At 62.2% G+C, this 57,671-nt stretch carries 38 protein-coding genes (1 of these 38 cut by a window edge); 25 read left to right on the top strand and 13 right to left on the bottom strand.

Annotated features, from left to right (window positions below; all coding sequences use genetic code 11):
- Positions 1-182: 182 nt before the first annotated feature.
- The 4 genes from ACPXCG_RS18030 (at position 183) to ACPXCG_RS18015 (ending at position 3,646) form a co-directional block, all read left to right on the top strand.
- Entirely contained in the window at positions 183-1,733 is a 1,551-nt protein-coding gene (locus ACPXCG_RS18030) for a DUF222 domain-containing protein (protein ID WP_425793403.1), read from the top strand.
- Between the two features lie 94 nt (positions 1,734-1,827).
- Positions 1,828-2,307, top strand: coding sequence for a hypothetical protein (locus tag ACPXCG_RS18025; RefSeq protein ID WP_425793402.1), 480 nt, complete (start codon positions 1,828-1,830; stop codon positions 2,305-2,307).
- A gap of 43 nt (positions 2,308-2,350) precedes the next feature.
- Positions 2,351-2,794, top strand: a complete 444-nt coding sequence (locus ACPXCG_RS18020; RefSeq protein WP_425793400.1) for a hypothetical protein — start codon at positions 2,351-2,353, stop codon at positions 2,792-2,794.
- 324 nt (positions 2,795-3,118) lie between these two features.
- Positions 3,119-3,646 (top strand): hypothetical protein, encoded by a 528-nt coding sequence (locus ACPXCG_RS18015; RefSeq protein WP_425793399.1) that lies wholly within the window; start codon positions 3,119-3,121, stop codon positions 3,644-3,646.
- 40 nt (positions 3,647-3,686) lie between these two features.
- On the opposite strand, the gene ACPXCG_RS18010 is transcribed toward ACPXCG_RS18015, so the two are convergent.
- Positions 3,687-3,950 (bottom strand): DUF6752 domain-containing protein, encoded by a 264-nt coding sequence (locus ACPXCG_RS18010; RefSeq protein WP_425793398.1) that lies wholly within the window; start codon positions 3,948-3,950, stop codon positions 3,687-3,689.
- On the bottom strand, positions 3,938-5,506 hold the full coding sequence (locus ACPXCG_RS18005) for a LicD family protein (protein ID WP_425793397.1): 1,569 nt from the start codon (positions 5,504-5,506) through the stop codon (positions 3,938-3,940). The genes ACPXCG_RS18010 and ACPXCG_RS18005 overlap by 13 nt, the downstream gene beginning before the upstream one ends.
- Before the next feature lie 337 nt (positions 5,507-5,843).
- Between ACPXCG_RS18005 and ACPXCG_RS18000 the strand changes: the two genes are divergently transcribed.
- From ACPXCG_RS18000 to ACPXCG_RS17980, 5 genes are read left to right on the top strand one after another with little or no spacing between them, the layout of a single operon-like run.
- Complete coding sequence (locus tag ACPXCG_RS18000) at positions 5,844-6,224, top strand: WXG100 family type VII secretion target (protein WP_425793396.1); 381 nt, start codon at positions 5,844-5,846, stop codon at positions 6,222-6,224.
- A complete protein-coding gene (locus ACPXCG_RS17995) occupies positions 6,221-7,516 on the top strand; it encodes a phage head morphogenesis protein (RefSeq protein WP_425793394.1) in 1,296 nt (431 codons plus the stop codon). Before ACPXCG_RS18000 ends, ACPXCG_RS17995 begins: the two co-directional genes overlap by 4 nt.
- Positions 7,513-8,049 (top strand): LpqN/LpqT family lipoprotein, encoded by a 537-nt coding sequence (locus ACPXCG_RS17990; RefSeq protein ID WP_425793393.1) that lies wholly within the window; start codon positions 7,513-7,515, stop codon positions 8,047-8,049. Before ACPXCG_RS17995 ends, ACPXCG_RS17990 begins: the two co-directional genes overlap by 4 nt.
- Positions 8,050-8,060: 11 nt before the next feature.
- Positions 8,061-8,351 carry a hypothetical protein gene (locus ACPXCG_RS17985; RefSeq protein ID WP_425793392.1) on the top strand — a complete coding sequence of 97 codons (291 nt, stop codon included), beginning with the start codon at positions 8,061-8,063 and terminating at the stop codon, positions 8,349-8,351.
- Positions 8,344-8,961 carry an HD domain-containing protein gene (locus tag ACPXCG_RS17980; RefSeq protein WP_425793391.1) on the top strand — a complete coding sequence of 206 codons (618 nt, stop codon included), beginning with the start codon at positions 8,344-8,346 and terminating at the stop codon, positions 8,959-8,961. Before ACPXCG_RS17985 ends, ACPXCG_RS17980 begins: the two co-directional genes overlap by 8 nt.
- Positions 8,962-9,062: 101 nt before the next feature.
- Here the strand turns inward: ACPXCG_RS17980 and ACPXCG_RS17975 are convergent, their stop codons facing one another.
- Entirely contained in the window at positions 9,063-9,908 is an 846-nt protein-coding gene (locus ACPXCG_RS17975; RefSeq protein WP_425793390.1) for a hypothetical protein, read from the bottom strand.
- A gap of 1,058 nt (positions 9,909-10,966) precedes the next feature.
- On the opposite strand from ACPXCG_RS17975, the gene ACPXCG_RS17970 reads away from it, so the two are divergent.
- Genes ACPXCG_RS17970 through ACPXCG_RS17955 form a run of 4 tightly spaced genes read left to right on the top strand, consistent with a single transcriptional unit; the run spans position 10,967 to position 15,470 of the window.
- Positions 10,967-11,335 (top strand): hypothetical protein, encoded by a 369-nt coding sequence (locus ACPXCG_RS17970; protein WP_425793388.1) that lies wholly within the window; start codon positions 10,967-10,969, stop codon positions 11,333-11,335.
- Positions 11,336-11,347: 12 nt separating this feature from the next.
- Positions 11,348-13,786: a hypothetical protein gene (locus tag ACPXCG_RS17965; protein ID WP_425793387.1), complete on the top strand. Its 2,439-nt coding sequence runs from the start codon at positions 11,348-11,350 to the stop codon at positions 13,784-13,786.
- Positions 13,783-14,601 carry a hypothetical protein gene (locus ACPXCG_RS17960; RefSeq protein ID WP_425793386.1) on the top strand — a complete coding sequence of 273 codons (819 nt, stop codon included), beginning with the start codon at positions 13,783-13,785 and terminating at the stop codon, positions 14,599-14,601. Before ACPXCG_RS17965 ends, ACPXCG_RS17960 begins: the two co-directional genes overlap by 4 nt.
- A 56-nt stretch (positions 14,602-14,657) precedes the next feature.
- A complete protein-coding gene (locus tag ACPXCG_RS17955) occupies positions 14,658-15,470 on the top strand; it encodes a hypothetical protein (protein ID WP_425793385.1) in 813 nt (270 codons plus the stop codon).
- 125 nt (positions 15,471-15,595) lie between these two features.
- Here the strand turns inward: ACPXCG_RS17955 and ACPXCG_RS17950 are convergent, their stop codons facing one another.
- The gene (locus tag ACPXCG_RS17950; protein ID WP_425793383.1) at positions 15,596-16,306 is read right to left on the bottom strand and encodes an NUDIX hydrolase; all 711 of its coding nucleotides are present in this window, start codon (positions 16,304-16,306) and stop codon (positions 15,596-15,598) included.
- A 97-nt stretch (positions 16,307-16,403) separates the two neighbouring features.
- Here ACPXCG_RS17950 and ACPXCG_RS17945 point away from each other — a divergent pair, with 97 nt between their 5' ends.
- The 12 genes from ACPXCG_RS17945 (at position 16,404) to ACPXCG_RS17890 (ending at position 33,940) form a co-directional block, all read left to right on the top strand.
- Positions 16,404-17,675 (top strand): vWA domain-containing protein, encoded by a 1,272-nt coding sequence (locus tag ACPXCG_RS17945; protein ID WP_425793382.1) that lies wholly within the window; start codon positions 16,404-16,406, stop codon positions 17,673-17,675.
- A gap of 166 nt (positions 17,676-17,841) precedes the next feature.
- On the top strand, positions 17,842-19,344 hold the full coding sequence (locus tag ACPXCG_RS17940; RefSeq protein WP_425793381.1) for an ADP-ribosylglycohydrolase family protein: 1,503 nt from the start codon (positions 17,842-17,844) through the stop codon (positions 19,342-19,344).
- 78 nt (positions 19,345-19,422) lie between these two features.
- Positions 19,423-20,085 (top strand): HD domain-containing protein, encoded by a 663-nt coding sequence (locus ACPXCG_RS17935; RefSeq protein WP_425793379.1) that lies wholly within the window; start codon positions 19,423-19,425, stop codon positions 20,083-20,085.
- 268 nt (positions 20,086-20,353) lie between these two features.
- Complete coding sequence (locus ACPXCG_RS17930) at positions 20,354-20,695, top strand: hypothetical protein (protein ID WP_425793378.1); 342 nt, start codon at positions 20,354-20,356, stop codon at positions 20,693-20,695.
- 392 nt (positions 20,696-21,087) lie between these two features.
- Positions 21,088-21,405 (top strand): WXG100 family type VII secretion target, encoded by a 318-nt coding sequence (locus ACPXCG_RS17925; protein ID WP_425793376.1) that lies wholly within the window; start codon positions 21,088-21,090, stop codon positions 21,403-21,405.
- Positions 21,406-21,431: 26 nt separating this feature from the next.
- Positions 21,432-21,707, top strand: a complete 276-nt coding sequence (locus ACPXCG_RS17920) for a WXG100 family type VII secretion target (RefSeq protein WP_425793375.1) — start codon at positions 21,432-21,434, stop codon at positions 21,705-21,707.
- Positions 21,704-23,101, top strand: a complete 1,398-nt coding sequence (locus ACPXCG_RS17915) for a toxin glutamine deamidase domain-containing protein (RefSeq protein WP_425793374.1) — start codon at positions 21,704-21,706, stop codon at positions 23,099-23,101. Before ACPXCG_RS17920 ends, ACPXCG_RS17915 begins: the two co-directional genes overlap by 4 nt.
- Positions 23,098-23,343, top strand: coding sequence for a YrhB domain-containing protein (locus ACPXCG_RS17910; RefSeq protein ID WP_425793373.1), 246 nt, complete (start codon positions 23,098-23,100; stop codon positions 23,341-23,343). The genes ACPXCG_RS17915 and ACPXCG_RS17910 overlap by 4 nt, the downstream gene beginning before the upstream one ends.
- A gap of 286 nt (positions 23,344-23,629) precedes the next feature.
- Complete coding sequence (locus ACPXCG_RS17905) at positions 23,630-24,739, top strand: DNA cytosine methyltransferase (protein ID WP_425793372.1); 1,110 nt, start codon at positions 23,630-23,632, stop codon at positions 24,737-24,739.
- Between the two features lie 123 nt (positions 24,740-24,862).
- On the top strand, positions 24,863-29,668 hold the full coding sequence (locus ACPXCG_RS17900; protein ID WP_425793371.1) for a DEAD/DEAH box helicase: 4,806 nt from the start codon (positions 24,863-24,865) through the stop codon (positions 29,666-29,668).
- Between the two features lie 76 nt (positions 29,669-29,744).
- Positions 29,745-32,030: a GmrSD restriction endonuclease domain-containing protein gene (locus tag ACPXCG_RS17895; RefSeq protein ID WP_425793369.1), complete on the top strand. Its 2,286-nt coding sequence runs from the start codon at positions 29,745-29,747 to the stop codon at positions 32,028-32,030.
- Positions 32,031-32,110: 80 nt separating this feature from the next.
- On the top strand, positions 32,111-33,940 hold the full coding sequence (locus tag ACPXCG_RS17890; protein ID WP_425793367.1) for an ATP-dependent nuclease: 1,830 nt from the start codon (positions 32,111-32,113) through the stop codon (positions 33,938-33,940).
- 22 nt (positions 33,941-33,962) lie between these two features.
- Here ACPXCG_RS17890 and ACPXCG_RS17885 read toward each other — a convergent pair whose 3' ends face one another.
- The 9 genes from ACPXCG_RS17885 to ACPXCG_RS17845 form a co-directional block, all read right to left on the bottom strand.
- Complete coding sequence (locus tag ACPXCG_RS17885; protein ID WP_425793365.1) at positions 33,963-36,119, bottom strand: UvrD-helicase domain-containing protein; 2,157 nt, start codon at positions 36,117-36,119, stop codon at positions 33,963-33,965.
- Positions 36,116-42,388, bottom strand: a complete 6,273-nt coding sequence (locus tag ACPXCG_RS17880) for a DEAD/DEAH box helicase (protein WP_425793364.1) — start codon at positions 42,386-42,388, stop codon at positions 36,116-36,118. The genes ACPXCG_RS17885 and ACPXCG_RS17880 overlap by 4 nt, the downstream gene beginning before the upstream one ends.
- Entirely contained in the window at positions 42,385-47,103 is a 4,719-nt protein-coding gene (locus tag ACPXCG_RS17875; RefSeq protein ID WP_425793363.1) for an Eco57I restriction-modification methylase domain-containing protein, read from the bottom strand. The genes ACPXCG_RS17880 and ACPXCG_RS17875 overlap by 4 nt, the downstream gene beginning before the upstream one ends.
- Positions 47,104-47,106: 3 nt before the next feature.
- Complete coding sequence (locus tag ACPXCG_RS17870; protein WP_425793361.1) at positions 47,107-49,923, bottom strand: DEAD/DEAH box helicase; 2,817 nt, start codon at positions 49,921-49,923, stop codon at positions 47,107-47,109.
- Between the two features lie 15 nt (positions 49,924-49,938).
- A complete protein-coding gene (gene drmB, locus ACPXCG_RS17865; RefSeq protein WP_425793360.1) occupies positions 49,939-51,705 on the bottom strand; it encodes a DrmB family protein in 1,767 nt (588 codons plus the stop codon).
- Positions 51,702-54,890: a helicase-related protein gene (locus ACPXCG_RS17860; RefSeq protein WP_425793359.1), complete on the bottom strand. Its 3,189-nt coding sequence runs from the start codon at positions 54,888-54,890 to the stop codon at positions 51,702-51,704. Before ACPXCG_RS17860 ends, drmB begins: the two co-directional genes overlap by 4 nt.
- Complete coding sequence (locus ACPXCG_RS17855; protein WP_425793358.1) at positions 54,887-56,692, bottom strand: UvrD-helicase domain-containing protein; 1,806 nt, start codon at positions 56,690-56,692, stop codon at positions 54,887-54,889. Before ACPXCG_RS17855 ends, ACPXCG_RS17860 begins: the two co-directional genes overlap by 4 nt.
- A gap of 312 nt (positions 56,693-57,004) precedes the next feature.
- Complete coding sequence (locus tag ACPXCG_RS17850) at positions 57,005-57,397, bottom strand: very short patch repair endonuclease (RefSeq protein WP_425793486.1); 393 nt, start codon at positions 57,395-57,397, stop codon at positions 57,005-57,007.
- Positions 57,398-57,571: 174 nt separating this feature from the next.
- On the bottom strand, positions 57,572-57,671 hold the 3' portion of the coding sequence (locus ACPXCG_RS17845) for a restriction endonuclease (protein ID WP_425793357.1). Its footprint extends 1,289 nt past the window's final position; only the last 100 of its 1,389 coding nucleotides appear in the window; its start codon lies beyond the right edge, outside the window; its stop codon occupies positions 57,572-57,574.

Here is a 57,671-nt window from a genome sequence, read left to right as displayed (position 1 = left end):
CCAAACCTGTTGCGCGAGTTCGGAACGAAAGTCAGCGCTATTCAAGGTTCTGCCCATTCCCGCCCGCACGCATCCAGAAGCACTCACTCATGAATGCACGGTTGCGCAAACCGGAAATGTCCGATAATCTGAATCTATCGAACATACGTTCGAATTCAACGTGGCATTGGGGGTGCAGCGCTATGGACACCACAGATCCACCGACCGAGATCGTTGCGCTGTACACCGAGCTGCACAACGTTCTCGACCGAATCAGCGTGGCATCTTCCGCACCCGCCTCCGATCTGGAAGTCATCGGGGCTGCCGAGTCTCATGAACGCGCCGTGAAGCGGATGAGCTGGATCGGACACCGGCGAGTACTCGACGTGTCCGACCGGGCAGCGCACATCAAGGCCGGGTACCGATCGCTGCATGCATTCATGGCGGCCCGGTTGCGGATCACCAACCCGACTCGGCGCCGGCGACACATGGAAGCTGTCGCACAGATGTTTTCGATGCAGGGCGAATTGCTGCCACCTGCATGTCCGGCCACCGCCGCGGCGCTGGCCGAGGGAGCCATCGGCCCCGACCACGTCGAGGAGATCCTGAAAACGCTGCGCCACATCCCATCGTCGGTCTCCACCGAAGACAAGGTCGCCGCCGAGTCCCAGCTGGCGCAGCACGCCCGCGAGTTCGATCCGGCCACCGTTGCTCGCCTCGGTGCGCAGGTGATCGCTCATCTGGACCCCGACGGAAGTCTCACCGACGATCACGATCGGGCGCGCCGGCGCGGCTTGAGTCTGGGCAAACAAGACCCGCAATCGATGAGCACGCTGAGTGGCACACTCGACCCGATCACCCGAGCCATGTTCGACACTCTTCTCGACGCGTGGGCCGCACCAGGTATGAACAATCCCGACGACGGGAGCTCCCCGCGCGGCGGCAAGGCCGAGGCTGACCCGCACGTACTCAAAGACGCTGCGCAACGGGACATGCGCTCGCAGTCCAAACGGAATCACGACGCTCTCACCGCTCTGCTCAAAGCGGCGCTCGATGGTGGCGTACTGGGGAAGAGCCACCCCGGACTGCCGCCGCATCTGATCGTCAAGATCACCGAATCCGAGCTGCGAGAGCGCGCCGGACTCGGCGAAACTGCCGGTGGCGCACATCTTCCCATCAAGGATGTCATCGAGCTGGCGGCCGAGGCACAACATCATCTGGCGGTGTTCGCCGATCACAGCCCTGAGATTCTCTACCTCGGCGAAGCTCAGCGGCTCGCCAACCAGTCGCAGCGATTCGCGCTGTTCGCCCGGGACGGCGCCGGATGCACCTGCCCTGAATGCACACAGCCGTTCACCCGCCTGGAAATCCATCACGCTGAACGGGACTGGGCCGACGGAGGCTGGACAGACGTCTCGGACCTCGCCGGGGCGTGCCCGAAACACAACCGGATGGTCGGCTCCAAGGTCGGACAGTGGACGACCCACATCATCCGGGAAGGCCCCGACACCGGTCGGCCGGCGTGGACTCTCAACAGCGACGGCACTGGACCCCCGAACTCGCCGAGGGTCAACCGCATCCACCACGTCGGCGAGAACCTCGACCGACTATTGCGCGGCGTGTCACCGCCTCCGACCGTCGACTCGCGGCGCGAGGACATGTCGCGCGAGGAACGACGCCGCGTGCAGAACGCGGTTTCCATGGGATGGCTGGTGCGTGCCGTCCGGTGGGAGGAACTCGGCCTGGCCGGATGATGTTCGTGGGCGCGTCGACCTGGGAACATCCGCGAACGCTACGCTCTCAGGCATGAATTCCGGGATGACGGGGCGTCCATCACAAGCTGGGTCGATGGCCTCCGGGTCGGATCGTGAGCTTCCGGTCCCACTGGTCGGCGCGATCTGTCTGATGTACTTCGGCGCCGTCGTCCAGATCGCAGGTTTGGTCGCTGCTCTCACCGCCATGAACACGTCGGCGCTGAATGTCCGCACCGAGCATGCGCGGGGCTCGGGACTCACCGACACAGATCTGGAAAGTTCAGTCGATACGGGTCTCGGCGCCGGAGTCGCAATTGTCATCGCCGTCAGCGCGATTGCGGTCGGGCTGTGGATCTGGATGGCCCGCACCAACGCCCGCGGGCAGACCTGGGCCCGGAGCACTGCGACCACACTCGCGGTCTTGGGCACGGTGTTCGGCCTCTTCTCGGCGGTACGCGCCGACACCGATTTCACGATGGGCACCAACATCGTGATGTGCGTTCTCGCAGTGGGCATCATCGTGTTGTTGCATCGTCCGGACTCACGTGAGTACTACGAAGCGATGTCGCAGTAGGATGAGGATCGTCGCAACACGGAGGCCGAGGGGGGCTGAAAGCATGGCACGTTTCACGGTGGAAAGCGTCGACTACGACCAGTTCGGCGGCGGCATCCATTCCGCAGTCGAGGAGATGCAGCGCCTCCTTCCCATCACCGCGCGGTTGCACCGACAGATTCCTGGCCCAGACGGTCGCGACTACGCGTTCGCCGTCCTGCAGAAGCAGATCAACTTCCTTCCGCCGGAGGGATTCGACTGGTCCCGCGGCCAGCCAGAATGTTTCGGCAAGGACGAGGCGGGCGAGTTCGTGACCATCTATGCCATCGCGATCGCCCCCTTGTGGGAGGGCGCACAGTTACACGAGGGCATGAGAGCGTTCCCCGTGCGGATGGCCTACATCGTAGACAACACGGCGGGCTCCGACGACCAACTCGACTTCAACAAGTGTGAATACATCGGGTACGCCATGATCAACGATCTGCCTGAGCCGTCGGCCTCGACATAGGACCTGCTGTGCCATACGGGTTCGCGGGTGATCGCCGTATCCCCAGAGCGGACCCGAATGACATCCCCATCGAAAGAACATCGACAGCCGGTGGGGTGGTCCCAGGTGGCCACCGGTCTCCTGTTCGGAATCATCGCCATCGTCGCACTCTCGATCGTGTTTCTACCGGTTTTCCTACCTGGGTGTCTCGGTGCCGTTCAGCAGCGCCGCGGCCCCGTCGTTGCCGATCCTGATCTGGTTCGCAGTCTGGTGGATCACCACTGTGTAAATCATTCCGCGTCCGAGCTATTGGGCTAATCACCAGCGTGAGAGGAGGATCGTTTCGTGGAGAACCACCAGCGGCTCCCCATCAAATCGATCAAGAGTCTGGGAACGAGTTGGCACAACCGCGGATTCGGGTACTGGGCCAGACGAGCGGTCTTCGTCATCTACGCGCTGATCGGTTGCGCTTTCTCATTCAGCATCGTGGGTGTATTTCTCTACCTCGTCATCACCCATCTGCGCGACAACACCGGGTTGTCAGTGACTCTGCTCGTCATCTGTGTCCCGACGATTCTCGCGAGTCTGTACTACGGGCTGAAGCCTCTGCGTCGGACGCCCGAACAAAGGGCTGAGGGCCGGCCGATGACTTACGGGTCGGCCCTCTCGCGCAATCAGCGCATTGGGGTCGGTGCCGGCGCAGGAGCAGCTGGTTACGCTGCTTCGTCGGGAAGCGGAATCGCAAGTGGTGCGGCGTTCTTCGGCGCGTTCGCGTTCCTTGGACATTGCGTCGGGAACCTCATCGTCAGCTGTCAGAAGTATCTGACGCAGGCGGAGTTCGAGGCGGTTCGCGACGCTGAGCGCAGGCGGTAGAAGGACTCCAGAGCGACCACTGTCCTACGCCCGGAAAGGATCAGAACGACGTCGCGTTGTACTTCGCCAGAACCTCGCGAATCCTGTCGTCGTCGCGATCTGCTGCGGGAATCAGCACCTCGGCGACCACGTCGGTGAGCTCGGCGACCCGTTGGTGGAGCCGTTGTGTCTCTTGGACTTCGAGTTCAAGCTGCTTGATGCGGTCGGGCAGCTCACGCATCTTTGTGATCGACCAGGTGACCTTGTCGATCCGTTCGGTGACCACGCGCTTGCCTGCGCGGCCTCGTTGCTTCAGCGTTTCCACGTTGCGACCAGACGACATACGTGTGGGTCCTCCTGTTTGTAGACCGCGAGACCGTGGCCGGCCTCGCAGTGTTCGATCTGACCACCCGACGCCTCGATCTCGGCGATCACGGCGTCGGGTTCGAGGTAACGGCGGAAGTGTTCGCCGAACTCGTGCTCGGCGTTCTCATCGAGACCGGTGCGGAACTCGAGATAGAACTTGCCGCCGCGGCGCAACGACATGTTCGCGATCCGCCACAGGTTGAGCCGACCGGCATCCTTGAGGGCATGGATCAGGAAGCGGCCGTACAGGACCGGCGTTTCCGACTGGTGGGCCAGATCGGCGCCGAGAGCGAGCACCTGTCGGGTGTCGTAGAGGTTCAGTGTTCGGAATCGCGCCGGCAGTTCCTCGGATCGTGCGATGTTGCCGGCCCGCTCCGTGGCCGCGGGGATGTAGTCGAGGCCGAGCACGTCGCGGTCCTGACGGGCGAACCACAGGGCGTCGCGACCGGTTCCGGTGCCGATGTCCACGATCGCCGATCCAAGGGGCTCGCGGTCGTTGACCCAGCGGGCGAACGGTGAGGGCTCGGTGGGCACCGTCTCATTCGATTGTCCGAAGTAGAACGACCACCAATGGTCGTGGTTGCCGTTGTTCCCGCGCAGCCATCCGGTGAGACGGTGCCGAACCCACTGCGGCGCCTCGAACTTGAACGACGGGTCCGGGATTCGCCAGTGCGGTCCGTAGGTGATCTCCAGCAGCGCCTCGGGGTCGGCGGGTGCGGTGATGTAGCGTCCGTGCAACTCGACCTCGCCCAGCGGCAGGATCATGTCGGTACGGAACGTCTCCGACGCCACCTCGGGCAGCAGATAGAAGACATCTTCGACGACGAACCCGGCGAACACGTCGATCGCCCGGCCGCCCTCCGGGTCAGGCACGATCACCTTGAAGTCGGCAGCGGAGAACCGCCACGTCCAATACCCGGCCTCGATCATGACGCGCTCGAGCGCGAACGACTCACGCGCGACGTCTACTGGCGCGTTGTGCGTGCTCAGATAGGCGACGTCGGCATCCGAGTCGTGCGGGATGAACGCTCCGTCACGAACCGCGCCGAGCAAACCACCGTATGCGAGAAACGCGTCCACCCCCGCACCTGTCAGCCGCGCCAGCACGTCCTCGACCGCGTCGAGCAACGCATCCACGGTCGCCTGCCCACGCTCGGCGAAGGCGCACTGCAGCTCGCCGGCCTTGTCGACGATCAGCGCCCGGCCCTGACCGTCGGCGATACGCACACGGGCGTCGCTGCTGTCGAAGGCGTAGTCGCCGTCGAACAGCGTGCGCTCCGACGACCGTTCGCGCACCGTGACGTGGCCCGTGCCGTGCAGGTACGGGAGCAGGCATTCCGGCCACGGCGCGTAGTGGTGCACGGTGCGCCGCAGGACTTTCCGAGTGTCGCGCTCGGCCTGGAACGACCACACCCATTCACCGTCGAAGAGCACGTCGACCACTGCCGGCCGCGCGGAATCGATGGCGACCCCGCCAGGGTCGATGGTCGCGACGCGGAGTTCGGCCACGGTCACGCGCCGGCGAACGGTAGGTGAACGGTAACCGAATCGAAGGTGAACATAAGCCTCAGACACTAGACCCCGTCAGCTGCTTTCAACAGTGATGGAATCAGGGTGAGTACAGCGGACGCTTGCCGCTCACTCGGGGTGATGTCGTGATTGTTCGGATTCGTGGCGACTGCTCGTAGCGTCGGACGCGCGACACTTTGCCCAAGACCTCTCGCACTGTCTCTGAGGCCGCATCTCGAGCGGGTTGGTCCTTCAACCGAATGATTCGCCGCGCGCAATGTCCGGTTTATACACTCGCTGCAAAGTTGCCGGGCGATAACGGAGAACGTCCAATGCTACCGTCATGATCGCGCAGCAATGGCACGCGGCTGCGGTTCGGTTACAGGGGGATCTGATGGGGGAACACGTCAACGTCGACCCCGCCGACCTGCGCTACGGCGCACATCAGCTCGGCGGGTGGCATGACGACACTGCCGAGATCTTTGACAGCGGGCACAGACGGGTCGGCGAAGCGTCTGCGGGCTGGGTAGGGGCCTCGGCCGCAGCGCTGACCGAACGGCTTGATGCGCTCCGTGCCTCAGCTGAGGCGGTCACGACTCGCCTGGGTGACCATTCGACGAAGTTCGCGCTCTCTGCCCACAAGTTCGAGAGCCAGGATGAGTCCTCTGGCGAAGCGATCTCGCAGGTCATCCCGGCAGGATCGTCGGGGCACCTCACGCTGTGATCGGCCTTGACGATATCGACCGTTGGAACGTCGGCGATATCGAAACAGTCTTCAATGTGTGCGAAGCGCAGCGGGAACATTGCGACTCCCAGGCAACTCACCTGCAGAATCTCTCGGCCTTCTCGACTTGGGATGGCGACGCGGCGGCGGCAGCAAAACGTTCTGTTGGTCGTACCAGAGTTGATCTCACGCAGCACGGCGAAAAGGTCGCGACGATCGCGCGCGCCGCCAGCGCGGCGGCCGCCAAAATCCAAGCCATCAAAGACAACCTCCAGCGTCTTCGCGCGGAGGCAGCAGTCAAGATGTTCAGCATCGACAACGACGGAACTGTCAGGTCCATCCTTCAGACCGTTCTCGCGGTCGAAGCCGCTGCCGAGCGTGAAGCCGATCGCGCCGCACTCCAGGTGCAAGTGAACCAACTCCTCATCAACGCAGAAGAAGCCGATGATGCACTGGCCGCCGCGATTCGCGCTGCAGATGGTGAAATTCGCCCAGAGAACCTCCCAGCGACGGCCTTCGACGGCTCTTATCACGGAAAATATGGCATCGCTTCGCTCGGCATGCCGGAGTATCCCGAGGGATCACTGACCGCAGGCGAGACGCGGAACTATTACGCGGAGGCTGAGAAGCGCCTCAAAGCACTCAACGAGACGCTGGCCAAATCTGATCTACCAGTGGAGCAGCGCGCAGTGATCGCCCAGGATCTGAGAAATGAGATCCGGACGAAAGCACGAAATTTGATGGCGGACCGCGATCTGGCGGCGAAGCTGTTTGCAAACGAGCCGAACAAGTCAATGGATGAGCTGATCGAGCATAAATCCAACAAATATGGGATGAACAGAGAGCAAGCGCTCGAGGACATTATTCGGTCTTCGTCGGAAAGCCGCGGGAGCGTAAACGCCGCGCACGGCGTAGACCCAGCGAACCCCAAGCTTCCGGATCCAAGGGAGGTGGAGTCGAGGACGGGAGCTCGCGCCGGACCCGCCGACGCTGCCCCAGAGATCGGCCGCGGCGCTCTCCGCGTCATTGGAAAGGCGGCGATCCCTGCCGCCGTTGCATACGAGGTGTATGACGGATACAACCAGGTCAAGGATGGCACTGAAACGATTCCTGAAGCGGCAGGCTCAGGGACTGGTGCTGTGGGAGGTGCCTGGGCGGGAGCCGAGTACGGTGCGATGGTGGGAGTGTATGGCGGGCCGGTCGGCATCGCCGCAGGTGCCGTAATCGGCGGTCTTGCCGGCGGCCTCATCGGCGGCCATCTTGGGAAACAGGTGGGAGGGCTATTCGATTGAGCGAGATCGGTCTATATGAACGCGTGCGGCTGATGTCGGTAGCGGCGGCACGAGTTGTCGACCCGGGCACCATTGCCGGCAACATCCGCATAGACGCATCGGCATTGGAATGGCAGGAAGATCCGAGTGGTCGGCAGCTCGGCTACTTGAGAACACTTGTCGCTGCTGAGTCCCCGTTGGCGTCGTTCCGCGACAACATCTTCCTTGTACTCACCCGGTTCATTGTGGATCACGGTGTCGATGTCAATGACGCACTCGACGAAGCATTCAACGACGCACGCCGACTATCGGACTGGACAGAGCAGCAAGCCGAACGATTTCCGATCACCGACCGGAACGCAGGTGGCACCATCCAAGCCGGCTCTTACCGAGATGACTCAGCAGGCTGGTTATTCGCGGTGACCAAACATGTTCTCTATCAACGAGGAAACGTCGTCTATCTACTGCAATGCACTGGAACGACAGCGTCTGAGACCGCGGAGCGCTGGTCTTCGCTGCTTCGGACAGTGAAGTCCGCGTATCTCGACGACTGAGGAGGCCCTCAATGGTTACTCGCGCAACTACCGTTCCCGATCTCGAGGCCGCGCTGGCCACTCCGACGACTTTCATTCCAGACCCAGACGACGTCGGCTGGTTTCGCGGTGAAACCTCGACGACACCGCTCTACCTTCGAATGGGCAACTTTCCCGACGAGCACCTTTACTCACTGTATCTGGGGCATGGCCGCTGGATGGACTTCACGACGGCTCCGGATACCTGGACGGTAATCACCACTGAATCTGGGTGGCCCGACACAGCTCGACCGCGACTACCCAAGGGCCAGTTCCATGAATGACGATGAACTGCTCGAGCCCGAACTCGACCAAGCCCAACGGCACTATCTCATTTCGAGATGGAGTGAACCGCAACGCCGCTACCACACCGTGGAGCATCTGAGACGAGTGCTGGAGTCGCTGAGGGAACTTCAGGATTCCTCGGTCGAATTCGATGTCGTTCCCGTTCGGTTGGCCGCTTGGTTCCACGACGCCGTCTACGACATTCCGGGCCACGACAATGAGATTCGCTCAGCGGAGCTGGCTTCGACAATGCTCGCGGGCCACGGTTCTGCGGGCGAGGTCACCCGACTCGTTCGCATCACAGCCACTCACCACGTCACGCCCGGTGACCGCAACGCCGCGGCCCTCTGCGATGCGGATCTATCCATACTCGGTGCAGCGCCAGCGGACTACGCACGATATACACAGCAGGTTCGAGAGGAGTACGCAAGCGTTCCCGACGAGTACTTCCGCCCCGGGCGGGCCGATGTGTTGCGCGGGCTCCTGAACCAGCAGAGCATCTTTCACACTGGCTACGGGCACAAGAGATGGGAAGAGCGTGCGCGTCGGAACGTGACCGATGAGATTGTAGAGCTGGAGCCAGAACGCGGCGAAACGTTCGAGCGCTGAGCTGTCCCATATTGTTAAGAGTGTCTGTGCGGGATGCTGCATCCCATCGGTCCGAGTTCGTCTTGGCGGACGAAGTCCCGTCCGTGCCACTCCAGGCGTCGCTAACCCGCGACGTTCAACCGGTGAACTGCACGACCATCACCCAGCTCGTCACGAGCGTCGGGATGTTTCACGTAGTACTGCAGGAAGCCCAGAAGCTGATCGGCGCCGACAGCGAAAAGGTCAGCGGCAACCGTGATCGACCGTTGCAGATCACGGCGGGCCGGGGCGAGGGGCCCGATGAAGTTGATGTGGACCTGTGCGTGGGCACCGTCAGCGATGGTGATCGCCAGTCCCAGATTGTTGTTTGATGCCACCGGCTCGACGTCGACGATCTCTGACCAACGTATCTGCTGGCGCGCCTTGAACCCTTGCACCACTAGATCATCAGGCGTGCAGTCGATTGTGGGGAACCGTGCAAACCCCATCGCTAACCAGATCAGGGCCACTGCTCCGTACAGTCCCAACGCCAGAGCGACAAACGGCAGAACCATGTCGAAGCCTGAGCTCATCGGGAATGTCAACGCGTCCGTCCACATTCCAACGGCGAGGGTCACGCTTGCGATGACTGTCAGGACAAAGACGACCCAGTATCCCCATTCCAGCGTCCTGGGCATCTGGAACGAAATCGCGCCGGACGCAACAGTGACAGCCGTCCGCGGTGCAACGGAGCTCCTCAGCCGCTGCCGCATGATGACGGTCGTGAGCGCTGCTACGACGAGACAGCCCACAGCAGCTGGGAGATAGAACAACACGTAGACAAGTCGGGCATCTCCGATGGCGCGGATGCCATGGTAAGCCCAGAAGAGCCCCAACACCGTGAGTGCCACGACGACCACCACAAGCACTTTCGTCTTGTTTCGGACACTGTCCCAGCCGGCGAGCCCGTCGACGTGTTCCCCGCTCAATTGCAGACCGCCTTACCCAATTCAGAACCTACCCAACCGAATGCCCACGCTCCTCCGGCGCCGAGAACTCCGGCCGTCACCACATTGACCCCGGGAATCGGGACTGCGGCGCCCAGGGCTCCGCCACCCCAACCGCCGGCAACACCCCCTAGTCCGGCGATGGCTGCTCGGCACTTGTCGGCCCCGCTGTCCGCGGTCACCACGTCATACATTGCGACGCCCGACGCAAGCGCAAGACCACCAGATTTTGCTCCGTAGTGAAGATCTTCGCCAGTGTTCTTGGGGTGCGTCGGCAGAGACTTCTGTAGTGCGTTGCCGCTTTCCGGCTTCGGTACCCGCGATGATACCGCCGGCTGTGGTGAGCGCTGGGTGCGATAAGAACTGAACTGTTGGCGGTTATCTCCTCGGGTTCCCGGCCGAGCGGGTTACCCATGCGTCCTTGCTGTAGCGTGCGCTGCCGCCGACCACCCACACGCGTGGCAGACTTGCCCTCTGGATCGATCTCCGCCGCCAACAGCGGCTGGAATCGACGATTGAACGAGTCACGCTATAGCCCGCCGCCCGAGAACGCGACGACCTTGCCGCGGAGCTTGAGACCCAGCAAGACCGAAATACAGAACCACCGTCCGAGAAATGCGCGTCAGCCAACACAACCGTCGTCACAGTCACCGCCAGCGAGGCTTGATCCCTGCTCGATCCATGAAGAGCCAATTGGTCGACTCCGGTGAGATCGACCACGGCGTTGCCGAAGGAAACCGCCTCCACGTCGAACGCGTCGACAACGAGGACGAGGTCTTCTACTACCCGGTGAACTTGACGACGGAGTCCCGATCCCCCAGGCGCGATCTCCGGTGTACAGGCCAGCGGGTCGCAAGCATTCAGCGACGCCCCCAAGAAGCTGCTGCAAGAAGCTCGACGGACGCCCACCACCGAACCTGCCAATGGAACCGATCTCCGCCCGGATGCGTCCAATAGTCCGGGCCATCGGGGACCCTTGGTATTCTCCACTTTGGCTCAGGTAGTGCACCAATTCTGTCGCTGTGGCCACCGGGGGACGAATGACGAAGTTCAGTATGGATATCAGTGCCGTGGAGGGCGCCGCGAGCAAGGTCGATGGGCTCGCAGCCGAGATCCGCAGCCTCACGTTGACCACCAAGATGTCGACGCTGGGCACAGCGATACCGGATACACCCAACTGCTCGTCGCCGATGAAGTCCGTCGCCGACGGTGCGGACGCCACCATCACCGAGTTCGTCTCCAACTGCGGCGGACAGATCGAGGCGTTCTCCGCGCTGGTTCGGGTTGCGGCCGGAGCCACTGAGCGGACCGACGGCTTCAACGCCTCACGTTTCACCGGTGCCGGCGATCTCCCGACGGTCGCTCCGTCCGACCCTGGCAACGTCAACCGTCCAGCTCACCCGCGCTGACAGGTCGGACCGATGAGTACTCCCGGACGGATTGACGTCGACATGTGGCAACCCCACACGATGCTGCCGGCGGCCGCAGCAGCGCGTCAGATGGCCGCGTCACTGGAAGCAAAGGCCGGACTTGTCCGTAATGCCGTAGTCGCCGACCTAGATCGCACGTCCGACTGGGCCGGCGAGAGCCGAAACAGCGCAGACGACCGCGCCGAAGCCGAGAAGAAGTGGATGACCAATCTCGCGGACAACCTCGAGGACGTCGCTACCTCGATCGAGAAGGGTTGCGAGAACATCGCGAACCACAAGACCTTCTTGATCTCGATACAGAATGCAGCTTTCGACGCCGGATACGACCTTGTCTCCGCCAGTGATCCACAGTGGAACCTGAAGCGCAAAGAGGGGCAGGAGGAGAAAGAGGGTGACGCCGCCGCGATGGAGTCGTGGCGAACACGACTCGTCGCTCAAGCCAACGCAGCCTTCGATGCTGTCCGGTCCGCTGCCGATTCACTGGGCTCAGAGCTCGGCAACCTCAGCACCATCACTCCGTCGTCACTGGCGCTGAACGGAACAATGGGTGCACGAGATGCGGGCCTCGCAAGCGATGGATTCTCGCCGGACGAACTACGCACCATCGGAGAGCATTTGAAGGAGGCGCAGTTGACACCAGAGCAGCTGCGCGCCCTGATGAACGGAGAGAACGTCGCGGTACCGCCCGGCGTCGTCTCGTATCTGCGCAACCTGTATGGCGGACTCAACCCGCAGCAGGCACTTGAACTCCGGTACGGCCTCGACAAGACCGACGCCTCCGCCGGGACAGCGTTCGGCAACGGGATCAACACTCTCGGGAACGAGAGAGTCGGTGGCGGTGGAACGGCGGGCGGATTCAACGAACTGCCCAGCTGGATGAGAAACATCGCGACCGAACGGGTACCGACCAATCCCAAAGACGTCGCCAGTCTGGATCCCTTTGCGCGGTCGTTTGTACTGGGTCAACTGGTCAACGGTGCCACGACACCGCCCGGTACCCGCTTGGGTAGCGAGTTGATCCAGAAGACAGCGAATCTGGCTGAAGCAGAGAGAAATAACCCATCTGGTGGATCACCCTACATGTCGAATCTCGCGCTACTGGGTCCGTGGGGTGTGGAGAACGGACTCAACGATCTCGTCGACACTGGGCATCCTGACAGTTCGGTTTTCAGCGGTCGCTATGAAGACACTCTTGAGAACCTCCTCGGTGCGGGGTCGCTGAGCCATGAGGCCTCAACGGCCATACTCAGCGGCCACGGCGGCGCCGAAGCCGGACTGGAGCCCGACTACAACCGTGATGAAACACTGAAATCGCTCTTCGCGCACGACTGGCGAGACAACGGCAAATCTGTCGGAACGTTGACCGACTGGATCGATGACTACGCTGCCGACCAGGGCAACTCCCACCGTGCAGGACTGTCGGCAGAAGCATTCCGCGGGATGTACGACTTCACCGACAACCCGGCGAACTTCACATTCCTGATGGACACGAATGGCGGACATTCCGGATCGCTTGGCGACATCAATCCGGAGTTGGCACGAGCGATGGAGCAGGCAACCCGCCCGTACTTCAACATCCTCTCAGGAGGAAATCCTCTGAACTACGGGTTCGATCAAGCTGCCGCAGAACACCTTCGGAACTTTGGCGGTCCCGAGAATGACATCGGAAACGACCGAGATTTCCAAGATGGCGTTCGTAGGCTGTTCGGGGTGATCTCGTCCGACGACGGCGCACGCGCCCAGTTGATCAGGGACATCGGTCTGCAGCAGTCGTACAACGCAGCCCACGTATCCGATGCGCTGGCCGGCGGCCAAGGCTTCAGCGCAGACCTGGCGGCCAGAAACGGCTGGCTGCAATCACTCGCGCGTGACGGAGTCATGGCTGACATGCTCGACGACTGGCACGACGACCATCCGGGTAACGACGTCGATGCCGACACCTTCGGGTCGGTGAAATCGAACGCGAAGGATGTAGTGACCAGCCTGATCAGTGCGGTGCCCTTTGTCGGGGACCCTGCGGCCCTCGGCACCGGTATGGCAATCGACTGGATCAATCCACCCGAGAGCGTCGAAGCCGACTCGGGCAGCCAACCATCTCGGGCACCGATGAATGACACCCTGCTCGAACAACATTGGGCGGCATGGGCGGCAACCGACCCTCAACCGTCCGGCGATCCCAACGATTCCTTGCTCTTCGAACCGGACGGAACGATCAAACCATTGGCGAAGGTGCTTGAGGAAAGCAACTTCGACAACACCGAATCGAGATCGAGCAGTCCGGTGGCCCTGAGTGAGATCATGAAGAACAAGCTTGCCGACAAGGGAATTGATGTCACCAACTTCGACATTGTGTACAACAAGTTCGCCGGTGACGATAGCAACTCGATCGACTATGACTACTACGAACTCAATCTGCAAGGCGAGAAATGAAAAGAATCATTGCACTCGTCACGCTCCTGATTACGATTTCCGCTTGTGCGAGCGCACCGGACACTCCGAGCTCCCGTTCATCACGTTCAGTTGATCCAGCCCGGACCTACGAGTTCCCGGCAAAGATGGGCCCGATGACAACGACGTGGCAAGCGTCGCGCGGAATCAAAATCACCGATCCACTACCCACTCTGACCAGGGCTTTTTTTGAAAGTGCGTTCATCGCAGAGACGTATACCAAGGCGGACGCATTCCCTGGATTCGTTCGGCTGTTTGGCAAGAACGGGTACCAACTGATTGACGGCGGTGCACAAACCTACGCAGGCTGGACTGGCACGCGACGCCTCCGACTACAGTCGATCACCGAACACGATGGCATAGTTCGCGCAACAGTCTGCGACGATAGAGCCGGGCTGTATCGGCAGAAGTTCGTAGGCAAGCCGCAGGAGGTTGTCATGCCGAAGAATCGGTTTCGGTACGGCACTGGCAACCGCCCGTATATGGACGAACCCTACACGTGGTTCGTCGAGTTGTTCTCCGTGGACGGCGATCGTCTAGGCCCCGCCGACCCCGCCATCGGCGATGCGCGAGCCCCCAACAGGGACGTATTCAAAGGCTGGGATCTCGTTGATACCGGCTGGGCCGAGTCGAACCAGCCAGGAACAGCTTGCGACCAATGGGCACACCAGAACTACCCGGGAGTCGCCGACCCAGGTCCCCCACCGCACCGCCTGTACCCCAACGGCTTTCCGGATCCTGACTTCCAAAGCACATTGCCGCAATCGCCTGGTTGGACACAGGTTGGTCGGCCGTAGTGGAACTCGGTCGACTCCGAGAGACTGTCTGCTCTAGACGACCACTGAGAACACAAGTGCTGCTGCAGGTGATTCTCGTGATGACTCTGTGCGGCTGCGCGAACGCAGTGCGTCACGAGACCAGCACAGGGAGTTCGACCGAGGCCAACCCGGTCACGTCGTATACCTTCCCGAAGTCGATGGGTCCGATGACAACGACGTGGCAGGCAGCTCCCGGCATCGATCTCTCCGGCAAACTGCCGACACTGACACGCGCCTACTTCGAGAGCGAGTTCATCGCCTCGACGTACACCAAAGCGGATGCCTTTCCAGGTTTCGTGCGGTTGGTCGGCGACCTGCAGGGTGCGGTCATCGATGGTAATGCGAAGACCGACGCGGATTGGACTGGAACACGCCGCCTCAGACTGCAGTCGATCACCGAGAACGCGGGCATCGTCCGCGCGACAGTGTGCGACGACAGGGCCGGCTTGTATCGCCAGAGATTCGTGGGCAAGCCGCAGGAAGAGGTCATGCCGAGGGGCCGATTTCGATATGGCGCCGGCGACCGCCCGTACATGGATGAGCCCTTCACGACGTATGTCGAGTTGCGTCCAGTCGAAGGCAAACCACTGTGGCCGGCCAACCCTGCTCTCGGCGAAGCGCGCGCACCCAACTGGGATGTCTTCCAAGGTTGGGAGCTCGTGAGAACGGGCTTCGCTGACCGGTGGCGGGCCGGAACAGCCTGCGACCAATGGGCGCACCAGAACTACCCAGGATTCACCGACCCAGGTTCGCCACCACACCGCCTGTACCCCAACGGCTTCCCGGATCCCGATTTTCAAAGAGTGTTGCCGCAGTCACCTGGTTGGACACAGGTTGGTCAACCGTGAAAGGGGCTCGCCCGGCTGCGAGCGGTTCCCTACCCTAGCGACCGATGAGACGACCCGTACTGCTGCAGCTGCTTGTCGTGATGGCACCGGGCTCCTGCCGTAGCCGGCGTCGGCCCGCACGCCGCTCACTCCTCCGCACTCGGCAACCTCCACCCGAACGTCGCCGTCGGCGGGGCGTCCTTGCTGTACAGCCGTGCCGGCCGCCCACCACCCACACGCGTCGCCGGCTTGCCCTCCGGATCGATCTCCGCCGCCAACAGGGGCTGGACCCGACGATTGAACGAGTCGCGCATCAGCCGCCGCCCGAGGATCGCCTCGTGTAGCTCCCGCAGCTCCGAGAGCGTGTACGGCTGATGGAGGAGATTGTCGGGATCCGGCTGGTCCTCGTAGCGCTCGCGCAAATTGTCGGTGGCCGCTGAGATGATCTTGTCGTGGTCGTAGAGCAACCGCTCCCCTGACGCCAAACGCCCCTGCGGCGTCAGCGGTGCCAGCTCGCCGACGACGTCTGACAGATCGTCGGCCGGCAACGCCACAGCATGCGCGATCGAGATCGTCCACCCGCGAGGATCTCGATCTGGATCACTGAACACCGCCAGCAGATGCGGTCGGACGTGGTCGGGCGAAAGCCCCAGTTTCAGTTCGAGGACTTCGCGCACCGTCTCGTCGACGGTCCGGCGTTCTCGAACAAACCGGCCCGGTAACGCGGCTCCCTCGGAGCCAGAACCGCGCTGGACCACCACACACAACGTCCCGTCGACCACCGTGAGCACCGCGATGTCGACGGCGACGTTCGGACGCGGGTAGTCGCTCAACTGCGGGCTGGGGCGAGCGCTCACATCTCAACCCTATGCGAATGTCTGCGCAAAGTAGTAAACTCAAAAACGCGAAAAGTCACCGCCTCGGTCGAATGCCGGGTGGGAGGAAGGAATTCTGATGAAACTCTCCGCCGCTCTCGACGTCGAGGTCGTCGCCCACGAGGCTGCCGACGAGGTCACCCTGCTGCTCGAACTGGAGGCACCGGCCGGTCCGGACACCGATCGCGCACCCACGGCATTGCAGGTGGTTCTCGACCGCAGCGGATCGATGTCGGGTCCGCCGCTGGAAGGCGCTCAGAAGGCGCTGGCCGGTGTTGTCGCGCAGCTCGATCCGTCGGACGTCTTCGGTGTCGTCACCTTCGACGATGACGCGCAGGTCGTGGTCCCGGCGGGCCCGCTCGCCGACAAGCAGTGCGCCGTCGATGCAATTCAGTCGATCGTGGCCGGCGGATGCACCGACCTCTCGTCGGGCTATCTCCGCGGCTTGCAGGAGTTGCGGCGCAGCACCAAGGCAGCCGGCGTCCGCGGCGGTACGGTCCTGGTGATCAGTGACGGGCACGTCAATAGTGGCATCCAGGAACTCGACGAGTTCGCGAGCATCACGGCCAAGGCCGCCGCCAACGGCATCGTCACGTCGACCCTCGGTTACGGACGTGGCTACGACGAGACGCTGCTGTCGGCAATCGCGCGGTCGGGCAACGGGAATCATGTGTTCGCCGACGACCCCGACACTGCCGGAGCCGCGATCGCCGGCGAGGTGGAAGGCCTGCTGGCGAAGTCGGCGCAGGCCGTGACCCTCACGGTGCATTATGTGCCGCAGGTCCAGTCACTGTCGCTGTACAACGATTTGCCCGCCCATCAGATCGGCGACGGTGAGGTGATGATCGAGCTGGGTGACCTGTACGCACTCGAGAGTCGCAAGCTGCTGCTGCGAATGAAGGTCGACGGACTCGCCGCACTCGGGCTCGCGCAGATCGCCGAGCTGGAACTGCGGTACGTCGAGACCGCATCTCTCACTGAACACACGGTGTCGCTGCCGATCTCGGTGAATGTGGTGCCGGGCGACGAACTCGGTGACCGCATGCCCGATCCGAAGGTCCAGTCGGAGAGGCTGTACCAGGAAGGCCAGGCCGCCAAGCTCGAGGCGTCACGGGCCTACGAGGCCGGCGATCTCGACGCAGGCCAGGCGCATCTCCGCGCATCGCGTGAGCGGCTGCAGGAAGCGGCCGGCTGCGCCGCACCCGAGGATCGCGCGGTGATCGACAGCGAGCTGCGGATGATCGAGGAGCTCGGCGCGCAGGCCGAGGTCACCGGTGCGATCTACGCTTCGAAGGCGACGCGCGATTCGTATCACCTGGGGAATCGGAAGCGCGGTCGGCGGGTCGACTGATCCTGTTGTAGTTCTGTTGATCTCGATACATCTCGTCGCTACGCTCCTCGCCTACTCGATCGGCAGTAGACGCCCCTTTCCGCTGGTCGAGTAGCGAGCGAGCCCCCTAGGGCGAGCCCGCGTATCGAGACCCACTCCCCCTCCCACAACCGAAAAGGACCACCACTTGACCCACCTCATTACCGCCCAGCTCGACCGCACCGCAGGCGTTCTCCTGGGCACCGCCGTCGGCGATGCGCTCGGCGTCCCCTACGAGTTCGAAACGCGCATCCTTCGCGACGGAGATCGCCCGGAGATGCTCGGCGGCGGCCTCGGCAACTTCGCGCCCGGCGAGTGGAGCGACGACACCTCGATGGCGATGGCGATCGCACTCGTCGCGGCCACCGGCGCCGACCTCACCACCGACGACGCACTCGACGCCATCGCGGAGAACTTCTTGCGTTGGTACGACGGCAACCCACCGGACGTCGGGAACCAGACCCGCGCGGTTCTCAGCGCAACCCGACGTCGACTCAACGGCGGCGCAGACGGCCCCGGGCAGATCATGCGCGAGGAATCGGAGAAGTACGCGGCCGCCCACCCTCGCTCTGGCGGGAATGGCGCGTTGATGCGGACCGCACCAGTTGCGTTGTCACACCTCGACAATCGCGATCAGTTGGCCGACGCGGCGCGTCTGGTCGCGGCGCTCACCCACGCCGACCCACTGGCCGGTGACTCGTGCGTGCTGTGGTGTGAGGCCATCCGGGTAGCCGTTCTCGAGGGGCGTGTCGACATCCGTGGAGGTCTCGACCTGTTGCCAGGCGAACGAGTCGACCAGTGGTCGACGTGGCTCGATTACGCCGAGGACAGGGACCCGAAGTCGTTCACACCCAACGGCTTCACCGTGAGCGCACTGCAGGCTGCCGCCGCGGCCATCGTGCAGACGCCGATCCCCGACGCGATGCCGTGCGTCCACCTCCAGGACGCGCTCAACGCTGCGGTGGGCATCGGCAACGACACCGATACCGTCGCCGCGATCGCCGGTGGGCTGCTCGGAGCCCGGTGGGGTGCGAGTGCAGTCCCGTGGCAGTGGCGGAGGGCAGTCCACGGCTGGCCTCGCTTCGATGATCGGGCGAGCGACGCACATGATCTTGTCGCGCTGGCGACACTGACTGCCCGCGACGGTCACCCCGACAGCAAAGGGTGGCCGCGCGCCGACAATGTCCGTTACACCGAACGCGCGTTCGCCGATGTTGTTCCGCACCCTTTCGACGACGGTGTACTCCTCGGAACCCACGCGACGGTCGATCATCGGGCCGATGCTGTGGTGTCGATGTGTCGCGTCGGCCGCAACCAGGCGTGCTTCGCCGCCGCAACCGAGGTCATCGCCTCCCGCTTGATGGACTCGGATCATCCCGCTGAGAATCCGAACCTCGAGTTCGTCATCGCCGATACCGCCGATGCAGTGCGAGGGTTACGTGCCGAGGGTAAGACCGTGCTGTTGCATTGCGTCGCCGGGCATCAGCGGACACCGAGTGTGGCTGTGGCATATGGAGTGATGCTCGGACATACGGTTGAGGAGGCGAGCGCGAATGTGCTGGAAGTGATGCCGTCGGCGCGAGGAAGTGGGGTCGTCTGGGACACAGCGGGCACGACAGGTCGAGAACGAAGTGAAACGTCCTCCGACTGAATGATTCGCCGGCGGAGATGTCGTTCTTGGCGCGAGCGGGGTGATCCCGCCTGGGAGCGCCGGTGCTAGCGTCGCGTCATGCAGCTCGCTGTCGGCCCACTGGACCTCGTATCTCGAAAGGTCGACTCGGTGAATGACCTGGCGCTTGTCGAGCCCGCACTCACCGACGACCAGCGGGCAGACCTTCTTGCACGATGGAGTGAGCCTCAGCGGAGATATCACACCCTTGATCATCTGAGGCAGGTTCTGCACTCACTGGAGCTACTCAGCCAGGGCGGCGTCGACTTCGATCCAGTCCCGGTCCGGTTGGCCGCATGGTTCCACGACGCCATCTACGAGATTCCCGGGACGGACAACGAAGCCCGATCTGCTGAGCTCGCTTCGGAAATGCTTACCGGACAATCCCTCGGCGACGAAGTGGCCCGCCTCGTCATCGTCACAGCGACGCACCATGTTCGTCCTGACGACGCGAACGCGGCGGCGCTCTGCGATGCAGATCTGTCGATCCTCGCCGGATCGAGAGAGCAGTACACGGTGTACCGGCAGCAGGTCCGAGAGGAGTACGCAGCCGTTCCCGACGAACATTTCTGTGTTGGCCGGGCGGCCGTCCTTCAAAGCCTGCTCACGCAGGACACGCTCTTCCACACCGACGTCGGCCTGGAACTGTGGGAAGCAAGGGCTCGGGACAACGTAACCACCGAAATCCGGGACCTCGAGCAGCTATCGTTCTCGTTTCGATGACACTGTCGGAATGCTGAAGGCCGTATCGCACAGCGGCACGCAAATCTGGAAGGGCCTCTTCTGATGCGGGGTAGTGCAACAAGGCCGCCGATCAAGCCTCTGAGGAGTCTCGGACACGTGGTACGACCGGGGGTCGGCGTACTGGATGAGGAGGGCCTACGTCGTCTGCTGGGCTTTGGCCAGTTGTGGCATCTCTTTCGGCATAGTCGGTGGATTCATATATCTCACCGTCGCGGAGATACAGAACAACACTGCGTATGCAGTCACGATGCTCCTGATCTGCACGGGCGTCGTCTTCGCCAGCCTCTACTTCGGACTGCGCCCCCTGCGGCGCACGCCTGAGCAGAGGGCCGAGGGTCGTCCGATGTCCTACAACACCCGGTTGACACGCCGTCAGCGCGTCGGGATCGAGCGTCGCGACCGGGGCGGGGGGTACGCCGCATCGGCGGGTAGCTCAGTCGCGCGCGGTGCCTTGTTCATCGCGGCATTCGCGTTTCTGGGGCAGTGTGTCGGAGGCTTGATCGTCTCCTCCCAGAAGTATCTGACACCCGAAGAGTTCGACGCGGTCAAAGAGGCTGACCGCTGGCTCGAGCAACACGGGGCGAAGTAATCATTTCCACGCGGATGCTGCGCTGAGTGCCTTCCCCATGCCGTTCAGGCGAACAGAAACGCCATGAACAGCAGCGGCCAGATCTGGACCTCCGAACCACTCGCCGCACTGTCCGACAACACTCGGACCACCGCTGCGCACGCAAGGGTGGCCAGACCCGACCGGCATCCTTGAGCGCGTGGATCAGGAAGCAGCCGTTTCGCACAGGGGATTCGGCCTGGTTTGCCGGATAAGCACCGTTCGCCCACATCACTTCTTTTGTCGTATTTGCCTGTCTTGGAAGCGATTCGGGTCGAGGCCGCGAACTCCGAAGCCTCGACCACTGCCGAGGAAGCCGCAATCGAGTCCATCTACAATTCCGACTGGACGGACACGGAGTGCAAGGGGATTCGATGCCAGACCTTGAGGCCTCGCCGGAGGAACTCGCCAAAACGAGCCGGTCATTGGGTGCATCCGCGGACCACCTCGATGACCGCGTGAGGGCACTGCAAGCGCGCGTTGAGACATTCCTCGACAGCGGATGGGAGGGGAAGGCCGCGAACGCTTTCCGGCGGGATTGGGAGCTCTGGCTCGACGGAGCACGAAAGGTTGTCGGCGGCCTGGATACGACGGCGTCGCTGCTCGGGTCGGCAGGGCAGGGGTATGCCGCACAGGAAGTGTCGAACACAAGAACCCTGTCGTCAGATCACACACTTCTGAACTTGAGATAGCCGGGGGTCGGGGAATGGACCATTTCATGGTCGATCTCGCGGAGCTTGACAGGATCGTCACGCTGATGCGCGATTTCGGCAAGGATGCCGAGTCACTATGCCGCAACGTCGAAAAATCGGTTGCGAATCTTCATGTGTCATGGACCGGCAAGGCCGCTGATGCCCACAAGCAAGCCCACGATCGCTGGGTGGAGGGAACCCGCGAGATGCGGTCCGCGCTGACCGACCTGGACGGGACGGGACGAACGGCCCACGCCAACTATTCTGCCGCTGTTGCCGCCAATAAAGGCATGTGGCCGTGACAGTGCTCGCGGTCGACCCGGCACGGTACGCCGACGCGGCCACGCAGATGTCGGATGTTGCGGACACCATGGGCGGTTCGATCCGGGGCCTCGCCGCTGCTCTGGGAAGCTCAGGCGGCATGGGTGGATCGGACAACGCTGGGGTCGAATGGTCACAGTCCTACGACGAATCGGCCCGGTCCGCGATGAAAGCCGCAGCCGGTCTCGTCAACGGAACCGGCCAGGTCGCCGTGTTGCTGCACGCAAGCGCCCAGAATCACGCTGACGCCGACACGTCGTCGACCATCGATGGCGGGCGTGGGAGTTTTCCAGCAGCGCCCAGCGCGACGAGGATCTCCACTCCTGAACCTCCGTCGGCCGCCGGAGGGAGCGGCGGCGGGCCGCCCGGATGGTCGCTGGTCGCCGGCTTGGTCGGATATGCGTGGCCGAACGGCCATCAGGATCGATTGCACGCAGCCCAGTCGGCGTGGAACTCGGCTGCAGCAGAACTGACGAACAATACTTCGGGAGCCGTCTCTGCTGCATCCAAGGTCGCAGCGCAGCGCAGTCCAGAGGTTGCCCAGGCGTCGGCCGCGTGCACTGCGGTCAACACTCAAGCCGGCGAGTTGGCCGGGGTGTTTCAGCGGATCGGATCGTCGTGCGCCGAGTACGCGACCCATCTCGACAATGCTCATCACGAGATCATCTCCACACTGAAGGAGCTGGTGATCGAGACGGCAGCGATCGAGGCTGCCGGTGCGGCCTTCGCTATCTTCACGGTCGGTCTCGATGAGGTGGCCGCACAGGCTGCCGTCGCTGCCCGTATCGCTACCGCCGCCGCCAAGATCCGCCGAGTGATCGAGGCCCTTGTCGACGCTGCACGCGCCGTCGCGGCCTCGGTAAGGGGCTTCGCTGCCCGGGCTGTGGAGATCGCCTCGAAGATGAAGCCGTTTGAGGAAGCGGTGGCCAAGCGGGCTGGGACGCAGGCTGTGAACGACATCGGCGAGACCGGTGCTGCCACAGCCGACAACCTTGCAGGTTCAATACGGAACGTTAATCCTGGAGGTGGGCAAACCAACTGCGTGAATTGTGTGGTTACGACAGACCGCATGCTTGACGGCGAGAAGGTCTCGGCGGCCCTCGGAGAGCCCAGGCCGGTGACAGACCTACAGGACTACTTCGGTGCAAAGTTCAAGCCGATGTCAGGTCAAGGACAGATCGAGAGCATCATGGACAAGGCTGGCGACGGTGCTCGCGGTGTGGTGTTCGGTTACCGAGGCCCCAATCAGGTCGGACACGTGTTCAACGTTGTCAACCAACGAGGGATCGTTCGATTCCTTGATGGCCAGTCCGGGTCCGTAGGAACCTTCGGAAACCAAGGATACATTCAAAGCTACTTAATGAGGTACAGATGACCATTGATTACTCGCAGGCACTCGATATTGCACAGCGCGAAGTTGACAAGATGGGGAACAGCATCGGCACCGCCTTGGTACTCATTGAATCTTCGGTGCACGAAGCCGAAGACGCCTGGTATTTCCCATACAATTCCCGTGACCTCATCGAGAAGAATGACATTCTCTCTGCGCTGGCTGGAAATCTCCCAATTAAGGTATTCAAGGATGGCAGCGGAGTTGTGCTCGAGGCGGCCCCGTAGTTCAGGTGGCCGTCGACACCCTCTTATTCGCGCGAGCGCAGTTCACTCAGGAAGAAGTGCTGGACGACGCCGTGATCCTGAACAAGATGTCCGCCTGAGCAAACAGTTGGCCACCCGCGACACGCGTTCGACCACAAGCGACGGCCTCCGCCGTAGCGGCCACGCCCGGTGGCCCTTGGGGAAGCAATAGACCACAGCGCGTCAATCGCACAATCTGGGGAGTAGGCGCCAGTTGGCTGCGCGAGGCGCCGCTCCCCAGTCGGCCCACCCGGCTATTATCTCGGTCATGCCCGCGTCGCCGCCAAGCCCCGACAGCTGGCGAGCCAAGGTCCAGATTGTCGACCTGTTCGCCGGTCCCGGAGGCCTCGACGTCGCCGCTCATTGGCTTGATATCCCCACGGACGGGATCGAGTGGGACGATGGCGCCTGCACCACGCGTAGAGCGGCAGGCATCCGCACAACCCCCGGCGACGTCCGTGGGTTCCACCCATCCGACTTTCAGAAGGCCACGGTTCTTGCTGCGGGCCCGCCCTGTCAAACGTTCACAGTGGCGGGCAACGGAAGTGGACGAAAGGCTCTCGACGAAGTTCTCGCCTTCGTCAAGCAGATGAGCGCAGGCGAAGACGTCAGCGCGGCCCTGAGCCGGCTATCCGACGAACGCACCGGCCTGGTCCTCGAACCCCTGAGATGGCTTCTTGCTGCCAACACTGTCGGTCGTCCCTACGACGCAGTGATCCTCGAGCAGGTTCCAGCAGTGCTCCCCGTATGGGAGGCCGTCGAGGAGGCGCTTCACGCGATGGGTGTCGGGTACAAGACTTGTTCAGGAATACTTCGTGCTGAGGCGTTCGGTGTACCTCAAACGCGTCGCCGGGCAGTGCTGATCGCAAACCGGCATTTTCAACCAAAGCTGCCCGCGGAAACGCATGAGAGGTTTCACCGTCGCGGATCCCCTCGGCAAACCGCAATTGGTGATGCGCGTTCTCCATGCATCGGGATTCGAGACGCCGTGCGTCTCGGGCCATCCGTGTCTCGCGATTACGAGTTCGAAGTCGTCTCGAACTACGGCTCGGGCGGTAATCCGAGCGCACGCGGCCGTCGATCACATACCGAACCTGCGGCGACGGTTACCGGCAAGATCACCCGAAATAGGGTTGTCGACTTCGCCGGCCGGGACCGGGGTCGCTTCTCGAGCAGCGAAGCCGGCCTCCTCCAGACATTCCCGCACGACTATCCGTGGTCAGGCCGCGACATCGGGCAACAGATCGGGAACGCGATACCTCCCCGTCTCGGGGTACACGTGATCGCCGCCGCACTCGGGCTTCCCGTCGACTCGGAAACACTCGACCGTGTCGTTGCGATGTCATGGTCGGAGTCCCGCGGCGCCCTGGCCCGCTGACCGATTGCGCACCACGACCCCGACTTTGTCGGAACCATCGTGTAGCAGTAGAGGGCTCACTAGGATTCCGCCAGGGGCGCGCGCCGCAGTTTGCGCGTAGGAACACATGAGAATCGAGTAGAAATGCCTGTCGACGACAACGGGGAAGTCCTCGAAACTGTCCGGGAGCTTTCGGAGTTGGCCCTCAAGACGTACGCAGTGAACCCGGCGCGGGTAGAAGAGGACGCCAACGGAGAGCGCCGCATTCACCAAGGAGGTTATGGCGACCGACAGCTTTTCGAGTTGGTGCAGAACGCTGCCGACGAGCTCCGCGACGAGCCATCCCAAGGTGGTCGCATCGAAGTAGTGCTGACCGAAACTCACCTCTACTGTGCGAACGAGGGAACGCCGATCACCCGGCAAGGCGCCGAAACGATCCTGCGGATGGGCGTGTCCAGAAAGCGCGGCGGACAGATCGGGCGTTTCGGAGTCGGCGTGAAGTCCGTGCTCTCGGTGACACGCACTCCACAATTCTTCAGCTCCACAGGATCGTTCGGCTTCGACGCTGACTGGTCTGCGCAGGAGATCCGAACCGTTGTGAAGTACGCCCTCGCCGCCCAAGGCCGGCCTGCGCTACCCCTCGACGACACACCCGTCTTGAGATTGGCCCGGCCCCTTGACGCCGCGAACGAGCGGTCCAACGACGCAGCACTCGACGCACTGCTTGGTTGGGCCACGACAGTCGTCCGCCTACCCTTGGTTCCAGGAGCGGTCGACGAACTCGCACGCAGTATGCACGAGGTTCCGGCTGCGGGGATGCGCGCTGTCGATGAGTTCCCCACGCTGTTTCAATTGTTCTCACCCCATGTCGGGACCATCATTCTCGACGACCGCCGTGTTCTTCCTGCCGTACGACGCGAACTCCGTGTTGGTCAGGATGGTGACGTCACGGTCATCCACCAGTCACGGACGGGAACGAAATCCGCGGATGAGCGGTACCGCGTGTTCACCGTGGAGCACGACGTCACCGATGACATCCGTTCGACTTCCGGCGAGCTACACGATCGAGCAACCCTAGATGTGTCGTGGGCGGTACCGGACTATCGCGTCGACAAGTCGACCGAAGATCCGCTCTGGACTGTTCCCAATGACCGGGGCATGTTCTGGTCCTACTTTCCGACCAAGTACCCGACAACCCTGAGCGGCGCATTGAATGCGGCGTGGAAGACCAACGAAGACCGCCAGAATCTTCTCGACAGTGCGGACCTGAACCGGGAGCTGCTCGACGTGGCCGCGCAGCTCGTCATCGACTCCCTCCCGGCTTTGGTCACCCCTGACGATCCTGGCGCCTACCTGGCGCTCCTTCCGGGCCGCACCCGTGAATCTCCCAACTGGGCCTGCAAATACCTGACCGCAAGGGTATGGGACCTTGCTGCCACGAATGTCTCACTACCCGACCAGCACGGACAGTTGCGAAAGCCTTCGGACCTACGAATCAGACCTGAGGGAATCGCCCACGCTACGTTGAAACTCTGGGCCCAGCATTCCGGACGGCCGGCGAACTGGGTCCACCACTCAGTCGATGCCACCGGGGTTCGGCGCGGCAAGATGAACCACGTTCTCGACGCCGGCACCTCGCGGGAGCCCGAAACCATCACAGCATGGCTCGAAGCGCTCGTTTCCGATGGATCGGCCGGCGCCTCAAAAGCCGCTCTGAAGGTCCTCGATCGTCTCATCGATCACGACCTTGCCGGCAAACCCAAAGAGATCGCCGCAGCGAAGGGCGCGCGGATCGTGCTCACAGCCGACGGCTCGATGGTCACTCCCGCCCCCGGACAGGTTTTCCGACGAACCTCAGACGACGTCCTCCGAGATGATCTCGTCTATGTTGCCGATTCGATCGCCGACGACGCCGAAATGGGCTGGATACTGGACCGGCTCGGGATTCGAGACGCCGACGCCGACGGTCGATTTCGGAGCATCCTCGATCAAGGCTTTCGAAACTACACCTCCGAGCACTGGAGGCGATTCTGGGAACTCCTCCGGGCCGCGGGCGGTGCGAGCCAGAGCCGCGCAATCGCTGGGCGGATAGAGCGTCCGGCCGCGGTCCTCAAGGTCATGAATGTGACAGGCGAATTCGTACCAATGTCCACGTGTCTTCTACCCGGGCCGGTCGTGCCCGCCGATGGGAGGCGTGACGCCGAGGTCACGGCAGATCTGGCGTTCCACGCCGACGACCGATCGATCCTGCGCGCCCTCGGCATGAAGGACCGGCCCGAACTCGACGGTCACACGTTCGAGAGCGACCAGTGGTTCTCCGAGTACCGCCAAGCCATGTACGAGAGGTATTGCGCCACTCTCCCCGACACCAGTCGACGTGTGCAACCGAGCACGCTTCGTATCGAAGGCGGGCCGATCGCTGGGCCTCTGGGTATTTTCACCAGGCTCTCACACGAGGGCAAGGCCGCATTCATCACCGCCACGCCACCCGAAGGATTGCTCACCAATTGGACCCGACAAGTGGGCAGGACCTCGAGCACGCGGGCTCAGATCCCGTCGCCCATCAGATGGCTCTACACCACGCATGGCTACGTGGACTCAAGCCAGGGCATATGCAAGGTGTCCAGAGCGGTCGGTCCAGATCTTGCCGAATACGCCGGCGTTTTGCCGGTGGCCAAGATTCCACCCGCGATTTCTCAGCGTCTCCAGCTGAAATCGAAAGTCGAGGAGATCCGTCCGGCGCAGTGGTCATCACTGTTGGACCAGGTAAAGGCCAGTGAGGACGACGAATACATCGGCCGGACATACGCGCTCCTGATCAGGGTCGCGCTGGATTTGCTCAACGATGAACCGACGGTGCGGTGCCGAGTGGGCTCGCAGTGGGAACTGCGGCCCGATCACGAAGTCGCTGTCACCACCGACACATCTGATTTTCGGGAGCTCGTAGGCCAAGGGCAGCCCGCAGTCCTTGTCGGTGACCCGAAAGACGCTGCTGAAGCAGAGTTCATGGTGACCGAGTGGGGAATGCTCCGCTACACCGACGTCATCGAGAAGGAGGTCAAACCAGTCCTGATGGGCCCCGCCGCGGCTCTCGCCGACGCACTGCCCGCGTTCAAGACCAGACCCGGACCGCAAGCGCTGCGAGGATACTCGGTGCAGGAGTGCTCAGAGCTCGATGAGCTCACCCGCACCCCGTCAGGCACGACGAGGAAACCGCTGCAAAGCGCCAAGGATGGCGACGTGGTCCTGCTTCGTGCCGGCCTTTCTACGGTCGACCAGATGGCGGCCGTTGACCAGCGACTCGGCTTCGGAATCGGACGTGCAAAGTGCGAGAGCCTTCTCGCCCATCATCGGAAGCTTCTCGAATCCAAAGAGTTTCAAAACAAGCTGATGAAGATTCGTAGCGAACCCTCGATCACCGGCAAGTTGTCGCTCCTCCTGGATTCGGACAAATTGCGGGCAGGACTGCCCGAGGGCCTTATCGCAAGCGAGGTGTATGAGTCCGGAGCGGACCCGAGTCCTGCGCGAATAGCCGAGCTGGCCTATAGCGCTTTCGACGAGGGGGTTCTACGCGAGTACGCCGCCGATATCCGAGCAGCGTACGAAAATGCGCCGGCGCGTTTCGACGGCACATCTTCCGCTCTGCGATTCGTCGCCGATCTCGATTTCCCGGACTCATTCGCGGGAGCCCGGATACCCGCACCACCGCAACGTGAAGAAGCGCGCGGCCCTGTCGACTTCCCCGCTCTCCATCCGTATCAGGATCAAGTCGCGCGACGATTCGTCGACTTCCTTTCTGAACCACTCCCAGGTCGCGCAATGTTGAGTCTCCCGACTGGCGCGGGCAAGACACGGGTTGCCGCCGAGGCCGTGATCCGTTGGATACGCGAATCAGGGATGCCCGACGGGCCCATCCTGTGGATCGCTCAGACGACGGAACTGTGCGAGCAGGCAATTCAGTCGTGGAGGTTTGTCTGGGAGCAGGTCGGCCCCGTCGAGAATCTGGTGCTGGACCGCCTCTGGACCGGCAATTCGTCAACCCCCGTCACCATGCGCCCCCATCTCGTCGTGGCGACCGACGCGAAGTTGGCGGTGTGCCTGGATACCGATGAGTACGCATGGCTCCGCAATGCATCGCTGGTGATTGTCGACGAAGCGCACACTGCCACGTCGAAGGAGTACACGAGAATTTTCGAACAACTTGGACTGACACGAAGCAAGACACATCGAAACCTCGTCGGTCTGACCGCCACACCGTTCCGGAATACAGAGCAGTTGACCAATCGCTTGGCGGGGCGTTTCGGCAACAAGCGGCTTGATGAGGGTGTTCTGGGTGACAACCCAGTCGCCCGATTGCAGGACCTGGGCGTGCTGTCCCGGGTCGAACACCGCGAGCTCGCGGGAGCGCGACTACAGCTCAATAGCAGCGAGCTGGCCGACGCAGCGAAAATGAAGATCGATGGCGTGCTCCCCAAGAGCGCGGAACGGCGACTCGCTGCTGACGAGGCCCGCAACACGGCGCTCCTCAACGAGATCGAAAAGATGCCCTCGGATTGGCCGATCCTCGTGTTCGCCACGTCCGTCGACCACGCCCGTGTCCTCGCAGCCAAACTCAGCGGTCGCGGCGTCCGCTCGGTGGCCATCGACTCGGCGACACCGCTCCCCGACCGGCGTCGTCGCATCGAAGAGTTCCGGAACGGCCGCGTCCGAGTGATCACGAATTACGGCGTCCTGTCTCAAGGCTTTGACGCCCCGGCGACCAGAGCGGTGATCATCGCCCGACCCGTATACAGCGCAAACATCTACCAACAGATGGTCGGCCGTGGCCTCCGTGGCATCAAAAATGGCGGCAAGGACGAGTGCCTCATCCTCGACATCAAGGACAACATCACCAACTTCGACAATAAGCTCGCCTTCAACGAGTTCGACTACTTGTGGAATGGTGATTAGCACCAAGGTGACCAGCACCGGAGGGTGATACGGCGGCAGGCCGAGCAACCCTCCGGTGCTGAGTGAAAGGCAGGCCATGACCAAACTGTCCACGCTGCTCGACGAGATCGATTCCGGCATCGTGCTGCTGCCCGAGTTCCAGCGCGGCTACGTCTGGAACCGTGATCAGGTGCGCGGCCTGATGCGGTCGCTCTACCGCGGGTATCCAGTCGGCAGCTTGCTCATGTGGGAGACGGCACCAGATAGTGTCTCCGTCCGCGGCGATATCGCCGGTGCCGGCGTACGGCATCTCCTGCTGGACGGGCAGCAGCGTGTCACGTCGTTGTACGGCGTGCTCCGAGGCGCGGCGCCCCCGTTCTTCGAGGGAAACGCCGCCGCGTTCACCGGACTCCACTTCAACGTGGCCACGGAAGACTTCGCCTTCTACCAACCAACGCGAATGAAGGGGGACCCGCGATGGGTCGACGTCCACAAGCTCTTCAAGGGCGGTGGCATCGGCCCCTTCATCTCGCTCTTCCAGCAGGACCCTGACAATGCCCAGGCATACCTCGAACGCCTGAACCGACTTCACCAGGTTCGTGACCGCGACTTCAACATCGAGAAGATCACCGGCCTCGACCTCACCGTCGACGAAGTGGTGGACATCTTCAACAAGGTCAACTCGGGCGGCACCAAGCTGTCCAAGGGCGACCTTGCGCTCGCCAGCATCTGCGCAAGCTGGCCAGAGGCCCGGCAGACCATGCGGGACGACCTGGCTGTCTGGGACAAGGCCGGTTATCAGTTCAATCTCGACTGGCTCCTGCGCAATATCACAGCGGTCGCGGTCCAACGATCCGAGTTCTCGTCACTCGAGAAAGTCGACGCCGGACAGTTTCGGTCGAGCCTCGAGCGCACGGTCGATCACGTCGGGACCTTCCTGGATGCGGCCGCCGGCCGCTTGGGACTCGACCACGACAGGGTGCTGATGGGCCGCTATGCCATCCCGGTCATCAGCCTGCTCCTCGACGAGGCCGGAGGCCATTTCGCCGACGGTGCGCACCGCGACAAGGTTCTCTACTGGTACGTGAACTCGGCACTTCGCGGGCGGTTCAGCGGCTCGACCGAAACCATCCTGAACCAGGATTACGAAACTCTGCGTCAGGGCGGCATCGACCTACTGATCAACCGCCTACGACGATGGCGAGGCGGGTCACTGGCAATCACCGCCGAGGACTTCGACGGTTCGACCCAAGGATCACGGTTCTACCCCCTTCTCTACCTGCTGACGCGGACATCTGGGGCACGCGACTTCGGCAGTGGCCTCGAGCTCAAGGCCGAGCTGCTCGGCAAACTGGCGTCGCTCCAGATCCATCACATCTTCCCGAAGGGACACTTACGCGGCCGCTACGACCGCTCGGAAGTCAACGCGATTGCGAACTTCTGCTTTCTCACGCAAGCAACCAACATTCAGATCGGTAAGCGAGCACCAGAGGATTATCTGGCCGAGGTCGCTGCGAAACACCCTGGCGCACTGGAATCGCAATGGATTCCGACCGATCCCAGACTATGGACCCTCGATCGCTACCCGGACTTCCTGGCCGCCAGACGCGAACTGCTCGGCACGGCCGCCGAGAACTTCATGTCCGGGCTCCTCCACGGCGATCTGGCTGACCACCCGGTACATGACTACGACCGTAGGGCCGTCGCCATTGTGGAGCCGGACGACTCCGACGATCCACGCGTAGCGCAGGTTATTGCGTTGATCGACGAGCTGACCGAGCACGGTGCAACTCAACCGCGGGTGGACACGGAGATCAGTGATCCTGATACCGGTGTTCCCCTGGCAGTGGCTGAAGCCTTCTGGCCAGACGGCCTGCAGCCAGGTATGGGTGAGCCGATAGTACTGGAGCTCGACCCTGAGGAGGCCGACCTGCCCCGACTCGAAGCGCTTGGCTACAAGGTCTTCACGTCGATCGACGCCCTTCAGGCCTTTGGTGCGAAGAGTCTCAGCGAGGCGCCAGATGACGACGACGGCGTAGGGAGCCGAAACGAGGGGAAACATCGAGCCCCCACACCACCAACCGACGAAGCGCTCACGCTGGAGTTCCACAACGCGATGGTAGATATCTGTGAGCGCAGCAAGCGCGAGGCCCGGTACAACCCCACGCAGTTCCGGGCTATGGTCGCGGAGTTGGGCGGGTTAGAGGCCGCACGGATTCTTCTGGCAAAACCCACGGTGTCCGATGGGTTCTCGATCCTGTGGGAGAAGGGGCGTCTCGACCTCACCATCGAGGAAGTGGTCAGGAAAAAGCAGTTTGCACAGTTGTTCAGTCAGGAAGAATTGGACGTCGCTCAGTTGAGATTGGCCCAGTTCGGCGGCTAGCGACCAGAAGCGAGCCCGATGAAATAGTGAAACCTGCAGCCGTATAGTCTCGTCGCTATGAATGACGGAAACGTGAGTGCGTGGTGACCGAGAACGGCGATGCCGCCGAAGCACCTGCCAACATCCCTGGCAACAATGCGCTGGCGGCCACTTGGTCGAATGGCGACTACGAACCGTACATACACTACATCAGATTTCCTTTCTTCAAGAATCTAGCGACCGATTTGCGTATAGACTTCCAGTTTCCGATCACAGTCTTGATCGGAGCAAACGGATCGAACAAATCCTCGATTCTGCGAGCCCTGCAGGGCTGCCCTGAGGGACAGAATATTGGTAACTACTGGTTTGGAACCCCACTCGACAGTGTGCCCGATGACGAGAGGCACCGATTTGTTCATGGAAGGTGGTCCCCCTCGGCCAAGAGGGTCGTAGAAGTGATCCAAATAAGGCGAGCTCGGACAAGCTCGCGTACGGGTAAGAGCACGCCGGACTACTTTGAAACCGACGAACCCATTGTTCGCGACGGCATGCAGGCGATGCCGCCGGCGCCGGAGCCAATGCCGGAAGATCGAAGCGAATCCCGATGGAAACAGATTCAGAAGAAAGTAGAGTACTTCGATTTTCGATCCGAGATATCAGCATTCGATAAATACTTCTATCACAACGACTTTAATACGCGAGGAAACATCGTTGCGCAATCCCGGCAGCGACGCGACCGGAAAGAGCTCCTCTTCGAGAAGTCCATCATCGTTCGAAAGATACTCGATCGACGCCTCAGGAGCTACAAACCGGGTGGAAAACAACTCGTCATCAAACCGGCAGTCAAGCTGAACGCGGACTCGCTGAGTTGGATTAGCTACATTCTCGGGCGTCGCTACGTGGAGATCACGGTAGTCGGCCACCGCGCTTTCAAAGCCTCCGGAACAACCGCCATGATGAAGACCGACGATTTATCGTACAGCGAAGCCTGGGCGGGTAGTGGCGAATTTGCGGTAGTTCAGCTGGTCCGAGCAGTCTGGGCCTGCGAGCCGGGAACTCTGCTACTGCTGGACGAGCCAGAAGTGTCCCTACACCCCGGTGCACAACTTCGACTTATGAATTTCCTTCGGAGGACTGCGCTTGACAAGAAACTTCAGATTGTCATGTCGTCACATTCTCCGGCCATAATCGAAGGTCTGCCACCCAACGCGATTAAGGTCCTTGACCGCTCGCTTGAAGGCCAGATCTTCTTGCGATCACAGAAGTCGCTCCCCTCAGAAGCATTTGTCGTTCTTGAACATAGTTTCCACAAGAAGACAATAGTGACAGAAGACAGGCTGGCTCGCGAGATCGTCCGCCACGTCCTCAGAAAAGGCGGAGAAGCAAAGCTGAAGTCAGTTGACGTCAAGTTCCATAGGAGCGGCTCCTCGGTCATGCGCAGTCGATTGCTTCCCGACTGGGCCCTCGAAGGAAGGACAGACGTGCTTTTGGTGCTAGACGGAGACAAGCGATTCGAGCTACCACCCGAATCAACTCAGATTGCAGAGTGCGACCTAGAAGCACACGTTAAGCGGATAATGGAAACCAAGTCCGTCAGTAGGTATGTGCCTGCAAATTCCGGCGGCGTCACCACCAACGACCTGCGAACAGTTATTGATTGGACAATCAAGTACGTTCGGTTCCTCCCCGGCGGCGAACCTGATCACTGGCTTGCGACCACGCTTGATCCTAGCGCTGCGGTAGAAGGTAACGGCAAGTCTTGGTGGGATGAACGTTGTCGAGAATCGTCCGGAATGCTCGCTGGTGAGTACGTCGAGTCAGACCAGCGATTTCACTATCAGCAAGCGACCCTAGGACGTGTTCGCCCCTCAAAAGACAATGGCCTCGAGGTTCTAGCAAACGACCTCGATACCTTCATTGCATCGGAATAGCGATGCTGGCACGATGGCCAGTTTACTCATCGAGAAGTTTCGCGCGCTCGCCTGAGTGAGTCACTGCCATCCGCTCCCGCGCGCGCGAACCCGCAACGTACAAGACACTCCGCAGCTTCTTCATCTCGCGTTCGCGCGCATCACCCCTCAGGCGAGTGACGTATTTCGGTGGAAAGTCCTTGTCTCCGGTTCGCGCGAGGACGACGCCTCGAAACTCCAGGCCTTTCGCACGGTGCATGGTCATGACGCGGACGAGGTCACCAAGCTTCTCCTCTCGCGTATCCGAGCCAACAATGGCATTATCGACACCTCTCTCGGTGAGGGCCTGAGCGATGTCTTCGACATGGCGCTTCTCGTAGGCGAAGACAGCAATGTCCGCGGCCCGCACTCCTTCCGCATTCCAGCGCTTGATGACATCGGCGATTCCCTGAATCTCGTCATCGGCACTGTCGAACGCGAGTGTCTCCGGCTCCGGGCCGCCGAAGACCGATCGCGCCCCTTCAAGTGTGTCAGCCTCGGTGTCCAGGTCATCGACCTCTGGATCGGCGACCTTCAATGTCCACCGAAGGATCTCCCTGCTCGTTCGATAGTTGATCGTCAGTCTCCGTGACCGCCCGCGCGTCTCAACCCCATACCTCGACAACGGTGTCGGCCGCCCATAGATCCGCTGGTGCGCGTCTCCAACGATGAACAGATCGTCCGTGTCAGGAGTCACCAACGCACGCAACATCTTCCAATGAGCGGGGTGGAGGTCCTGCGCCTCGTCGATCACCGCGTGACGGTAGTTGAACGATGCTCGCAGCTTCGGGTCCGCTTCGAGCGCCGCGGCGGCGCGCGCCGCCAGTTCGGTGAAGGTGATCAGCCCTTCGGCACGCATGAGCCTCTGGAATTGCTCTATCGCCAACCACACATCGGCCCGCTGGGGTCGACTCAGCCGTTGCGAACGGCCACTCCGCGGCACCCGCAGGTAGCCCTTCTCGTCCTGGATCGCGTTACCGAGCACCACGAGCGACCATTCGTCTGCGAGGAACTCCGCATCCCAGTCGCCCGATGACACTTGGGCTGCGCCCCGCCAAAGGTCGAGCACACGACGATCGGTGTCCTGCACGAGAGTCGAACCGTGCACTAACCCACGACCGGTGTCGGTCGTTGCCACCACCGAACGTGCGACGGTGTCGACGTTCTGCACATCGACCTTCTTGAGGATCGGCGGTCCGGCCAGCTCGACAAGCTGTGCTTCGATGGCTTTGACCAGGTTTCGTGTAAACGTCGTCAGCAGCACCTTGGACGACGACTCGGCCTTCTCCAGTCGCTCGGCGAGGTGACGGGCTCGATGGATGGCGGTCACCGTCTTGCCGGTGCCGGCACCACCGGTAATCCGGAACGGTCCGTTCCATCCGTCGTGGTACGCGAGCTTTCTCTGCAACGGGTGCAGCCACACACGCCACTTTGCGAAGTCGCCCTCGAGCACAGCTCGGAGTTCGTCCTCGTTGTCGGCGGCCGCCGCAGTGAAGTTGAGCCGCGAGATCGGTCGCTCCAGCGCAGACTTGACGTCGTTGACGTCGATCGGTTTGGTGTCGTCGATGCCGTAGTCGTGCCACACATCGTCGGGACTCTTACCGAACGCCAGATCGAGAACAGCGTTTCCCTGCGTTGCCGGAAGTGCGCCTGCGATGGCCAGGAACGCATCTTCGCCGGTGACCGTCGTGAGTCGTTCGGCGACTTCGGACGCAACACCGAATCGTTCCAGGTCGAGCTGCCGCACGCTGCTGGGCAAGAACGGTTTCTCTTCTGCCGCCCCCATCGGCGCCGCGTTGTCCATCGCAGTCTGCAACTGGACCTGGTGATAGAGTTCCGCAGCGCCAGTTCTCGAATTGACTTCCAGCCGAAGCGAGTTGGCGAGGTCGTAGGCGTCATCGTGTTTTCTCACCGCCACCAGCGAGAGCAGTTCCGTGTCTCCATCTGCCCCGGACGTGACGAGCACGGCACGGTAGTTGTCGGTGACCCGCGCGGTCCGCACATAGTCGGGTGCGCCTTGTGGATGTTTGAGATCCAGCCCTGGCGAGTCGGGTTCCTTCTGGAGTCGGACCATGAAGTTCAACACCCGGTTGCGAATGCTGCCGTCGAGCCGGTCGTAGGAGTCCTCGAACTGTTGATGCATCAGCACCTGGGTGTTCATTGCGTCCCTCCTGTCGTCAGCGCACCGATGTCACCCACCACCAGGTCGATGTCGCTGTGCTCATCGACCATCCTGACCGTCCACCCATGCTCCTTGAGCCACCGGTCTCGTTCGACGTCGGTATCCACCACCACGGCGACCTGGTCGTCTTCCCAGGCCAACTCCACCTGCCAGACCGAGTCGACCGGGCCGACCTCGAGACCCGGTTCGGGAACAGCGACATCTTTCCGAGCCAGCGCGGCCACGAACCCGGAGACGCTCGGGTCGGTGTACTTGCGTACCGTCTCCCACTCCGACGTCATCGAGAACGCGATGTCGGTGCGCCCTGCGCCTACTCCTTCGAGCGGGATCGGCTGAGCAATGAACTCTCCGAGCGATCGAATCGTCCACATGGCCGCCATCCGCCGCGGCATCACCGCCCCGTACTGCGGTACCGCCACGAACTGGAGGATGTTCGACCATCGCAACCAGTCCCGCCACCGGGCGTCGTGAGCGGGCCCGCCGACCTCACTGTCGGAGTCGTCGAGAACGGTGAGAACTCCGAGAGTTGATTCGAACTCATTCGGGTCGGCGCAGATCCACAGTGGCAGGCCGCTCCACCCGGCACGCGGCACCACCATCACCTGCCCCTGCTCTGCCACCGAGGCGTTCCCGCCCTCAGCCAGACCGACCAGCGTGGCGCCGAGTTCGGCGGCCGTCGTCGGAATCGGCGGTTCGCCCCCGTGCTTGTTCGATTGGGGGACAAGCGCGAGCACCGTCGCCGCCGCCCCGTCACCCCACACATCCGCGTCAGGGTCCGCAAGATATTCGACCAGGAATGTGATCGGGTTGTCCCACATGTAGCGCAGACGCGTGTCCGAGACCGTCTCGGCTGCAGTGTTCTTCACATGCTGGTGTAGGAGTTCCCTCGTCCGGATCTTCGCTGATGTGCTCTCGAAGGCGGCGACGTCGTCCCACCCGATCGACCACACCCGCTTGTCGGCGCGGCGCAGCGCGTCACGCTTCAGAGCATCGTCGGCCGTCCGATTGTTCTCCACAGTCGCGTGAAACTGTTTGCCGTCGAGGTAGATCGCTACATCAGCGGTTTGCGCGTCGACGCGCGTGAGGAGAAAGTCGGGTTCGGTGGCGACACCGGATTCCACGAGTTGAACCAGTGGGCGCATACGCCAGCGACGGGTGTCGCCTCCTGAGCCCGACAACCGGATGTCCAGCTCTTCGCCCCTGGCCCCGATTGCCACCTCGAACGACGCGCCGTCCCGTTGCTCGAGATGGCGCTTGAGTGCCTCCCGGAACCGGATCTCGAGCTCGCTGAGCTGCACCGAACCGATGTCGACTCCGGTGACGGTATCGATGCTCTCGACGTCCCACTCTCCGAGGAAATCATCGAGCAGACGAAGGGCTGAGTCTCGCGATGCATTCGACATCTCGCGCGGTGACAGAACGCCATACAGGCATCGATGGCAGGCCTCCCGTTCTTCTGTACGGCATGGACATTGGGCCAGCGCATCGCGCGCCAGCGTGAGGATGTGTCGCAGGCGGTCGGGCTCGCCGAATCGGTCGAGATACCCTGTGCCACCGGGGACGGTGTCGTGCAGGACGAGGAATCGTCGCACAGCACCCGACGTGTCGGACATGCTCGATGCGACCACCGAGAGGTGCTGTGGGTCTCCCCCGAAGTCCTTGCGGAGTCCGAGCAGAAGGGCACCCTTGAACGACGTCAGCGTCGTCTCGAAGTGCAGCAACGAGACCGGGAGCAGCAGTCGAACCGCCTGGGTCCGCAGTTCATGTGCCAGGAGCAGACGCGCCCACTTGGGATCGGTGCCGCGACGCGTGGCACAGAAGCCCCTGTGGCGCACGTCGTCCAGGGCTGACGCCCGCTTGGCGACCACACCACAATGGGCACACGTCATGAATCCCGGCGCATTCCGAGTCTCGCCGGCGATGGAGAGCTCTTCTCCGGGGGCGTCCCCGAACCCGGTGTTGATCGATCGGACGAGCGCGGCTCGCGCGTATTCTGCCCCGAAGGCCTTTTCCCTGAGGCGCCAAGCCGTGCCGATGTCTGCAGGCTCGATGTCGACGCCGGTGATGGTCCCGAAGAACGTGCGGGTGCGGTCTTCGGCGTCCTCGTCGATGAGCACGTCGTCGTCGAGTCGGTGCACGGCCGACACCTTGCGCAGTTCGAGGACGTCATGCACGGAGCCGGAATCGGCCACCGCCGACGAATGGCACCGCGGACACGACGCAACCGGTGCTGGATCGGTGGTGGCCCAACCGCAATCGGGGCAGAGCCGGGTCGCTCGCCAGTGTGGTCGTGACGACGGTCCGATGTCGACGGCATCGATCTCTACCCGCTTGCCGCCCGCGTAGAAGAATGCCCCGGGAGCCAGCTCCGTGAGGGCAGTCGAGCTTCCCCGCTCGTAGGTGAGGTCCAGCGCTTCCGTCTGAGGTCGTCCTCCGGGTGTGGTTCCTGTGGTCCACCACAGGTGCACGTCGAGCGTGGTCGAGTCGTCCAGGAGGTTGTAGTTGGGCAGCATTCCGATGCCGGATAGTCCGGTCAACGTCTCGAGCTTGCCTCGCTCGTAACGTTGATCGCTCAGCGCCTTGAACTCGCCGGCACAGCGCTTCCGGTCCTCCTGCTCCCTTTCGTCAAGGTGTCCGTGCTTGTCGATCTGGTCCATGGTTGCCGCGAGTTCGTTGAGGCGGGTGCGGATCTCGACGCTCTCCTGCTCCCATCGCGCGGCTGCGGCGGCCACCACGTCGCGCATCCCAGCGGATGCGAACGCTCTGAGGCCCTCTCTCGACTCGTGACCGAGATGCTGACCGAAGAGCGCCAGGAACTCGTCGGCGAGCTCGGGCGCATTCGCGACGCACCAGTCGACCACCGAACGAAGCCATTGTCCCTCGGTCATGCCCTTCTCCAGGCACTCGGAGAGTCTCGTCGGCATGGGTTGCGGAATCTGGCCGGTACCGCCCGCCAGACGGTCGAGACAGAAGGCCAAATACTGGCGTTGCAGTAGCTCGGTGGCATCCAAATATGCAGCGGGCGGCAATACCTCCCCGGCGAGCAGATGCTCGGGTTCGGCGAAGAAGTAGAGATCACGCGGCGACGTGGGTACGGCGGCCATGACGAATGCATTGCCGGTCGAGCGACCCGCGCGCCCGACCCGCTGCAAGTAGTTCGCCGTGGATCGCGGTAACGACGCCAGGGCAACGGTACTGAGATCGCCGATGTCGATGCCGAGTTCGAGGGTCGGGGTGCAGGCGAGGATGTTCGGATCGGACGCGGAACCACCGATCTTGAATCGCGCCTCGACCTCCTCACGGTCGGGCCGGCTGAGCAGGCCGGTGTGTTCCGCGCTCACGATCCGTCTGATCCGCCCGCTGCTGTACATGCTGCGGTAGAAGTTCGTCGCTTCGATCGCGGCGATCCCCAGTCGACCACTGCATCGCATCCGTGGGCACAAAGCCCCTTCCCAGAGAGCTACGCGAGCCCCTGACGATGGCTGCACATGGTGGCATACGGGACATTCGAGCTGTGAGACCTCGTCCGGATCGAGCAGGATCGATGTCGGTTGCAATCCGTAGATCCGAGAGCCTCGTTCACCGGTCCGTTGTTCGAGTGGCCCGTCGGCGGTGGCGAGTTGCTCCATCACATCGACGAGCAACGCTCGCGCTTCTCCCGGAGCGACCTCCAGACAGCGTCTGGTCCAGTTCGTCAACCAGGATTCGCCTTTGGGAGAAAGGGATTGGAAGTCCGTGTCACCCGCAGACCCAGTGGTGTAGAACGACGGCGCGGGACGTCCGCGAGGAAACTTCGGCATGCCGTCCGGGCTTCCTCCCCAGATGGACCACCGTTTGCCTTCCTCCTTGATGTACGTGGCCAGCCAGGGGTGGATGATCCCCCCGTTGATCCGCAAATGGTCGAGGAGCCCGAGCAACCAGGTCTCGTAACGCGCTGTCGGCATCGCCTCGGCGAGACTCAACTGTGGCAGGTTCTGATGTGTCTCCCGGGCGCGTGTGGCGAAGTCCGTCAGGTCGATGTCGACATCGACCGACAGGGCTGAGGTGAGCTCGAGAGTCCGTCCTGTCCGTGCACCCAGGCCTGCCTCGAGTTGGCTCTGGAAGGCCAACCGTGTTGCGAGCAGCCCACGGAGGCGCCCACCGGGATCGTGATCGAGCCAATCGGCGTCAACCGCCAGGCGTCGGACGAAGTCTGGCGGGGCTATCGAGTACAGGTCGTCGGTCGATGTACCCGAGGCCAGACGTTCGGCCGCGGTGGCGAGGTCCGTTCGCTTGTCGCCGACCGAGCTGAACAAGGCCGACCGGAAGTTGAACGCGAAGGCGCGCCCTTCGATGAAGGCCGCCCTGTGTGCGGCGTCCTGGACCGAGTCCGTGAAGACCAGGGTCTTTTTCTCGTCGTCGGCGAGCACACTCGACCCGAACTCGGTGGTGAGCCCGACGCTCAGGAGGGTGGCTACGCTGGAACCCATGTACCGGATGGCGTTTCGAGCGCCGCATGACGGGCATACTTCGTTCGCGGCATCTTCATCGACGGCGGAGATCAGGACTGGAATGGTCGACGGACCGCGCTTGATCTGGATCTCCAGGGTCTCCGGATCGAGGTGGACGGCTCCGTCTTCCCCTGGCGCGGCAACGAGCACTGCTCGGGTCTTGGCGCGTGTGTGTGCACGGGCGCTGTTGCGCCACACTGTGGTTGCTTCCCCCGACAGGTTGTCGCCGAGCTCGCTTGTAGCGGCCATCCAGCCGGCTCGTCCGCACACCCGGCAGAATGCCGCAGGAAGTCGGCGTGGCCCCTCACCCGGACCGTCGTGCCACCAATGGAATTCGGGTTCGGCCGTGACATCCCGCACCATCCGGCTGACTTCTCGAACCCATAGCTGCACCTGGACGTTGACCAGCGGGCGGATCTTCCCGTACTGGTCGCGTACCCGAGCAACTGACAGCAGCGCGAGGAACCGCAGCAGTGCTTCTTGAACCTCGCCGGGCCGTGTCGAATTGTGCACGCCCCACGGGAGGATTCCTGCCTGGGCAATCTCCGTGACAGCGTCCGATACCGAGCGAGGGTTGCCCCCGAGTACGTCGATCACCACTCGGGTGAGGAAGTGCCGCCGAAGGGCCTCACCGATCTCGACCGGGTCGGTGAGCGCTGAGCGCCCCGCTGCTTCTCCACCAGCGCCGCCGAGGATGGCGGCGGCAAGAGCTGCCCAGGTGTCCACATCGGACGATCGAGGAATCGGCGTACGGAGGATGTCGTCCACCGTCGGGATCTCCAGAGCGAAGTCCACATCTCGGACGACGTCGGACGCTGCGAGTGCACTCTCGGTGATCAATGCTTCTGGCTCGAACTGAGTTCCGAAGACGGTCTCGGCGAACTGCCGCAACTCGGTGGTCCGCGATCCGCCACCGAGCGTCGCCGATGTCGCGACCGGTGTCACCCGTCCGAGCGGGCCCCTGTCGCCTGCCACACCGATTTTTGCTCCGAGCCGGCGGATGAGCATCGCGACGTCGGTGCCCTGAGCACCGTCGTAGGTGTGGAACTCGTCCAGCACCAGATACTGCAACGACGTTGCGGCATGTGACCACAGGGCGGTGTCGGCCGATCGCAGGAGCAGAAGATCGAGCATCCGGTAGTTGGTCAGGAGGATGTCGGGTGGCGACTGCCGCAGCGTGTCACGATGATCGGTCAACGCGTAGCGGCTGGAATGGCGACGCTTGCCTTCACCACCGATGTACACGCCCGCGGTGACGTCCTTGAGTCTCGGGTCGTCGTGGATGTACTCGGCCAGCCTGCGAGCCTGATCCGTGACGAGGGCATTCATCGGATACAGGATGATCGCCTTGATGCCCTCCTCTCCACGTGCGGAGGCACGCTGTGCGTGGTCGAGGAGCGGAAGCAGGAACGACTCCGTCTTTCCGGAGCCCGTACCGGTGGTGACGATGGTCGGCTGCGCAGGCTTTCCGTTGGTCGACAGTCGCTGGAACGCCTCGGCCTGATGCTGAAACGGACGAAATCCAGTGGGGAGCCACTCCAATGGCGACACCCATCCTTGACCGACGGATTGGTAGGGCGTCCGGATCTTCAGGTAGGGGCCGCGGAAGATCCCCGTCTGTGAATCCGCCAGGAATCCTCTCAGCGAGCTCTGGGTCGCCGGATCGGACAGTGCGAAGGTCGTGGACAGGTACTCAATGATCGAGTCTCGTGTCTCCTGGGCAAGCAGCGAGGGAAAGCTCGGTTCGGCGCTCGTCACGCGTCGGCCAGCCTCTGTTCGAAATCGGCGTACGCAGCGCGCATCTCCGCCTCACGGTCGGGCTTGTAGAACCACGGTTCGTCGTGGTCCGCATCCGGAGCGAAGGGGGTATACCGATCGAGGAGGTCACCACAGTCCTCACCGATCATCCACGCCTGCAGGAGTTTGTAGTCGTCCTTCTGCTGTCGGACACCTTGCGCGTGGTGATCCTTGGCGATCTTCCGGCCGTTGGCATCGAAGTACATCTCGTATTCGTACTTACGGAGGACCGGGAACTGCGCGCGGAACATCAGAGCAAGGTGCTCAGCGGTCAGGCCCAGCATGAGCGCCGACAGTGCATCGATTTCGACGAGGGCGGCACGGCGCTCGAAGTCGGTGCGGAGGGGCGTTTCCGTTGTCCAGGTTTCTTCGTCAATTGATAATGGGCCAAGTAGCGATGTCAATGGTGAAGTCCACTGATCTGAAGCGAAACCGCACTCGTATAGTGAGTCCCAGAGCGGCGCGTAGTCGTCAGTCACGCAGTTGAGTCGAAGTGTTCTCAGCAGAAGACTGTTCGTCGCAGCATGTTTCACGACGAGCGGAAACCGGTCCACCATTGGGGCGCGCAGATCGCCGGTGCCGGTCAGTTTCACAAGATAGTCATACGGTAGCGACGCCCAGAGCCCAGCCACGATCGCAGTATTCCTCGCCTCCTCTGGTCGCCTTGGCAGATCCTCTATCGTATGGACGGGTGTTGCGCACGTCGATACCGTGCATGTATGCACGGTATCGACGTGCGCAACACCCGGCGGGATCAAAGCAACTTGCAAGGTTCGCTCCATGTTTTGACCGAGGCGCCTTCGCCACGCCAAACGCCAGAATTCCGTCACAGGAGTGTCGAACCACCTCCGAATCAAGCCGCTACGTTTCCTTTCGCTCAAAAGATATCGGTAATTCGACCGCGGCACAAAGTGTTCTCCAACGAGTTCCGGATCTACCTTTACGTAATCCGAACTACCCTTGGAGTGTTCAATAGGCTGTTTGGAGAAGAGATTCAGTGCGCCGAAGTGGGGCGGCTGAAGAACCAAATCGTTGAGCATCATCGGACGCGCAGTTTCCCACTGCGCGACGCCCAGCGATTTGATCTTGTCCTCGTCCCAACACCTAGACCACACGTACTTCTCGGACATCCGGGGCAATCTGGATAGCAGCTCTAGTGCTTCTTCTTGTTCGACGGAGGTCGCTGCCGGCATCTTCGCCTGTAGCGGCGGAGTACCGAGCTCTTCAAACAAACGCGACCAATCGTCGATAGTCGACGAATTCACTCTAATGATCCGCTTCAAATGCGGGGTCAGATCCCACCCCGATGGTAATCGCTGCAACCCCGGCGTCGGTCCCGAACCATCGTGCAACAGTGAACCATCGACGGTCATCGGGTGATATAGTTTCGCGGCCTGCATGAAGGAGATTTCCTGAGTTGAACCATAGATGTGAATCCCATAAGTGCTGGTATCGCTGATCTCCGGAAACAGCATCAGTTCGTTCACAAATCCCCAGTGTCGGCGTAACCTTCGATAACAGTTCGCGCGTAGCAACCCAGCCTTGTCGTGAAAGAAGTGGTCGTCCGGATGCAACAGTCCTGTAACACCGGAAGGTGCCGCCAAGCTCCAGCAGACAATAATAAAGTTCCGATATAGATTCAGGGGCAACTTAGTAATGTAGGGAAATCGATGTTCGGATGTGAGAAAGTTGGCCACTCCCTGATGCGCTGCAAACTGCTCGATAAAGCTCACGAGTGATGAATCGTCTCCGAAATAATCTTCTCTGATTCGCGCATAGCGCTCACGAGCAACCGTCTTCGAAGTGACGAGAGCTAGTTCGGGTCGTTCTTCGGCGAGTACATCATATTCGTTCCATTCGATACGAACCCACGGCGGATTGCCCACCTGAAGATCGAACCCTCCTCGCTTGAACACCGACGCGAAGTCCAACTCCCAGTGGAACACCCCCTGTTCCTGCGCGATCGTACGGGCTGTTCCCAGCCACTGATGTCGCACGAGCAGGTCGGGGACCGAACGCATCCCTGAGAACTCCCGGTCCTTGTCATCGATCAGCGCGAGCTCGTCGAACCCTTCAGCGAGGTCTTGGAACGAGCCTTGAGCCTTATCGACCTTCTTGACGCCTGCCGCACCGAGTAGCTCTTCGAGTGTGACGATCCATTCGTCGAGATCAGGTGGTCCCGGGTGCCCGTCATCGGTGTCCTCCACCGATCCCGTGAGCGGCCAGAACCACAGCGCGCACCAGGCATCCATGGCCAGACGTAGGCGTTCGTACGGGCCTTCGGGATCGTGGAGCTCCTCCTCGACCCTAACCCGGTCTACCGCGCTATCAACGGTGGGAAGGTCGGCACCCCACACATCGATCTGCCGCGAGATCTGCTGCTCGCTGATCTCCAAGCGCCTGAGCACCAACGCCCAGAGTCGCTCCACGCGAGTGGCCAGTGCCCTCAGCCGATCGAGCTGCTTCGCACTGGGCTTCTTGGTGACGCTCTTGCGCCACTCCCGCAGTGCAGACGCTTCGTCAGGTGCCAGTTCCTTGGCCTGCTTGGCGTCGGCGACGGCTGCCCAGCCATCGGCCGGCAGCAAGAAGTGGTGGATCTCGCCATCACCGATGGCCCCCTCGTGCAATGGGCGATCCGTGGGCGGGGTCTTGAGCCAGCTCTTCTTGGCGCGCCCGAGCGAGGTGAAGTCATACGTCGCCCGGCGGGCTCCGATCAGCGAGTTGCCGCGACGGAGGTGCAGACCGAACCACGGCGCTTGAAGGCCGCTGTGCATCACGTTGAGCCACAACGAGACCTCGGCCAACTCCACTGCCGTCGAGTTGAGGTCGACGCCGTAAGCGCGGTGCAGCGCAAGGTATGCCTTGACCTTCTGGAGCTCGGTTGTGTACTCCTCGGGTTGGATCCGCTCTTTCAGTTCATCCTGCCGCCGGCTCAGGTACTCGGCCGCGAGCTGGTTGATGGCCTCGTTCAAGAAGGCGCCGCTACCGAGTGCCGGCTCACAGATCCGGTACTGGAGGATGTCGGCCGCGGTCGTCTCGTCGGTGATCAACTCAGCCAACGCGTGCTTCACCACGCATTTGGTCAGGACCTCCGGGGTGTAATACGAGGCGCTTCGCTGTCTGTCTCGTCCCGACAGCCGGAACACAAAGCTGCCCTTTGCATGTCGAACGATGTCCTTGCGGCCGGTCAGCCGATCCTCGCGCCAGACGATGTCCTTCTCGTCGTACTCATGTGATCGTGTCGACGGCACCAGCCAGGAACCCTTGTCGGCGTTTCCGTCTTTGGCGACTTCGACCACGTCCTCGGAGGCGATCAACCCGGAGTACGACATCAGGCCCTCGTAGACGGCACCGAGCTGGTTGATGCCGAGTTGCGCGTACGAGATGTACCCGCGCTGGCGATTCTTGCGCTTGGAGGGTTTGGACAAGAGCAAGAGATTCAATACCTCTTGCAGCACACGGTTACTGAGCCGCATGCCCTCGCCGTCGATCAGCGGGGTCTTCTGAGGATCGAACAGGTCTGAGCGCAATGGCTCGAAGACCATCGCCTCGGTGTCTTCTCTACCCGGATTATGGCCCGTGTTCACCAGGCGGAAAAGTCGATCGAGGGACTCATGGAGATGATGCCCATCGGCGGATCGTCCGGTCAGGGGTACCTGGACCAGCTCGCGCAGCCGATCCAGGCCATACCCCGACTCATACTCAGGGGTCCCGACCGGCAGCACACCTAGCTCCGGTCGCGCTTCGGCGAAGAGCAGGAACAGGATTCGGTACAGGAACCGAAGTGACTGCGTGGTGAGATCACGGGGTAGCTCCGGAATCCCGTCCACCGACAGGCCGGCCTCACGTCGGCGTGTCAGGACCTCATTGGCGATCTTCTCGATCGAGATGCGAAGTCCCTCACGGAGATCTTCGCTCACTCCGACAGCGTGCTTCTCCGAGTCCTCTGTGTAGTGATCGAGCTCGGTCTTTCCGTCCTCATCGGGCAGCAATGCGTCCGACGACCACAGTCCTGCGTGGTAGGCGAGTTCGCCGACAGCCTTTTCGTCTCGTCGATCGAGAGCGGTGGCGACGTCGAACGCAAGGTAGCGCCCTTCCGCCCAGCGCGCGACGTCGGTGAGGAGCAGCGCACTCCCGGCGATGACCAACAGATAGCGTGGCGGGTCATCGGTGACGAAGAGTTGGGTGATCGCGTCGGTAACCGAGTCCACCGAATCGGTTTTCTCGCGGGTGATGTGAACGCGGAGAGGATCGATCAGCGCTGCATCCCCGCCGAAGAGCGCGTCGGTACTGTCGACCGGAACCGCTTGCAGTATATGCAGGGAATCGGTACTGGTTGCGCTGGCAAAGCGCCCGAGCAAGGGCACTGCGATTGCCGTCTCGGCTTGCGTGGTTTCGAGCACAGTCGGGACCGCCTCGAATCCGACGGCGGCCAGGAGTTCGACGTGCAGGTCGGTCACCCTGCCGACATAGTCAGCTGATACCGGCGACGGGAGATCACCGAGAGCGGTCAGATACCGACCCGAGATCGACGAGAGGCCGCGTAGCGGCGTCTTCTTGTCCTGGTCCGCCAGCTCCTTCCACCGTCGCGAATGCTCCTTGAGCTTGGCGGGGAACACCTCGGCGAGCCAATGCTCCGAGAGGAAGTCGTTGACATTCTGGATCGAGTCGAACATCGGTCAGACTCCCTTCCTGGGGATGATGACACCCACGACGCGGACGAATGGATCGCCAGACGCGGCCAGCGAGTTGATGATCTCGCTCCAGTCGCCCGCTGTCTTCTGGACCTCGAGCCGAGAGTTCTTGCGGCTGCCGGCGGCGGTGGTGATCGTCAACGCCGTCTGCTCCCAGGCCTCAAGACTCGTTCGATAGCGTTCGACCCGGTCGAGAAGATCGGCTTCGAAGTCGTCACGACGTTCGCGGAGGTGGGCGAGGGCGGCGTCGACTGCAGCGGGAACGTAGTCCTGGAGACGCTCGATGTCGTCATCGCCGATTCCCGTATTCGTCGCGCCCTCTCGGAGCCCTGCTGTGTCGACGATGTCGTCGAACGCGAGCACCTCGGGTGCGTCGGGCAGCCCGCGAACCGCACCCCAGTGGGCGATCGATGGACTACCGGCGTCGTTGGACCACACAGCCTGGGTGAGGAAGAACGGTTCGTCGACGGCTCCGCTGACGACTGGGATCTCGTTCCGGCCGAATCGGCCGACCGCCCGGTCACCTGCCCAATCGAGCACCGGATGAATGGGGGCGAGGAAGTGGACGTCAGGCCAGGAGGTCTTTTCGTCCCTCTGAGCTCGAGCCAAGCGCTCCTGAGCGAACCCGGCGCTACCGGTGAGGCGTAGGCGTTTCTCGATGCCCTGCTCATAGCGGTAGTCAGCGGGGAGGTCGCGAAACCGTGTGATCAGGTCGTCCGGAGGGTTGAAGGCGATCAGGTCTGTATCGGGATCACGGTGCACGTCGAGATCGATACTGCTCTTGGCGGTCGCGATGTCGGCGAGTTCGTCGGTGAGGTAATTGTCGTCGTCCTCGAAGAACGAGAGCCGTTCGGCGGTTTCCGGCGCGGGATCTGCTTCGTGTTGCCCGCCCGAAACCATGAGTGCAGCAAAGGGGTTGAGCTTGTCGGCCTTGGCGTCAGGGACTATATCGTCGACGTCCTTACCCTCGCGGATCGCCCTCATGACGGTATCTTCTTCGATCCGCGCATCATGGACGTCGAGGAGTACCCCCGCGTCGCCGAGGGCCCTGTTGGCCTCGTCTTCTTTCTTGAGGAGTTTGGTGACCACGTTGAGGTCGTCGGTCACGCCACCATCCGAGGTGAGGGCAAGTGCGGTGATCTGCGGCCGATGGAGCTGGCCATACCGATCGATGCGGCCGTTGCGTTGTTGGATGCGAATGAACGACCACGGAAGGTCGTAGTGCACGAGGTGATGGCATTCCTTGTGCAGGTTGAGTCCCTCGGAGGCCATGTCGGACGCGACGAGCACGCGGATGGGTGAGGTGCTCTGCCCGAAACCCTCGACAACATCTTGGATCTTCTCGTCGGAGAGTCCGGCGTGCATGATCTCGACCGCCGCGAGTTCCTTGTCCTTCGCACGCGCGAACTTGAGTCGTTTGGTGATCTCGTCTCGGAGCCAGCTGAGTGTGTCGACGCGTTCGGAGAACACGACGACGCGGGTGTCGGACTTCTTCCCGACACCGATCGTCTGCAGATACTCGATCAGGGCGGTCAGTTTCGCCGGATCGTTGGACTCCGCGTCGGAGGTGAGCTCGTCGAGCCGCGCGAGCGCTTTCGCTTCTCGTCCCGACCCGTCCTCCAGGTTGCGCATGCGGCGTCCGATACTGGCCCGGAGTGCCGACGGCGACGACAGGAAGGCCTTGTACAGCGTCCACGGGAACAGCTGCCGGCCTTGGCCGGAAACGACCGGCTGTCCGGTGGGATGCAGCCATACGTCTTCGAGTTCGTGCAGAACATTCAGCTCTGCCGGTGTGGGTATGACGCCGATGATGTTGGGTTGCTTACGCTCTTTCCATTTGTGCGCGACGTCGAGCTTCACATCAGGCGAGTTGCGGTGACGTCTAACGTACAAGTGCTCGATGTCCTTGGCCGAGTAGTCGTCAGCGTCGGCGATGGCGGTCGGGTCGAGCAGGTTGACCAGTTCGGCGAAGGACTCTTGTCTGCCGTTGTGCGGGGTGGCGCTGGCGAGGATCAGCGCGTCGGTCTGCGCCGCAAGCAGTCTGGCGAGTTCGTTGTTCTGCGTGCCACGGTTGATCAGGTTGTGGCATTCATCGATCACCACCGCATCCCAATGCTGGTTCTTCAGGTGATGCTTGTATCGCGCTGGATTCTTGAGGGTGTCGATGGAGACAATGACCCGCTTGTAGTAGCTGAACGGGTTCCGGGACGACGGCAGTTCTTGCTTGACCTTTTGGATGCCTGCCGAGTCGAGACGGATGAGTGGGAGCGCGAATCGCGTCCACAACTCCTGCTGGAACTGTTCGAGCACTGCGCGCGGGGTGACGACCAAGATGCGCTCACCGCGGCCGCGACGGATCAACTCGGACAGCAGAATTCCGATCTCCAGCGTCTTGCCGAGGCCGACGGCGTCGCCGATCAGGATGCGCGGACGCAGGTTCTGCAGTGCTTGTGCTGCCGGCCTGAGCTGGTAGTCCATGCGGTCGAGGAGCGCACGGTGCCCGACGGTGATGCGGGTGTCCGCGGCCGGGACCGGACTCCCCCGCCGCACCGACTCCAGCCACAGGCGTGTCTGTCGGAACCCGGGTGAGGTGTCGGCGACCGGCCGACCGTCCTTCGGATTTAACCGGTCCACTCTGTCGAGTTCGGGATGGTCGAAGAAGATCGCGTCCTGGTCTCGGACCAGTTCGCTGACGCCCGTGACCTCAACACGTGTTCCGTCGAACTCGGTGGCCCGGACCGCACGGACGAGCCATTCCTCGTCGCGCACGATCACGCGCTCACCTGCGGCAATATCTGCCACCGTCGTGCCCCTTACCTACGCCTGGACCTGTGCCAGGTATTCGCTGAACAGTCCTGCATCTTCCTCGCCGGGCTCGTGCGTCCCGAACAGCAACGCGCGGTCGAGCAGCGTGTTGTTGAGTTCGCACGAGGTCTCGGGTGCGAGCACGCACGCGTGGCACGCCGCGAGGTTGAGCGCGTCGGTGCCGGATGCGGTCGACTCGATGCAGACCGGGTCGGATGAACACCACGAGAGTCGGATGAGACCTTCGCGGACGGCACTCGCGAACTGGTCGGGATCTGCCTGAGAGGCAACACCTCCCAGGCTTCCCGCGGAGTCGGAGCTGGCGGTGTAGATGAGGATGCCTGCCATCTCCTCGTCGACGAACAGACGCTCACGTAGTGACGATGCCGGGTAGCCGGCGTCGAGGGAGAGCTGGTCGATGAGAACGTGGGCGAAGGTGTGGAGGGCGACCTTGGCTATATCGACCTTGATCGGCGGCTTGTTGAACTGCTCTCCTTGCTTGTTCGCTGAGGCCTGTAGCTTTCTCCTGCGGCCCTCGGGGAACGGCTCGCATGCCCATGACGTCAGCGCCTCGCGGTCAAACGCCAAGAAGATTCCTTCACCGATCACTTCTATCGCGGGCAGCCAGTCCTTTGGCTCTCCGGACAGCTTGCACATGGTGTCCGGATCAGCCGCCCCGTTCAGCCGAGAGAATCCGTACAGTGCCCGTACCTCGCGTAGGCGGGTCACCTTCCGCAGGTCCGTCAGCACCGCGGGTACTGGTTCTGGAAAGTCGCCAGCTGACCCAGCCCTCTCGCAGACGAAGTCCGACTCGTCCTTGACCCCATCCGTGCCTTCCAGCAAGGCACCGAATTCCTGCTTTCGAAGTTGTTCCTCCCCGATCGCTTCACCTTCCTCATCGCCACGGCGACGCTCGGCCTCCGCAACGATCTGGTCGACCGTAAATCGGCCCCGGGACTCCTCGGCGATGTTCCGCAGCAGCACATCGTTCACGCCTGCGGGATCCTTCAAAGAAGTCCAATGCTTGTTCACGAACTTCGCCAATGGTTCTGAATACGGTGGAATCGAGATCGCCGAGCGAACCGCCGGAAACCAGACATTGGATGCACCGCGCTGGAGAACTCGCGGTGTCTCTCCACAATCTTCCGCGTACTCCGGGCCGAGCCACGGGCGCTTGCCCTTACAGACCAGGACCCCTTTCATGGCATTCGAACGCGAGGCTCCGTCCAGGGACCGTTCCTTCACCCCGCAGCTGCATTCGAGGACGAGGTCCTCGAGCGAGGAGGTCCGGCCGAGGGACTTCATGACCATCTGATGCGTGTCACCCGGTGTCGTCACCTGATGGTTGTGAAGCCATTGGAAGAATGGGAACTCGTCGACATGGCCTCGCATGCATGCCGTGATGAGACGGAAAGGGGAGAGCGCAGCGCCGGAGGGCCCTGCCTTTCGTTGGCACTTGCACTTGTCGGCGTTCCAATCACCGCCAAGGTCATGGGTTCTGCCGATCTTGCGGCACGCCGGGCAGATCTGCGTTTGAGGGAAGCGGACTACCGGAACGTCGCGGGTCTTCTTGTCCTTGGGGCTCGCCGGGGGCATCTTGAGTTCACGCACACCGAGAGAGCGTGCGAGCCTAGGCTCACTGACCGCCGGCGCGCGATCCTCGTTCCAGTAATCGAGACCTGCAATCATGAAACTCGATGTCTCCGAGGGAAACAGGCCACCGATCCCATACGTACTCAGCAACTGGCTGCGACGTGCCTTGGCGTCGATCTTGCTCATGCTTTCCCCTTCATAACGACCTGGAACAGGCCGCTCTCGGCGTCGACGTCACGCATGCTCTGCAGGGTGGGCCATGGAACGTCATCTTGCGAATAGTCGACTTCGTCCTCGGTCAGCGCGTCCTCTGGCGTGATCAGTAGTGAGGCCTCATGGTTGGTGTTGCGATACTTCATGTTCGGTCGTGCCTGCCCCTCACTCGCCCAGACATCCAGCAGGGCATCGACCTCTTCGCACGTCGCGTCCAGCTCGTCCGCCGCCACCTGCGCAGCTCTGGACTCGATCAATCCGGCGATCTCGCGAAGCTCATCCCAGTACTGATCCGCAAGGTAGGCAGCGTTGTTCACGGACATTTCGGGAATGAGAAGACGTGCGAGGGAGATCAAGACGCCGTGCAGGCCTCGGTCGCGAGCACGAGCGGCAAACGGTGTCGCACTCGTTGCCTCGACCGCACGGTAGAGCGCCTGATGGAAGGGCGTGAAGCTCTCATAATGAGAGCGGTCGCGCGACCGTGCCGAATTGAAGATGGTGACGACAAGGCCCGGGTGTTGCCTGCCTACACGGCTCGTCGCCTGGATGTACTCGGCGCTGGCCTGCGGCTGTCCCATCACCGTCATCAGGCCCAGTCTGTCGATATCGACACCCACCGAGATCATGTTCGTCGCAAGGACGACATCGATCGGAGGATTCTTGCCACCCACACGTTCCTCGAGCTGCTTGAGATTCGCCGGTATTTCCGATGAGGCAACCCGGCTCGTCAGTTCGCTGATTACGATCCGGTCGCGTTTGTCGGTCCCATTTCGCTTTGCGAGCAGTTCGAGTCGTTCGCGAACATCACCTTCGACCTGAAGGTTGGCACTTCCTAACACTCTTAGGCTGTTGAAGTATCCGAGCAGCGTCCAGTACGGGTCTCGAGTGTCGTCGTCGCCCTTAACATCTTTAGCTGCTTGCAGAAGAGCCGCGTACACCCGGACGAGGAGGGTTGCGTGGCTGGTTCCCGAAGCCATGACTCCGACGTAGCGCCGGGTACCGAGCTCATCTTTGCTAGACGGCTCCGCGAAGAACGACATGTCCGGGTTGATGCCAGGCGGCGGAAAGAGTGCAGCCTTCCTGGCGAACACCGCCTGGATCTGCCTGTCTGCGCGACGAATGGTTGCGGTTGACGCAATCACCTTGGGGCGCGCTCGATTTGCCTCCTCCCGCAGAGAAGTCACCGTGCAGGCGAAATCGACCGCGGTCTCGTATAGTCCGACCATCGAGCCAAGCGGGCCCGAGATGAGGTGCAGTTCGTCCTGGATGATGAGCTCAGGCGGGCTGCCTTTGCCATCGCGGGCGAACAGTTTCCCGACGTTGTCGTTCCAGCTCATCATCGCGAACTTGTCCACAGTTCCGAGGATCAGCTCGGGCCTCGCTTCGTACACGTCCTGGTCGATAAGGTGTACCGGCAACCCCGCCCTGAAGTCGCAGCGAGACTGATTGCACGCCACAATCAGCCGGTCTTCCGGATCACGTTTGACCTTGTAGTTTTCGTGAGTCAATGGCGCTCCACACCAAGGACATTGGGTGAGTTGAACCGGATTCTCGGATTGCAGCTCTTGGTTGTTCGCCAGCTTTCGAAGCGATGCCTTGGCGTCCTTGATGGAATTGGGAGTGGCACCTGAGCCCACCCATAGCCCGATCGAGAAGCTGCGCGATCCGAGTTCCGGGTTATCCTTGCGAACAGTTTCCAGCGAACACATAAGCATGGACGCTCGTTCGAACTGCTGAATCGTCAGCAATCGCAACGTGTATCGCATGATCACAGCGACACCCATCGCGGACGAGTTCTTGATCCGCCGAAGGAAGATCACGAAGGCCACCAACCCGAGATAGGCCTCCGTCTTTCCGCCACCGGTCGGGAACCACAGGAGGTCGGCCACGTCTCGGTCTTCGTGCTTCGGATCGGCGATCCCCGGCAGATTGAGAAGGACGTACGCGATCTGGAACGGGCGCCACGCCGCTTCTGAACCGTCGGTCAGTTCCCCGTCCTTTGCGCCCGAGCGCACCCAGTCCTGCCGGGCTCGCTGGAGCTGCATGGCGCGGTTGGCCAGGCGAAACGCCTTGAACGCGTCGGGATCGTCCTCGAGTAGTCGAATCCCGGCATCGATCCGACCGGCGGCGGACCGCATGTCGGCGAGATGACCTTGCGCGACAGGCCGCAGTTCGGCGGCCACCGCGACAGCACCGCTGTCGATGTCCCGCTCGAGGTCGTCGATCCACTCGCGGTACTTTGCCGTCAGGCCTCGAAGATTCGTCGTCACCACGTCCGGCTTGTCCGCCAGTGTCGCCATGCTGAGATCGATGCCTTCAAGCGTCCCGGGCTTGGCTCGATGCACCTCGTGGGAGGGGATGAATGTCGTCGCAACCTTGGACACGGATCCGTTTTCAATGGAGTCGAGATCCCAGTCGGCCGCGCACCCGTGTCCGATGGCGAACGTGTAGGCATGCCGATACATCAGCGCCGCACTGGCCAGGTCCGGGTCATGTTCGAGATTGCGCGGTGCCGAGCGGTCGACGATATCGGCAGCCTGGGTGTAAACGGCAACTCCAACTTGGAACCACGCGAGCGCATCACGCAGATCACCTTTGACCGATTTATGGGTGTTGTTGAGTGCGACTGACACCGTGACGATGCCGTCACGTTCGGGCCGGACATAGCGGTACAACTCGAGGCCGGGCTCGACATCAGTGCGATAGACGCCCGGCTTGTCCAGCTTCTGACTGTAGGAATGGCCGGTGACAGGAACGCGCTTCCAGTCCAGCGCAGCCTCATCGTCGTCGACAAGCTGCTCGTACCTCGCCGCGGTGGGCTCGATGGTGAGATATCCCGCAGCTGCGCGCACCGAGAATGTGAAACCGACCGATGATGGAAACCGCATGCGCGCCTGGGCAACCGGGCTGCCGTCGTCGGCGCCTTCTGCATCGGCCTCGGCGCCCTCTGGGTCCGCTGCGCGTTCCTGTTCGGCCTCGTCCGGAAGCTCGTCATCAGCCGGGCGCGGCCACAAGGCGCCAACGATATACCGGTTCAGGGGCATTTCCTCGATCGTCTCGTTCTCACCGCCTGCCGGACCTATCAGGTCGGCCGCAAGTGCGTCGACCATTTCCTCCCGAAAGCGATACTTCTCCGCGAGTTCGTCCTGCTTGCTCATCCCACTGCCTCCATGACATCCCACTGCGGCCTGGCAAGCCCCACCACGCGTGGGACCAACCAGAAACCTCCGGGTCCGAGCCCGGCCTCTTCGGTGAATCGCGGATCGCCCGCCATCGACTCGACGGACACCAGCATCAGGTCCACGAGCTCGGCAGGCCATGTCCCCGGCTTGATCTTGAACGCCGACGCGAATGCTGCGCCGAACTCTTCGGTTGTGCGGCCAATCGGCACCCCATCGGTGGTCAGGGTGTAGATGGGGAACTCGAAGTCGGACCGCTCCGTATCGAGGAGTCCTTCAACGGGCCACCCCGGGGATGCTGCTTCGAGCACACGTTGAACGGCTGCTGCATCTTTCGGACCGGCGCTCGTGGGACGGCCGACATAGACGTCGGTGTGACCGAATTCGATCGCACGCGCCCGGGAGCTGCCGTTTGCGCCGACACGTTCCTGAAGCCTGTTCGCAAGCCAGCCATGCTCGCGAATCGACGATCGATGCCGGGTGGGTTGAACGATCACGACGTTGTCCCTCGCCCGCGTCAGCGCTACATACTGCCGACGCACACGGGCCCACAGATCGCCATCGTCGGGCTCGTAGCCTGGCTCGACGATGAAGACATTGTCGAACTCCAGGCCCTTTGCCCGGTGGATCGTCGAGACGATGACGTCTGCGTCGTCGCCTTGGGTCAGCGTAAGCGGCACGGTGCCGGACCGAACGCGATTCCGCAAGCGACCGAGATCGATTTGCTGATGGTTGCGCGATGCGCCTTCGGCGGATTTCAGCAGGTACCACGCGTCACCGCTGTCGAGATCGTCCACCATCCGCTCCAGCGCGGCTTCTACGTCGGTTTGGGCAACCACCGGTCCGGCAAGCTCTGCCAGCGCCGGCGCGATCCATCGCGCGGCGCCGAAGGATTGAGCCGGCCTCCTGACTGCGTGGCGTATGCCTTGGTCGGCCATCGCACGCGAAATTCTGAGGACCTCGGCATTGCTTCGGCAGAGCACCGCGGAACGCCCGGCGTACAGCGAGATGAAATCCCAGTCCTCGACTCTGTCCATGTGTGGCAAGGAAGCCTCGAAGTCCGCCAGGCTTCTGATCGCTGCCTGGGCGTCGTCGAGGTTGCGCAGATCTGGGGCGAGGTCGACCACTCTCTGACAGTCGTCACCGCGAGCACGATAGTTACGCGACAGCGCCACCCGTCCCGCATTGTGATCGCGTGTAAGCCGACCGTAGAACTCGTCGAACGACGTTTTGCTCTTCGATTCTTCCAGCACGAAGTCATAAATCCCCTGGAGCGGGTCCCCGAGAATAGTCAGGCCGGCGTCGTCAGACAGTTTGTCGAGGATCGCGAGCGTGAAGTCGGCCCGGTCACCCACGAGGTCCTGCACCTCGTCGATGATGACGTGTTGAAGGTCTGCGATCAGGTAGGGCGCGCCATCCGCGCGGCGCAGCATCTCCGTCGCCTGCCGGATCCGATCGTCGAATGTGCCCGTCGGTTCGATGTCCTCATCAAGTAGGAGTTGCGACGCGAACGAGTCGAACGTCCGAACGTTGACCTCGGCAGTCTCCCGATCCGCGAGTCGCGTCCGAACCGCATGAACCGCGGCGCGCGAAAAACTCAGCACAAGGAGCTCCGTCGACGCCGAGAGTCCCTCCTGCTCGATCAGGTGCGCCAACCGCGACGCCACCACTTCGGTCTTGCCCTGACCAGCGCCGGCGATCACGACAAGCCGCTCGTCCGCGTCGGCCTCCGCGACCCTGGTCTGTTCCTCGTCCAGCCGAAACTCGATCTCCGCATTCATCGTCTACATCCTGGTCTGGCCCGCGGGGCGTTGGTGGTGACTCGTACTAACCCTCGTTCACCTCTACCGTACGAATGCGCGCAGATGTGACAGTCCGGCCGAATCACATTGGTCCGATCCAGCCGACAACGGGAAGTCTCACAGAAGTTTTACCTTGCCGCCCTGACAATTTCGCTCCCGCCATCTCGAATGGCCAGACACGACTTGGTAAGCGACGCAATAAAACTCGAACATCTGATCGATTGGACAACGCACGTTGGTCAACGGTGTAGTCCGGCCAGACGACACGGAGTGTTCATTTTCGACAGTCGATTATCCGTTGCTGCGGCGATGTCTGAGCACGGACAGGTCCAATATGATCCAGTCCGCTACCAGGTCGGGGTCCTCGTGTTCCCAGCAGCGCCGCACTGTCCAGCCTCGGTCGGTCAACGCAGCGTCCGTACGGCGATCGCGAGCTACATTCGCGTCGAGCTTCTGCGCCCACCAACCGGCGTTCGCGGCGGGGCGAGTTGCGTGTTCGGGACACCCGTGCCAAAAGCACCCGTCAATGAAGACCGCGAGCTTGAGGCCTCGCCAGGCTATATCCGCACGCGTCCGCATATCGGGTTCGAGCTTGACGTCGGTCCGGAACCGGATCCCACGCGCGTGAAGGCTCCGTCGTACTCGGGTTTCGGGATCAGTGTTCTTGCTTCGCTGGCGGCTCATACGGACGCGCACGGCATCGGAAGATGCGGGCGGCCGGTCTGCTGTCGAACTACGCGCCTCGTCAGGTCGCACCGTCTCAGGATAGAACCCGGCGGCTGAGACACGTCGCAGGCCGGAGCTCTCCGAGGTGGTCGACTCGTGGCCGCGGTGAGGACGAGCGCACCAGGCAAGCTGCTAAATAGACGAAATGGCCTCCTCTGGCCTGCGGTACGTGATCTTCTCGGCGTACAGATCGACAGTCGACTGAAGGAGCACTTGGAGATCGCCTCCATAG

It is taken from the genome of Gordonia sp. DT218 (genome assembly GCF_049847105.1).
Taxonomy (GTDB): Bacteria; Actinomycetota; Actinomycetes; order Mycobacteriales; family Mycobacteriaceae; genus Gordonia.
The sequence above is the reverse complement of the archived record's forward strand: the minus strand, read 5'-3'. Positions and strand labels throughout refer to the sequence as shown.

What these genes read in the sequence shown, in the direction of transcription:
- ACPXCG_RS18030 (WP_425793403.1), top strand. Translation starts at nt 183, where the DNA reads ATGGACACCACAGATCCACCGACCGAGATCGTTGCGCTGTACACCGAG.
- ACPXCG_RS18025 (WP_425793402.1), top strand. Translation starts at nt 1,828, where the DNA reads ATGGCCTCCGGGTCGGATCGTGAGCTTCCGGTCCCACTGGTCGGCGCG.
- ACPXCG_RS18020 (WP_425793400.1), top strand. Translation starts at nt 2,351, where the DNA reads ATGGCACGTTTCACGGTGGAAAGCGTCGACTACGACCAGTTCGGCGGC.
- ACPXCG_RS18000 (WP_425793396.1), top strand. Translation starts at nt 5,844, where the DNA reads ATGATCGCGCAGCAATGGCACGCGGCTGCGGTTCGGTTACAGGGGGAT.
- ACPXCG_RS17985 (WP_425793392.1), top strand. Translation starts at nt 8,061, where the DNA reads ATGGTTACTCGCGCAACTACCGTTCCCGATCTCGAGGCCGCGCTGGCC.
- ACPXCG_RS17980 (WP_425793391.1), top strand. Translation starts at nt 8,344, where the DNA reads ATGAATGACGATGAACTGCTCGAGCCCGAACTCGACCAAGCCCAACGG.
- ACPXCG_RS17970 (WP_425793388.1), top strand. Translation starts at nt 10,967, where the DNA reads ATGACGAAGTTCAGTATGGATATCAGTGCCGTGGAGGGCGCCGCGAGC.
- ACPXCG_RS17965 (WP_425793387.1), top strand. Translation starts at nt 11,348, where the DNA reads ATGAGTACTCCCGGACGGATTGACGTCGACATGTGGCAACCCCACACG.
- ACPXCG_RS17960 (WP_425793386.1), top strand. Translation starts at nt 13,783, where the DNA reads ATGAAAAGAATCATTGCACTCGTCACGCTCCTGATTACGATTTCCGCT.
- ACPXCG_RS17945 (WP_425793382.1), top strand. Translation starts at nt 16,404, where the DNA reads ATGAAACTCTCCGCCGCTCTCGACGTCGAGGTCGTCGCCCACGAGGCT.
- ACPXCG_RS17935 (WP_425793379.1), top strand. Translation starts at nt 19,423, where the DNA reads ATGCAGCTCGCTGTCGGCCCACTGGACCTCGTATCTCGAAAGGTCGAC.
- ACPXCG_RS17930 (WP_425793378.1), top strand. Translation starts at nt 20,354, where the DNA reads ATGCTCCTGATCTGCACGGGCGTCGTCTTCGCCAGCCTCTACTTCGGA.
- ACPXCG_RS17925 (WP_425793376.1), top strand. Translation starts at nt 21,088, where the DNA reads ATGCCAGACCTTGAGGCCTCGCCGGAGGAACTCGCCAAAACGAGCCGG.
- ACPXCG_RS17920 (WP_425793375.1), top strand. Translation starts at nt 21,432, where the DNA reads ATGGTCGATCTCGCGGAGCTTGACAGGATCGTCACGCTGATGCGCGAT.
- ACPXCG_RS17910 (WP_425793373.1), top strand. Translation starts at nt 23,098, where the DNA reads ATGACCATTGATTACTCGCAGGCACTCGATATTGCACAGCGCGAAGTT.
- ACPXCG_RS17905 (WP_425793372.1), top strand. Translation starts at nt 23,630, where the DNA reads ATGCCCGCGTCGCCGCCAAGCCCCGACAGCTGGCGAGCCAAGGTCCAG.
- ACPXCG_RS17900 (WP_425793371.1), top strand. Translation starts at nt 24,863, where the DNA reads ATGCCTGTCGACGACAACGGGGAAGTCCTCGAAACTGTCCGGGAGCTT.
- ACPXCG_RS17895 (WP_425793369.1), top strand. Translation starts at nt 29,745, where the DNA reads ATGACCAAACTGTCCACGCTGCTCGACGAGATCGATTCCGGCATCGTG.
- ACPXCG_RS17885 (WP_425793365.1), bottom strand. Translation starts at nt 36,119, where the DNA reads ATGAACACCCAGGTGCTGATGCATCAACAGTTCGAGGACTCCTACGAC.
- ACPXCG_RS17875 (WP_425793363.1), bottom strand. Translation starts at nt 47,103, where the DNA reads ATGTTCGACTCGATCCAGAATGTCAACGACTTCCTCTCGGAGCATTGG.
- drmB (WP_425793360.1), bottom strand. Translation starts at nt 51,705, where the DNA reads ATGAGCAAGATCGACGCCAAGGCACGTCGCAGCCAGTTGCTGAGTACG.
- ACPXCG_RS17860 (WP_425793359.1), bottom strand. Translation starts at nt 54,890, where the DNA reads ATGAGCAAGCAGGACGAACTCGCGGAGAAGTATCGCTTTCGGGAGGAA.
- ACPXCG_RS17855 (WP_425793358.1), bottom strand. Translation starts at nt 56,692, where the DNA reads ATGAATGCGGAGATCGAGTTTCGGCTGGACGAGGAACAGACCAGGGTC.
- ACPXCG_RS17850 (WP_425793486.1), bottom strand. Translation starts at nt 57,397, where the DNA reads ATGAGCCGCCAGCGAAGCAAGAACACTGATCCCGAAACCCGAGTACGA.